Below are 55,416 nucleotides of genomic sequence, written 5' to 3' on the forward strand. Positions count from 1 at the left end.
CGACAGCAGGACGAACATCTCGGATGCATCGAAGATCGAGAAGTTCGGCAGCGTGACATGCCGCATCGCCGAGATGGGCATATGATTGACCATGATGCTGACAAGGGCATAGCCCCTCAGCATGTCTAGCGTGATGATGCGGTTCATGCGGGCAGTTCGCTCCAGCGGCTCAGAAGGGCCGGGTCCGACACGAGGGCGTCGGTCTCGGCCCGGTCGAGCCATGAGAGTGCCTGCGACTGGCTGTCGGCATTCGCGATCTTGGCCTCGGCCGTGATGCGCGCAAGATGCCAATTGGTCGGCAGGTCTTCGGGAAGGGGGGCAAGCCCGGCCTTGTGGCGGGCCAGAAGTTCGGGGTCGCGGCCAAGGCGCTGCAACCCGTCGCCGGCGCAGGCGATGCGCGACAGGCTGCGGGTGATCGCTGCGGCCTCGGTCAGGATGCGCGGCGGATCGCGTTCCTCGGGGGTGACCAGCAGGCCGCGCATGCGGGCCCAACGGCCGAAGACCGGGCTGGCCGACAGCCGCGAGGTCAGCGGCGACAGGATCAGGCCCGCGACGATGGGGGACAGCCAGATCAGCTGCGCGGGCGAGAAGATCGACAGCACGATCAGCGTGCCGACGCCCAGCAGCACGTGCCACCAGTGATACCGCAGCACGATGCCCCAGCCGGGCATCGAGCCCGCGCGCACCTGCGCGTTCCACCCGCTGTCGCGGCCGCGCAGGATCTCGAAGATCTGGCGGGTCTGGACCAGCATCTGCACGGGCGCGATCAGCGCCGACAGGACGGTCTCGAATATGGCGCTGGCGAAGATGCGCACGCGCCCGCCCGAAGCGACCGCCAAGGGGCGTGCCCAGGCGCGGAAGGTCGCGATGAATTTCGGCAGCAGCAGAAGCGCCATCGCTGCGGCGAACAGCCACAGCATGCGGCGGGAATCGAAGACCGGCCAGTCGGGGAACAGCTGGTAGGCGGTCGGGAAATATTCGGGCGTCGACAGAAGCACCGTTGCCGACAGCACAAGGCCCACAAGGATCAGCGCCAGCCAGATCGGGCTCATGAGGAAGCCGAGGATGCCGATCAGGAAATGCGCGCGGCTGATGCCGCGCAGGCCCTTCACGCCCAGCAGGCGCGAATGCTGAAGGTTGCCCTGCGCCCAACGGCGTTCGCGGGCGGCCATGTCCAGAAGGGTGGGCGGGCATCCCTCGAAGCTGCCGCGCAGGTCGTGGTCCAGGCGCACCGACCAGCCGGCACGGCAGAGGGCCGCGGCCTCGACGAAGTCATGCGACAGGATGGTGCCGCCGAAGGGGGGCTTGCCCGGAAGGCGCGGCAGGCCGCAGGCCTCGGCAAAGGCGGTGACGCGGATGATCGCGTTGTGGCCCCAGTAGTTTCCGGTATTGCCCGACCATGCCGCCACGCCCCGCGCGATCATCGGGCCATAGACGCGGCCCGCGAACTGCATCAGGCGGGCAAAGATCGTCTCGCCCCCGACCAGCATCGGCATGGTCTGGATCAGGCCCATGCGGGGATCGGCGTTCATGCGGGCCGACAATTCGCGGATGGTCGCGCCGGACATCACGCTGTCGGCGTCCAGCACGACCATCTGGTCATAGCGCCCGCCCCATTTGCGCACGAATTCGGCGACATTGCCGGATTTGCGATCCTCGTTCGTCAGGCGGCGGCGATACCACAGGGGCAAAGGCGACAGGCGGCGGGCCTCGTCGATGACCAGCGTCTCGTTGACCGCGATCGAGGGGTCGCGCGTGTCCGACAGCACGAAGATCTCGGCGCGGTCGGCCATGCCCTCGTCGGCCAGTTCCCGGGCCAGGGCGACCAGCAGGCCGGTGCTGACCGCGACATCCTCGTGATAGATGGGCATGACGACGGCGACGCGCGCGTCGTTCTGCCCCTCGGGCGTCTTCAGCCGCGGCGCAAGAAAGCCCGCGAATGTCCCGCAGAACGAGAAGCCGACCCAGGCGAAGGTCGGAACGAACAGGATCAGCAACGCGATCTGCATCGGCGTCGGGTCGGCGCGGAAGGCCGCCAGCATCTGCAGGCAGCCCAGCACCGCGATGACCGCCGTGCCGCCGAAGGCGATCAGCCGCGCGGCCCAGACGCGCCAGCTGTCATGCGCGCGTGCGGGCCCCGCGACGGGGCGGCTGCGGAAATCCTGCACCGGCATGGTGACCGGGGCGCGGGGCGGCACGATGGGACGTTCGCTCATGTCGGTCGCGACGTTCATGCGGCCCAACGGCTCATCCAGGTCTCGCTCAGGGCAAGACCCTCGTTGTCGGTCAGCGCGGCGCGCAGCTCGGCCAGCTCGGCGCGGCCGGGCTCGAACTCGAAGGCAAGGCGCAGGACGTGCTGTTCGGGCAGGGCCTTCAGATAGGCATGCACGATCCGCCCCTCGGAGGCCGAGACCTGGAACTGCGGAAGCTGGTCGCGGAACATCCCTAGGTCGAAATCGATGATGTAGCTGCGCGTCGTCTCGACATTGATCGAGCGTCCCGACCGAACCTGGCGGACCTTGGCCAGCGGCAGATCGCTTGGCGGCAGCGCCGAGAAGCTGAGCCGATACCGGAACTCGGTCCGCTGGCCGCCGGGGATGACATCCTTGGGCAGCCAGTAGCTGACGATGTTGTCGTTGAACTCGTTCTCGACCGGGATCTCGATCAGGCGCACTTCGCCGTCGCCCCAGTCGCCCTCGGGCTCGATCCAGGCCGAGGGGCGCAGGTGATAGAGCGCCTCGGCATCCTGGAACGTCTCGAATTCGCGGGCGCGCTGGACCAGGCCGAAGCCCTTGGGATTGCTGTCCACGAAACTGGAGATCTGCAGGTTGCGCGGCGACATGAGGCCGCGCCACAGGTTCTGGCCGGCGCCGGTATGCATCTGCAGGCCGTCGCTGTCATGGCAGGCGGGGCGGTAATCGTCGACCGCGCGGCGCGATGCCGGGCTGAACCAGAACATCGAGGTCAGCGGCGCAAGGCCGGTCTCGCGCAGATCGACGCGCGGGAACAGCGCCATGCGCGTGCGCACCATCGTGACCGCACCGGGCGTCACGTCGAACTGATAGGCCGCGGCCACCGACTTGCTGTCGAGGATGGCATAGATGCGCACGCCCTCGTCGCCGGGCTGCGGCTCGACGATCCAGAAATCGGTGAACAGCGGGAATTCCTCGCCGTCGGGGCTGCCGGTCTTGATGGCCAGCCCGCGTGCCGACAGCCCATAGAGCGTGCCGCGCGCGACCGCACGGAAATAGCTTGCGCCCTGGAAGACCAGGAATTCGTCCATGACGCCGGGGCGGTTCAGGAAGGTCCGCATGCGGAAGCCCGACCAGCCCATGTCGCCCACGGTTTCCAGGTCGGCGCCGTCGGGGAACTGCGAGGGGTCGAATTCCAGCATCGACGGATCGAAGGGGATATGTTCGGCAATGCCGTCGCGGACCAGGTTGATCTGCACCGGCTCGTAGAAGATCGTGCCCGGCGACAGCAGGTCCACCGAGAACTGCTTCGAACCGCCCAGGGGGTCGCGATCCTTGCGGAAGCGGATGCCGCGATACTTGTCATAGTCCAGATCGGCAAAGCTGCCGACCAGCTTCGACACCGGCTGGGTGTAGACGCTGGCGGCGCGTTCCTCGGCCAGGGCGGCGACGTTCTCGAAGTTGAACGGCTCGGGAAGGTTCGGACCGAAGGTTTCGGTCGCTTCGGGCGACTGGGCATCAGCCTGGACCGCCATCAGCGATCCGCCGGCTGCCATCGCGGTGGCGGCATTGAGAAATTGACGACGCTTCATATCAGGAGATGCTTTGACAGGTTGGTGGACACATTACATTTGCCGCCGCATCGCAGCAAGCGTTCTCGCCGTTTCGTCAACCCATGGGCGGGGTTGCGCGGACGCCAACGCCTGAACTGCGTGCAGGTTCCGCTATTGACGGGCCAGCCACGCGGTCACGGGACCGCGAAGACTGGTGAGGCCCTGCGCCTCGGCGGTGTCGATGACCTCGCGCAGCTCGGTCAGCGAGACGCGGCGGATCAGGTGCTTGACCGGCCCGATTGATGCCGGGCGCATGGACAGGCGGTGGATGCCGAGGGCCGCGAAGGTCAGCGCCTCGATCGGGCGGCCCGCATCCTCGCCGCAGAAGGACAGCGGCACGCGCGCCTCCTCGCAGCGGGCGATGATCTGGCGCAGCATCGACAGGAACGGCACGCTGAGCGTGTCGTAGCGGCGGCGCACGCGCTCGTTCTCGCGGTCGGCGGCGAAGAAGAACTGCTTGAGGTCGTTCCCCCCGATCGAGATGAAGTCGCACATCTCGAAGAAGCGTTTGGGCGCGAAGGCCAGCGACGGGGTTTCCAGCATGGCGCCCACGCGGATGTCGCTTGGCATGTCATGGCCCAGCCGCTGTTCGCGCGACAGTTCCTGCATCAGGATGCGGTGCGCGTCCTCGTATTCCTGCATGTCCGCGATGAAGGGGAACATGACATGCAGCGGACGCCCGACCGAGGCCCGGATCAACGCCTGCAGCTGCATCCGCAGGACGCCGCGCTTGTCCAGCCCCACGCGGATCGCGCGCCAGCCCATCGCGGGGTTCGGCTCGTCCTGGGGCTTCATGTAGGGCAGGACCTTGTCGGACCCGATATCCAGCGTGCGGAACATGATCGGGCGGCCGCCCGCATTGTCCATCACCCGCGAATAGAGGCCCGCCAGCTCGCCCCTTCTGGGGACGTGGTTGCGGATCAGGAACTGCAGCTCGGTGCGGAACAGGCCGACGCCTTCGGCCCCGGACCCCTCCAGAGATGGCAGGTCGGCCATCAGGCCCGCATTCATGTAAAGCTGCACCGTCGTCCCGCAGGTGCCCGTGGCCGGCAGGTCGCGCAGGCTGGCATAGCGGTCCTGCGCTGCCGCCTGCATCGCGATCTTGTCGAGGAACGCCTTGTGGACGCTTTCCTCGGGGCGCAGGTGGACGACGCCCTGATCGCCGTCGACCAGGATCGGATCGCCGTTCAGCGCCTCGGTCGTGATGCGGCTGGCATGGATCACCAGCGGGATCGCCAGCGCGCGCGCGACGATGGCCGCATGGCTGCCGACCGACCCTTCCTGCAGGACCACGCCCCGCAGGCGGCGGCCGTATTCCAGCAGCTCGGCCGGGCCGATGTTGCGTGCGACCAGGATCGGATTCTCGGGCATCTCGGCGCCGGTATCGGTGCCCTGACCGCTGAGGATGCGCAGCAGTCGGTTCGACAGGTCGTCCAGGTCATGCAGGCGGTCGCGCAGATAGGGGTCGGACGCCATTTCCAGCCGCGCGCGGGCGCTGGACTGCTCCTTCTCGACCGCGGCCTCGGCCGAGAGGCCCAGCCGGATGTCCTCTTCCATGCGCTTGAGCCAGCTGCGCGAATTCGCGAACATGCGATAGGTTTCCAGCACGGCGGCGTGTTCGCCATCCCCGCCCATGTCGGCGGCGGCGACCATCCGGTCCACGGTGCTGCGCAGCTTCTCGACGCCCTCGTGCAGGCGCTGGTGTTCGGTTTCGGGATCGTCGCCCACCGGGTTCGCCACCACGACGCGCGGCTCGTGCAGCCAGACACGCCCCTCGGCGGCACCTTCCTGGCCGGTCGCGCCGCGGATCATCAGCGGAAAGCGGTGCGCCTGCGGCATGCCGTCGGCCTGGCCGCCCTGGAAGGCGCCCAGTTCGGTCATCTCGGCCAGGACCATCGCGACGACCTCGAGGCCATAGACCTCGTCGTCGGTGAACTGCCGCGCGGTCGTGCACTGGACGACCAGCACGCCCAGGCGTTCGCCCACGCGCTGGATCGGAACGCCCAGGAATGCAGGGAACACCTCTTCGCCGGTTTCGGGCATGAAGCGGAAACCGGGTTCGCTGGGGGCGTCGGCGGTGTTCATGTTGCGCCCGGTTCGGGCGACGCGGCCGACAAGCCCCTCGCCCAGGCGCAGGCGGGTCTGGTGGACGGCCTCGGGGCGCAGGCCCTCGGTGGCGCACAGTTCCAGCGTCTCGGGGTCGCGGAACAGGTAGATCGAACAGACCTCGGTCCCCATCGAATCCGCGATCAGATGGGTGATCTGGTCCAGCCTGTCCTGTCCGCCGCCCGGAGCGGCGAGGATTTCCTTCAGCCGCCTCAGCAGCCTGCGGGAATCACTGTCGCTGCGGTCCTGCATCGCTTGCCGCCTTCTGCCTGTGAATGGCCCCCGTGGCCGGGGGCCGAACCGGTGGCGTTATGCCTTGTCCAGTTCAAAGGCATCATGCAGGGACTGCACCGCCAATTCCATGTATTTCCGGTCGATCAGAACGGAAATCTTGATCTCGCTGGTGGCGATGACCTTGATGTTGACGTTCTCGTCGGCAAGCGCCTTGAACATGCGCGCGGCGACGCCGGTATGGCTGCGCATGCCGATGCCCACGACGCTGACCTTGGCGACCTCGGTGTCCACGACCAGCTCGTCATAGTCGATGTTGCCGGCCTGGCGGGCCTCTTCCATGGCCTTCTTGGCGCGCTCGACCTGGTTGATCGGCACCGAGAAGGTCATGTCGGTCACCGAACCGGGGTGATCGTCGTAATCCTTCTCGGAGATGTTCTGGACGATCATGTCGACATTGACGCCGGCCTCGGCCAGGGGGGCGAAGATCGCGGCCGAGATGCCCGGACGGTCCTCGACCGTGACCAGCGTGATCTTGGCCTCGTCGCGCGAAGAGGCGACGCCGTTGACGACTTTCGATTCCATGATTTCATCCTCATCGCAGATCAGGGTGCCCGAATTCTCGTCGGTATCCTCGAACGAGGATAGCACCCGCAGCCGCACGTTGTAACGCATCGCCAGCTCGACCGAGCGGGTCTGGAGGACCTTCGCGCCGAGGCTTGCAAGTTCCAGCATCTCCTCGAAGGCGATGCGGTCCAGCTTGCGCGCCTTCGAGGTGATGCGCGGATCGGTCGTGTAGACGCCGTCCACGTCGGTATAGATGTCGCAGCGTTCCGCGCCGAAGGCGGCCGCGAAGGCCACCGCGGTCGTGTCGCTGCCGCCGCGCCCAAGGGTGGTGATCCGGCCTTCGGGCGACAGGCCCTGGAAGCCCGCGACCACGGCGACCTTCATCCCTTCGGCGAATTTCTGGTCGATATTGTCGCGCGGGATGTCCACGAAGCGCGCGGCGCTGTGCGCCGAGGTCGTGTTGATCGGCACCTGCCAGCCCTGCCAGCTGCGCGCGGGGACGTCCATTTCCTGAAGCGTCAGGGCCATCAGGCCCGCGGTCACGTTCTCGCCGGAACTGACGACGGCGTCGTATTCGCGCGCGTCGAACATGGGCGAGGTCTGTTCGACCCAGCCGACCAGCTCGTTCGTCTTGCCCGACATGGCGCTGACGATGACGATCACGTCATAGCCGCGTTCGACCTCGCGCCGAACCTTCGTCGCGGCGTTGCGGATCCTGTCCAGATCGCCGACCGACGTACCGCCGAATTTCATTACCAGAAGCGGCATCGCGGGCCTCCAGCCAAGGTTGCGTATCGCAGGCGCTTTTAGGGACGGATCACACCGACCGCAAGAGCGGGTTGCAGCGCCGCCTCAGTTCGTCTTCTGGCGGGGGATGAAGGGCAGGGGGGCCACGGGAATTCCCTCCTCGATCAGCTTCTTCGCCTCTTCGGGGCGGGCCTCTCCGTGGATGGCGCGGCCGGGGCGGGACCCCGCATGCATGGCGCGCGCCTCCTCGGCGAAGCGGGGGCCGACATAATCGCTGTTGGCCTCGACATGCTGGCGCAGCTTCTCCAGCGGCGTGGGATCGGGCTGCGACTTCTTCTCGGCCACGGACGGGGCCATCAGCGCCTTGCGGACATCCGTGTCTCCGCAGGCCGAGCAGGTCACCTGGCCCGCATCCACCATGGCCTGGAACCCGTCCGAGGATCGGAACCAGCCGTCGAAGTCATGTCCCCTGCTGCAGCGCAAGGCATAGCGGATCATCGCAACGCTCCTGTCATCGGGGTGACATATCGGGTCGCGGCGCGGGCTTGGCAAGATCGGACAGCCGCGCGATCAGCGCGGCGGGATCGCCCGCGCGGGCGTCCAGAACGTCGCGCGCGGCCTGTCCCTGCGCCCGCCTGCGGTCCGGATCGGCCAGCAGCGCGCGCAGGTTCGCCGCATCGAAGGGCAGCGCCGCCGCCCCGAGCGCCGCGAAGGCTTCGGAGAAATTCGAGATATGCGGTCCGCGCAGCAGCGCGCAGCGCTGGGCCGCAGGCTCCCACGGGGTATGGCCGCCGTGATCCATGATGGTGCCGCCCACGATGCAGATGCCCGCCGCCGCGTACCAGCGCGGCATCTCGCCCAGGGTGTCGGCCAGAAGGACGCCGCCCGCGGGCGGGGCGTCCGCGCCCTCGCTGCGGACGCTGCAGGGCAGGCCGCGTTCGCGGATCAGCGTTGCGATCTCGGGTGCGCGCCTGGGGTGGCGGGGCGCAAGGATCAGCCGCGCATCGGATTGCGCGGCGAAGGCGTCGAGGATCGCGGCATCCTCGCCCTCGTGGGTCGAGGCCGCAAGGATCGTGCGGTCGCGCAGGGCGGTTTCATCCGCAGGGGCGACCGAGGCCGGGGCCAGAAGCTTCAGGTCCAGGCGCGGCAGGACCGAATCCTCGGGCAGGCCCAGACCCCTCAGCCGTGCCTCGGTTCCCGCATCCTGCGCCGACAGCGCCGCGATCCGCGCCAGCATCGGCGCGATGATCCCGCGCATCCGCGCCCAACGCCGCCCCGAGCGTTCGGACATGCGCGCCCCGATCATGGCCTGTGCGACGCCGCGATCTGCCAGCAGGCGGGACCGCAGCGGCCAGAACTCGTTCTCGATGGTGATGGCAAGGCGGGGGGCCGCGTGGTCCAGAAAACGGCGCAGCGCGCCCGGCACGTCCAGCGGCGCAAGGCGCGCATCGATTCCCCAGCCGCGCGCAAGGTCGCGCCCGGTCGTGCTGTTGGCGGTCACGATCAGGGGGAATTCGCGCGACAGGGCCATGATGATCGTGCGCGCGGAGGTCAGCTCGCCCACGGATGCGCCATGCAGCCAGATCGCGGCAGGGGCGGGCGGGTCGTCGCGGACCAGACGTTCGCGCAGGTTGTCGGAGGGGCGCAATGCCAGCCGGACCAGCAGCGCGGCTTCTGCGATGCGGGCGATTGCGGCATGGATCATCGGACGGGACCCTCGCGTCGGTAATCGTGGAGGTGGGTACCGGAATCGAACCGGTCTACACGGATTTGCAATCCGCTGCGTAACCTCTCCGCCAACCCACCGCCGTCGAGAGTGGCAGCGGCATAGCCCATCGCTTCGGGACGTGCAAGACGTGATCGCGCATCGGCCGCGTCCATGTGCGACGTTGCCCAGTTCCCGCAAACATGGCAATAAGCGCCCATGTCAGGTCGAGCAGAGGTTCCCCAAGGATGACCGATTTCGCCGCGCGCCGCACGATGATGGTTGATACGCAGGTCCGCCCCAACGAAGTCACCAGCTTCCCGGTGATCGATGCGATGCTTTCCGTTCCGCGCGAAGAGTTCGTGCCCGCCTCGAAGCGCGGGATCGCCTATCTGGGCGAGAACATGCGCATCGGCGAGGGGCGCGTCATGCTCGAGCCCCGGACCATCGGCAAGATGCTGGAGGCGCTGGACATCCAGCCCGATGAGATGGTGCTCGATCTGGGTTGCGGCATGGGATATTCCGCCGCGCTGATCGCCCGCATCGCCGAGGCTGTCGTCGCCATCGAGGACAGCAGCGAGCTGGCCGCCGAGGCCGAGCGCTGCCTGACCGAGGCCGGCATCTTCAACGTGGCCGTGCTGCAGGCCGAACTGCCCGAGGGCGCGCCCCGTCAGGGCCCCTTCGACGTCATCCTCATCGAGGGCGCGGTCGAGGAGGTCCCCGCCGCGCTGCTGGACCAGCTGAACGAGGGCGGGCGCATCGTCGCGCTGTTCCGCGAAGGCTCTCTGGGTGTCGTGCGGATGGGGCTGAAGCGCGCGGGCCATGTCAGCTGGCGCTATCTCTTCAATGCCAGCGCACCGGTCCTGCCGGGCTTCGTGCGCGAACGGGGGTTCTCGCTGTGATGGGGTTGAAGCGCATTGCCACGACCGCCGCGCTGATGATGGCGACCGCCATTCCCGCCGGTGCCCAGAGCCTGGCGGACACGATGGTCAAGGCCTATCGCCATTCCGCGCTGCTGGAACAGAACCGTGCCGTGCTGCGCGCCGCCGACGAGGATGTCGCAAGCGCCGTATCGGCCCTGCGTCCTGTGGTCGAATGGGTCGCGGAACACGGCGCGCAGCGGATCGAGGGCGGGACGACCACGCGCTCGACCTCGCTGGATCTGAACATCTCGATGACGCTCTATGATTTCGGGCGCTCGCAGCTGGCGATCGACGCCGCCAAGGAGCAGGTCTTGGCCACCCGCCAGGCGCTTGTCGCGGTCGAGCAGGAGGTCCTGCTGGACGCCGCCGACGCCTATTTCGCCGTGCTCGAGGGCAACCAGCAGGTCGCCCTGCAGCAGAACTCGGTCGAGGTCCTGACCCGAGAGCGTCAGGCCGCGCAGGACCGCTTCGACGTGGGCGAGATCACCGTGACCGACGTGGCGCTGGCCGATGCGCAGCTTGCCGCGACCCGTGCCAGCCTTGCCGCCGCACAGGGGCAGCTGGAGATCGCGCGCGAGGCCTATCGCACTGCCACGGGCGAGATGCCGGGACGTCTGTCCTCGCCTCCGTCGCTGCCGAAGCTGCCCTCGGACCTGAACGAGGCCCGCAGCATCGCGCAGCGCACGCATCCCTCGATCCTGCAGGCGCAGCGCGTCGCCGCAGCGGCCGAGCTGGGCGTCGCCGCCGCCGCCGCCGAGCGCAATCCCGAGCTGAGCGGTTCGGCCAATATCGGCGTCACCCGTGCCCCGCGCAGCAGCGCGACGCCCGACAGCTATGCCAGCAGCAACAGTTCCAGCATCGGGCTGCGGCTGTCGCAGACGATCTATTCCGGCGGGGCGCTGTCGGCCGCGCATCGCGGCGCGATGGCCGATCGCGACGAGGCACGCGCCCAGCTGCTGAACGGTGCGCGCAGCCTGTCGCAGGTGGTGGGCGAGACCTGGGCCAATATCGACGTGGCCCGCGCCCAGATCCGCGCGATCGACCAGCAGATCAGCGCCGCGCAGCAGGCCTATGACGGCGTCCGCGAAGAGGCGCTGCTGGGTGCGCGCACGACGCTGGACGTGCTGGACGCGGAACAGTCGCTGCTGGAGGCACGCGCCGACCGGATCACGGCGGAAAGCAACCTGCAATTAGCGCATTATCAACTTCTCTCGGCTATGGGTCTGTTGACGGTAGAAAACCTGAAACTGGGGATTCCGACCTATGACCCATCGCAATACTACAATGCCGTGCGCGACGCGCCCTATACCAGCAAGCAGGGCGAGAGCCTGGACCGCGTGCTGCGCGCCATCGGGCGCGACTGATCCGCGGGCGGGGTCGCGATGAGCGGCCCCCTCCGCCACCCGCAGGCCTTCCGCGATGCGGCGGCCGTGCCCGGCCCCGATGCGGGCGAGATCCGGTGCCAGATCGGCGATACCGTCCGCAGCATCCGCGCGATGCTGGATCACGGCGAACTGCCCGAACCCATCGGACCCGCCCCGCAGCCCGAGCCCCAGCCCGAACCGCAGGTGGGCCTGCTGCGCGCATGGCGCGACTGGCTGGGCCAGCGGATGCGTCCGCCCGTTCCCCAAGCCCTGCCGCCGGCCCCGCAGCCCGCGCCCATCATCGTGCAATTGCCGCCCGAGGCACCGGAGCTGGAGCCTGTCGTCCTGGCCGTCCTGCAGGACGCCGCGCTGGGCGAGCAGCTGCAGGAACTGGTCCGAGAGGAACTGGAGGGCGAGATGGGGCAGCGCTTCTCGGCCAACCTGCGCGCGCTGGTGAAGAAGGAAATCGCGCTGGCCGAGGAACGCGCCCTGATCGGGCGCTGATCAGTTCAGATAATCGGTCGGGTCGCGGCTGTCGAAGCCGCGCCGCACCTCGAAATGGACCGAGCCGCCATCGCCCGCCTTGCCGATGCCCTGACCGGCCGAGACGCTGTCGCCCTTGGCCACGCTGACATCGCCCAGCCCGGCATAGACGGTCATCAGGTCGTTGTCGTGCCGCACGACCACGATGGGGGTTCCTGCCGTGTCGCGGGTGATCGCGGCGACCGTCCCGCTGCCCGCCGCGTTCACCGCCGCGCCCGAGGGTGCGGCGATGTCGATGCCGTCGTTCTTGCCCTTCTCGTAGTCGCGGATGATCGGCCCCGAGACCGGCATCGCGAAGCGTCCCCCGCCCGAGGCCGCCGTCCGGTCGGCACCCAGATCGACATCGGGCGCATCGGGCGCGGGTTCGGATGCGGGGGCCGTCTCCTCGTCGGGCAGGGGGGCCGCGGCCGAGGGCGGGACCGGCGTGGGCGTGCCCTGACCGGGCTTCGTGTCGGTCGCGGCGGGGGCCTTCTCGCCGGGTTTCGGGACGATCAGCCGCTGACCCGGATGCAGCGCCATGTCGGCGGGCAGCCCGTTCCACGATGCAAGGTCCTGGACCGAGATCCCGTATTTGCGTGCGATGGACCAGGCGGTCTCGCCCCGGACGACGACATGGTTGCGCGGGGCCGTGTCGGTTTCGCGCGGCGCGCTGCCGGTCGCCTTGGCGAAGGGGTCTGTGACCGCGGTGGCGCCGCCCGATGCGGGGGCCGATGTGGGCACCGTGCCCGGCAGCACGAGGACCGCGCCCGCGTTCAGCGGAGCATCGACCGCCAGCGCGTTGTGGCGGGCAAGGGTCGCGGCGTCGATCCCCAGGCGCGCGGCGACGCTTGCGGGCGTGTCGCCGCCATTCGCCAGCGCGACCTGTCCGTTCTGGAAGGTGATGACGCCCCGGCTGTCGGGGGCCGGTCGTGCCGCGGCCTGCGCGGCGGCGCCGCTGGTATCCAGCCCGCCCTGACCGATGATCCCGCGCAGGTCGGGATCGAAATTCCCGCCCGCACATGCCCCGAGCGCCGTCAGCGCAACGATGGCGATGCCGCCCTTCAGTCCGGTCTTGCCCATTCGTTCTGCCCCTCTGCCTGCCTGCCCGCCGGGGGTCATGTCTGGCCCAACCCCTCGACCAGCGGGACGAACCGCACCTGCCGCAATTCGTCGTAATCGAAACCGGTTTCCGTCCGGCTGACGCGGATCAACGTCTGCACCGCGTCCGACTGCCCGACGGGGACCACCATGATACCGCCGATCTTCAGCTGCGCCAACAGCGGACCCGGCGGATCCTCGGCTGCGGCGGTGACCAGGATGCGGTCGAAGGGCGCCTGGTCGGGCAGCCCGCGCGATCCGTCGGCCATCTGTGCCACGATGTTGTGCAGGCCCAGGGCGCGGAACACGTCCTCGGCCTCCTGCACCAGCCTGCGGTGGCGGTCGACGGTATAGATGCGGCGGCACAGCCCCGACAGGATCGCCGCCTGGTACCCGGACCCCGTCCCAATCTCGAGCACGGTGTCGCGCGGCCCCACCGCCAGCGCCTGCGTCATCAGCCCCACGACCGAGGGCTGGCTGATCGTCTGGCCGCAGGGAATGGGCAGCGGCGTATCCTCGTAGGCGCGATCGGCGAACTGTCCCTTGACGAACAGGCCGCGGTCGATCTTTTCCATCGCGGCCAGCACGCGCGGATCGGTGACCCCCCGCGATCGCAGCTGGAACAGGAAGCGCATCTTGCGCTCGGCCTCGGTCTCGGGGGTGTCCTCGTTCATCCGGCGGACCTTTTCAGCGGCGCGGCGTCCAGCGCCCGCGACAGCCCGTCCAGCGAGGCGTGACAGGTCAGGTCGGCCCGCATCGGCGTGACCGAGACGAAGCCCTCCATGTTGGCGGCGACGTCGCTGCCCTCGGATGCGGGGGCCTGCTGCGATCCGCCGCGCACCCACATGAAGCGCCGACCGTTCGGCGCGACATAGGGTTCGACCCCGAAGCGCGACCCGCGGCGGCGGCCCTGCGGCGCGACGCGCAGGCCGCGGATGTCGGCAGCCGCGACCGGCGGAAAGTTCACGTTGTAGAACAGCCGGAAATCCGCGTCCGACGTCCAGTCCCCATGGTCGAGGATCTGGCGGATGACCGAGGCGCCGGTCAGGCGCGCGCCCTCGAACGGATCGTCGAGGACGGCGGTCTCGGGGCCCATGTATTGCGACAGGGCGATGGCGGGGAGGCCCTGCAGGGCGGCCTCCATCGCGCCGCCGATGGTGCCGGAATACATCGCGTTCTCGCCCGCGTTGTTGCCGCGGTTGACGCCCGACAGCACCAGGTCGGGCAGGGCGTCCCGCATGATGTCACCGACGGCCGCCAGCACGCAATCGGCGGGGCTGCCCTCGGCGGCGAAGCGGCGCGGCGCCAGTTCGGCGATCATCGTGGGGTGGCTGTAGCTGATGCAATGCGCGACGCCCGACTGCTCGAACGCGGGGGCGACGGTCCAGACCTCGCCCCCGGGGCCGGCAAGCTGGGTCGCGATCTGTTCGAGAACCTCGAGGCCCGGTGCGTTGATGCCGTCGTCATTGGTGATGAGAATACGCATCCAGCCCCCCGTGTTGTGCGCCGCGCGGCAGGCGATACGCGCGCGCGATCGTGACCACCAACGATTAGACCACCAACGATTAGCCGGGCGGGCATCGCGCTTCAACCCGTCCGCGTCGGACACGGGCGCGAAAGCGGTTTGACGATGCCGCGCCGCCGCGTCATCCTGAACGCCAACAGGAACGGGCCGCGCAGGATGCAGATCTATCTTCCCATCGCCGAGGTCTCGGTCAATGCCTTCACGCTGACGGGCCTTGGCGGGCTGGTCGGTGTCATGAGCGGCCTGTTCGGCGTGGGCGGCGGCTTCCTGATCACGCCGCTTCTGTTCTTCATCGGCATCCCGCCCGCCATCGCGGTGGCGACCGGCGCGAACCAGGTGGTCGCATCCTCGGTATCCGGCGTGCTGGCGCACATGAAGCGCAAGACCGTCGATTTCCGCATGGGGGGCGTGCTGCTGGCAGGCGGCCTTGTGGGCTCGGGGCTGGGGGTGCTGGTCTTCAACATCCTGCAGCGGCTGGGCCAGGTCGAGCTGGTCGTGCAGCTGTGCTATGTCGTGTTTCTCGGCCTGATCGGCGGCATGATGCTGCAGGAAAGCGTGCGCGCGCTGACCCGTTCGCGGAACCCGGCGGCGGGCAGGCGGCGGCTGCATCAGCACAGCTGGATCCACCGCTGGCCGCTGAAGGTCAAGTTCCGCGCCTCGGGGCTGTATATCAGCTTGATCCCGCCTTTGCTGGTGGGCGTCGCGGTGGGCGTGCTGGCCGCGATCATGGGGGTGGGCGGCGGCTTCATCATGGTGCCCGCGATGATCTATCTTCTGGGGATGCCGACCAAGGTCGTGGTCGGCACGTCGCTGTTCCAGATCACCTTCGTCACCGCCTTCACCACGCTGATGCATGCGGTGAACTACAACACCGTGGACGTGATGCTGGCCGTCCTGCTGATCGTGGGGGGCGTGATCGGTGCGCAGATCGGCACGACGCTGGGCGCAAGGCTGCGGGCCGAGCAGCTGCGCATCCTGCTGGCGCTGCTGGTGCTGGCGGTCTGCGGCAAGCTGGCGCTGGACCTGTTCCTGACGCCCGACGACCTGTTCCAGATCGCGGCGGGGGGACGGTGATGCGCTGGGCGATCGCCGCGCTGGCCATTCTTGCGGCCGAACCCGTGCATGCGCAGGGGGCCGGATCGACCGTGCCCGAAACGGGGGGCATCCTGCCGACCGACGAACGGGGCTGGCCGCTGTTTCCCGATCCGGGGCAGCCCCGCAGCCCCGTCACCCCCGAGGAGCGCCCGACGGGCGAGCAGGTCGTCGCGGGGCTGTCGAACGCCTCGGTCTCGATCACGGCCAGCTTCGACGGGTCCGAGATCCTGATCTATGGCGCGGTCAAGCGCGAGGCGCCGATCCCCGCAGGCGATCTGGACGTGATCGTCACCATCGAGGCCCCCTCGCAGCCGGCGACGATCTGGCAGAAGCAGCGCCGCTTCGGGATCTGGGTGAATACCGACAGCGTGCGGATCGGGGCCGCGCCCAGCTTCTATGCCGTGGCGACGACCGGACCGCTGGAGGAAATCCTGTCCCCCGCATGGGACAGCCGCTACCGCATCTCGTTGCCGCAATCGCTGCGCGCCTTCGCGGACACACCCGCGGTCGCGGATACCCGCCCCTTCACCGAGGCGATGATCCGGCTGCGTCGGCAGGACGGCCATTACCGTCTGGACGAATCCAGCGTCACCTTGGTCGAGGACACGCTGTTCCGCACCGACATCCGGCTGCCCGCCAACCTGATCGAGGGCGACTACAAGACCCGCATCTTCCTGCTGCGCGGCGGCGAGGTCATCGACGTCTATCGCGCGGGCATCGAGGTGCGGAAGGTCGGGGTGGAAAGGTTCCTCTACAACCTGGCGTTCGACAGGCCGCTGATCTACGGGCTGATGTCGCTGGCGGTCGCGGTCGCGGCGGGCTGGGGGGCATCCGCCGCGTTCCGCAGGCTCAGGCGCAGTTGATCAGTTCGGCCTGGCGCACGATCACCTCGGCCTGCTTGATCGATGCGATGTCGACCAGCCGCCCCTTGTAGACCGTGGCCCCCGATCCGCTGGCCTTCGCCTCGGCCATGGCCGACAGGATCTCCTGCGCCTCGGTGACGGCGGCCTCGCTTGGCGAGAAGACGTCGTTCGCCAGCGCGATCTGGCTGGGATGGATCGCCCATTTGCCGACCATGCCAAGCGTCGCGGACCGCCGCGCCTGCGCGACATAGCCGTCGGGATCGCTGAAATCGCCAAAGGGTCCGTCCACGGGCAGCAGGCCGTGCGTGCGGCAGGCGGCGACGATCTTGGCCTGCACCCAGTGCCAGGGATCGGGCCAGTATTTCTGCCCCTCGCGGATCATGTAATAATCCTCCTGCGTGCCGCCGATGCCGGTCGTGGCCATGCCCATCGAGGCCGCGAAATCCGCGGCACCCAGGCTGATCGCCTGCATCCGGGGCGAGGCCGCCGCGATCTCCTCCACATGGCAGATGCCGGCGGCGCTCTCGATGATGACCTCGAAGGCGATGGGTTTCGTGCGGCCCTTCGCGCGTTCGATGGCCGTCACCAGCGCATCCACCGCATAGATGTCCGAGGCGTTGCCGACCTTGGGGATCATGATCTGGTCGATCCGGTCGCCCGCCTGTTCCAGCAGATCGACCACGTCGCGATACCAGTAGGGCGTATCCAGCCCGTTGATGCGCACCGACAGCGTCTTGTCGCCCCAGTCCACGTCGCCGATGGCCTGCACGATATTGGCGCGCGCCTGCGCCTTGTCGTCGGGGGCGACCGAATCCTCGAGGTCGAGATTGATCACGTCGGCGGCGGAACGGGCCATCTTCTCGAACAGGGCGGTGCGCGAACCGGGGCCGAACAGCTGGCAGCGGTTCAGGCGGGCCGGGGATGGGGGCTGAAGGCGAAAGCTCATCACTGGGTCCAGTTCATAAAGTTTGCATGTCGTTTACGGTAATAATGTTGCGCTGCACTTGCAGCAAGGGTTTTCCTGCACCGCAGCGTGCTTGACCTGCCGCATCTTTGGGCGCAGGACCGCCCGCGAACGCGGATGGCAAGGAGGCTCGCGATGTCGCGCATTGTTTATTTGAACGGAACCTATCTGCCCGAGGCCGAGGCCAGCGTCTCGGTCTTCGATCGCGGCTTCCTGATGGCCGATGGCGTCTACGAGGTCGTCAGCGTGCTGGACGGCAAGCTGATCGATTTCGAGGGCCACATGGTGCGCCTGAAGCGGTCGCTGTCGGAACTGCAGATCGCCAACCCGCTGAGCGACGACGAATACCTCGAGGCCCATCGCGCGCTGCTGGAGAAGAACGGCATCGGCGACGGCCTCGTCTATCTGCAGGTGACGCGGGGCAATCCGGGCGACCGTGACTTCGCCTATCCCGCCGCGGACGTGACGCCGACGGTGGTGATGTTCACGCAGTCGAAGCCCGGCCTGGCCGACAATCCCGCCGCCAAGACCGGCTGGCGCGTCATCGGGGTCGAGGATCTGCGTTGGGGCCGCCGCGACATCAAGACGGTGCAGCTGCTCTATCCCTCGATGGCCAAGATGGAGGCGAAGGCGCGCGGCGTGGACGATGCGTGGATGGTCGAGGACGGCCGCGTGACCGAAGGGACGTCGAACAACGCCTATATCGTCAAGGGCGGCACCATCGTCACCCGCGAGCTGAGCAACGACATCCTGCACGGCATCACCCGCGCCGCGGTCCTGCGCTTTGCCGCCGAGGCCCAGATGAAGGTCGAGGAGCGCAGCTTCACCATCGCCGAGGCGCAGGAGGCCGACGAGGCCTTCGTGACCTCGGCATCCGCCTTCGTCATGCCCGTGGTCGAGATCGACGGCGCGAAGATCGGCAGCGGCGCGCCCGGCCCGGTCGCCGCGCGCCTGCGCGAGATCTATATCGAGGAAAGCCGCAAGCTGGGCGTCTGACGCCCGCTTACAGCCCGCTGTCGGCCAGCACCCGTTCGATCACGGGGGCAAGGCGGCGGGCCCATTCCGCCTGCCCTTCGGGGGTGGCGATCAGGTCGTTGCGCAGCTCGATCAGCAGATTCGGGCGGCCATGGTCCAGCGCGTGGCGGTCGATGGAATCGCCCTGCAGATGCCCGTCATAGGGCTCGTTCTCGCCGGTGATCCAACCCTCGGCCCGGCAGGCCCGCACCATCGCCGGACCCAGCCGCGCATCACGGTGGCTGTAGAGGATGCCGACCTGCCAGGGGCGCGGCGGCCGTCCGCGCAGCTGCGGCGTGAAGCTGTGGATCGCGCAGATGCAGCGGTGCGGATGCCGGTCGGCCAGCGCATCCAGCGCGTCGTGATAGGGGCGGTGCAGCAGCCGCAGGCGACGTTCGCGTTCCTGCGCGTCCGCATGGCGGTTCGCGGGGATCACCGTCCCGTCATAGAGCCGCATCAGCAGGGTCGGATCGTCCTCGCCGCGGTTGGGGTCGATCACCAGCCGCGAGAAATCGGACAGGATCGCGGGCGCGTCCATGATCCGCGCCAGTTCGCGGGTCAGCCCCGCGGCCCCCACGTCGAAGGCGATATGGCGGTCCATGTCGTCGCGCGCGATGCCCAGATCGCCGCCGCCCACCCAGTCGGGGACGCGATTCGTCGCATGGTCGCAGGTGATCAGCCAGCGCGAGGGGCGGTCCGCGCCCTCGGTCAGGTAGGGGGTTTCCGTCATGCCGTGGTCATCCATCATGGTGCAGGCTGTCTACGATGTCCGCGCGCCAGACGCCAGTTGCCCACACGTCGCGATTGCGGCATAGATAGCGCTAAATTCGAGAAGGGACGGGATATGAGAAGACATCGCAACGTGAAGATCGTGGCAACCCTCGGGCCGGCATCTTCCACCAAGGAAATGATCTCGGCCCTGTTCGAGGCCGGCGCCGATGTGTTCCGTCTGAACATGAGCCACGGCAGCCACGAAGATCACCGCGAACGCTACGAGATCATCCGCCAGATCGAGGCCGAGGCAGGCCGCCCCATCGCGATCCTGGCCGACCTTCAGGGTCCGAAGCTGCGCGTGGGCAAGTTCGCCGACGGCGCGCACGACCTGGCGCCGGGCGACCGCTTCCGCTTCGACCTCGATGCCGCCGAAGGCAATGGCGAACGCGTGCAGCTGCCCCATCCCGAGATCTTCGCCGCCCTGATCGAGGGCAGCGAGCTGCTGGTCAACGACGGCAAGATCCGCTTGCGCGTCGACGAATGCGGCGCCGATTTCGCCAATTGCACCGTCACCGTCGGGGGCACGATCAGCGACCGCAAGGGCGTGAACGTCCCCGACGTGGTGCTGCCGCTGGCCGCGCTGTCGGACAAGGACCGCGCCGACCTCGAATTCGCCTGCGAGCTGGGCGTGGACTGGCTGGCCCTGTCCTTCGTGCAGCGCGCCGAGGATGTCGAGGAGGCCAAGTCGCTGGCCAAGGGCCGCGCCGCCGTCCTGTCCAAGATCGAGAAGCCCGCGGCCGTCCGCGCCTTCGAGGAGATCCTCGAGGCATCCGACGGCATCATGGTCGCCCGCGGCGACCTGGGCGTCGAGCTGCCGGTGCATTCGGTCCCGCCGATCCAGAAGCGCCTGGTCCGCCAGTGCCGCGCCGCCGCCAAGCCGGTGATCGTCGCGACGCAGATGCTGGAATCTATGATCGAGAGCCCGATGCCGACCCGCGCCGAGGTCAGCGACGTGGCCAACGCCATCTACGAAGGCACCGACGCGGTCATGCTGTCGGCCGAAAGCGCCGCCGGCGACTTCCCGATCGAGGCCGTGCGCACGATGGACAGCGTCGCCCGGTCGGTCGAGGCGGACCCGAACTACCGCTCGATCATCGACGCGGCGCGCCGCGCCAGCCTGTCGACCGTGCCGGACGCCATCGTGACCGCCGCGCGCGAGATCGCCGAGACGACCGACGTCGCCGCCATCTGCGTCTTCACCCAGTCGGGCAAGACCGTCAGCCTGGTCGGCCGCGAACGTCCGCGCGTGCCGATCCTGGCGATGTCGCCCATCGAATCGGTGCTGCGCCGCATGTGCCTGACCTGGGGCACGCATTGCGTCGTCACGGGCCGCCTGTCGCGCTTCAAGGAGGCGGTCGTCAACGCGACCCGTGCCGCCCGCGACTACGGCTTTGCCGACGAGACCCGCCAGGTCGTGGTCGTCGCAGGCGTGCCGTTCAACGTGGCCGGTTCGACGAACATCCTGCGCATCGCGCCCTGCGACGAGCGCCTGATCTACGCGTCGGAGCTGGAATGAGCGCTTCGGCCATCCTGATGGTCCTCGGGGTCGCGCTGTGCGCGGCCTCGGTGGTGCTGGCGGTGGTCCAGCTGCTGCGGCTCCAGCCGCCGCGGCTGGCCGTGCTGGCGCTGGTGGCGGGCATCCTGTCGCTGTTTGCGGGGGCGCAGCTGCAGCCCGGGCCGTTCCAGCCCGCGGATGTCGCGACCGCCCTGCGTTCGGTCCTGCCGCAGGACGCCGACTGAGCACTTGCCAAATCACCCGGACGCGCTTATACGGCGCGCTTCCGATCCCGTGCGTCCGGCCGATATGGCATTGCCGAGTCGCACGTTCACTCTGATGAAGGAGATGAAAATGCCGAAGATGAAGACCAAGTCGGCCGCCAAGAAGCGGTTCTCGTTCACGGCCTCGGGCAAGGTGAAATCCGGCCAGGCCGGCAAGCGCCACGGCATGATCAAGCGCACGACGAAGTTCATTCGCGACGCGCGCGGCACCACCGTCCTGTCGGACGCGGATGCCAACATCGTCAAGAAGTACATGCCCTACAACCGCTGATCGAGGACTGAAACATGGCACGAGTCAAATCCGGCAAGGTTACCCACGCCCGCCACAAGAAGGTCCTGAAGGCTGCCAAGGGTTACTACGGTAACCGTTCGCGCAACTTCCGTACCGCCACGCAGGCCGTCGACAAGGCGAACCAGTACGCCACCCGCGACCGCAAGAACCGCAAGCGCAGCTTCCGCTCGCTGTGGATCCAGCGCATCAACGCAGGTGTCCGTGCGATCGACGCCGAGATGACCTATTCGCGCTTCATCAACCTGCTGGCGAAAGCCGGCATCGAGGTTGACCGCAAGGTTCTGGCCGATCTGGCCGTGAACGAGCCGGAAGCGTTCGGCGCGATCGTCGAGAAGGCGAAAGCCGCAGCCTGATCCGTTCAGGACGCGACTTCGAAGGGGGCCCGCTTTGCGAGGCCCCTTTTTCTTTGCGACATCATGACCCGCCCTGAACACTTGCCGGGGCGCCGCGCGATTGCATAGCCTTGCGGCCATGGCACGCGACCAGACCGACCAGCAACCGCCCCCCGCGCAACGGAGCCCTGTCCGCGGCGAACCCGCCCGCGTGCCGCTGGCCATGCGGCCCCTGGGCCTGTGGGGCACGGCGATGACCGCGCGCCGCAACGTGCTGGAACTGATCCCCGCCATCGCCACGCGCCAGCCCATCGTGTCGGGCACGACCGGCCTGCGCTGGCACATGGTCATGGACCCCGCCAGCCTGCGCCGCATCCTCAAGGAACGGGTCGAGGATTACCCGAAATCCACCACGACCAAGCTGATCCTGGAACCGGCCATCGGCGACAGCCTGTTCGTGGCCGAGGGCGCGCATTGGCGCTGGCAGCGCCGCGCCGCGGCCCCCGCCTTTTCCAGCCGCAACGTCGAGGCGCTGGCCCCCGTGATGACCGCCGCGGCCGAGGCGTCCTGCCGCCGGATCGCCGCCGCCCCGGGCGCGCTGGACATCTTCGAGGAAACGGTCGCGGCCACGTTCGAGGTGATCTCGGACGTGACCTTGTCGGGCGGCGAGGGCGCGTTCGACCGCGACGGCGTGCATCAGGCCATCGACGCTTATATCGCGCAGACGGCCAAGGTGTCGCTGATGGACGTGATGGGGCTGCCCGCATGGCTGCCGCGTCCGGGGCGGCTGTTCGCGGGGCCGGGGCTGAAGCGGATGAAGGCCATCGCGGACCGGGCCATCGCGACCCGGGCCGAGCGTCCGCATGTCGGGGTGCCGGACCTTCTGGACCTGCTGCTGGGCGCGTCCGACCCCGAGACCGGCCGCGCGATGAACCGCGACGAGCTGCGCGACAACCTGCTGACCTTCATCGTCGCGGGCCACGAGACGACGGCCCTGACACTGGCCTGGGCGCTGTACCTGATGGCCTTCGACCCCGACTGGCAGGAACGCGCGGCGGCCGAGTCGCAGGCCCTCTTGCAGGGGCGCGCGGCCACGGCGGCGGATGTGGCGCATCTTCCCGTCACGACGCGCATCGTCAACGAGACGCTGCGCCTTTATCCGCCGGCGGCCTTCCTGTCGCGCACTGCGCAGGCGGCGGACCGCGTTTGCGGCCGCGAGGTGCGTCCCGGCGACACGGTCATCCTGCCGATCTATGCGCTGCACCGTCACCACCTGCTGTGGGACCGCCCCGACGGGTTCGATCCCGACCGCTTCCTGCAAACCCCTGACCGCTATGCCTTTCTGCCCTTCGGCGCGGGGCCGCGCATCTGCATCGGCGCCAGCTTCGCGATGCAGGAGGCCGTGATCATCCTGGCGACACTGCTGTCGCGCTTCCGTTTCCGCCGCGTGCCGGGCCGCGATCCCAGGCCCCGGATGATCCTGACCCTGCGCCCCGAGGGCGGCGTCTGGCTGACGGCCCGACCCCGCTGATCGCGGGTCCCCGGCCTTGCCATCGCTCACGACCCTGTTAAGGACTGCCTCATATCTCGGCAGAGGAGGGGCGGCATGGACGCCATCATCGATTTTCTGAACAACATCTTCTGGGGCTATGTGCTGATCTACGGTCTGCTGGCCGTCGGCATCTACTTCACCATCCGCCTGGGCTTCGTCCAGTTCCTGCATTTCCGCGAGATGTGGCGCTGCGTGAAGGGTTCGGGCGAGGTCGACCGGGCGGGCATCTCGCCGTTCCAGGCGCTGGCGGTGTCGCTGGCAAGCCGCGTGGGCACGGGCAACATCGCGGGCGTCGCGGTCGCGCTGACCCTGGGCGGCCCGGGCGCCATCTTCTGGATGTGGATGGTCGCGCTGGTCGGCATGGCCACCGCCTATTCCGAAAGCCTTCTGGCGCAGCTCTACAAGGTGCGTGACGGGCAGGGCATGTATCGCGGCGGTCCCGCATATTACATCGCCCGCGGCCTGGGCCAGAACTGGATGGCGGCGCTGTTCTCGGTCGCGCTGATCGTGTCCTTCGGGCTGGTCTTCAACGCGGTCCAGGCCAATTCGATCGCGCAGGCGGTCGAGGGGTCGTTCGGCATCAGCACGCTGGCCGTCGGCATCTTCGTGGCCGCGCTGTCGGGCCTGATCATCTTCGGGGGCATCCCGCAGATCGCGCGCACCGCGCAGCTGATCGTCCCGATCATGGCGGGCCTGTATCTGCTGGCCGCCGTCATCGTGCTGCTGATGAACATCGGCGCGGTTCCGGGCATCCTGACCGGCATCGTGAAATCGGCCTTCGGCCTGCAGGAGGCCGTGGGCGGCGTCACCGGCGGCGTCATGGCCGCGATGATGAACGGCATCAAGCGCGGGCTCTTCTCGAACGAGGCCGGCATGGGCTCGGCCCCGAACATCGCGGCGGTCGCCGTGCCGGATCCGCACCACCCCTCCAGCCAGGGCTTCGTGCAGGCACTGGGCGTCTTCATCGACACCATCCTGGTCTGCACCGCGACCGCGGTGATGATCCTGCTGGCCGACGTCATGCCCTCGTCCGAGCTGACGGGCGTGAACCTGACGCAGGCGGCGCTGGCCGACCACTTCGGCGGCTTCGGCCACATCTTCGTCGCGATCGCGATCTTCTTCTTCGCCTTCACCTCGATCATCGGCAACTACTCCTATGCCGAGAACGCGCTGGTCTTCCTGGGTGCGGGCAAGTCGGGGATCATGGTGCTGCGGATCGCCGTTCTGGGCATGGTCGTCTGGGGCGCGCTTCAGGCCGTCTCGACCGTGTTCAACTTCGCGGATGCCAGCATGGGCCTGATGGCCACGATCAACCTGATCGCCATCGTGCTGCTGTCGGGGACCGTCGTGCATGTCACGCGCGACTACCTGCGTCAGCGCAAGGCGGGGCAGGAACCCGAGTTCCACATCGAGAAGCACCCCGGCATCGCGCCCGGCGTGACGCGCGACATCTGGAACTGAAGAACGGCGCGCGCGGGGGCGGACAGGCTTTCCCCGCGCGCGCACCCATGCTAACCGAGGGCCGACTGGAATGAGGCCCCTCGATGGATGATCTGAACCCCCTTCGCCAGACCTGGCTCGACCGTATCGCCGGTGCCGCCGATCCTGCCCAGATCGAGGAAGTGCGTCTTGCCGCCCTCGGCAAGAAGGGCGAGATCAGCCTGAAGATGCGAGAGCTGGGCAAGATGACGCCCGAAGAGCGTCAGACCACCGGCCGCGCCCTGAACGAGCTGCGCGACGAGATCGACGCCGCCCTGCGCGCCCGCAAGCTGGCGCTGGAAGATGCGGCGCTGGATGCGCGGCTGAAGGACGAATGGCTGGACGTGACCCTGCCAGGTCGCCCGCGCCGCCAGGGCACCATCCACCCCATCAGCCAGGTCACGGAAGAAATCACCGCGATCTTCGCCGACATGGGCTTTGCGGTGGCCGAAGGCCCGCAGGTCGAGAGCGACTGGTACAATTTCGACGCGCTGAACATCGCGCCCGAACATCCCGCGCGCCAGGAACACGACACCTTCTTCATGCATCGCGAGCCGGGCGACGACCGCCCGCCGCATGTGCTGCGCACCCATACCAGCCCCGTTCAGATCCGCGCGATGAAGGAACAGGGCGCGCCGATCCGCGTCATCGCGCCGGGCCGCGTCTATCGCATGGACATGGATCAGACGCATACGCCGATGTTCCACCAGATCGAGGGTCTGGCCATCGGGCGCGACATCAGCATGGCCCAGCTGAAATGGACGCTCGAGGAATTCTGCCGCGCCTTCTTCGAGGTGGACGAGGTCGAGCTGCGCTTCCGCGCCAGCCACTTCCCCTTCACCGAACCCTCGGCCGAGGTGGATATCCGCTGTTCCTGGGAAGGCGGCCAGCTGAAGATCGGGCAGGGCAATTCCTGGCTGGAGATTCTGGGCTCGGGCATGGTCCATCCCAACGTGCTGCGCGCGGCGGGGATCGACTCCGACCAGTGGCAGGGCTTCGCCTTCGGCGTGGGCATCGACCGGATCGCCATGCTGAAATACGGCATTCCCGACCTGCGCGCCTTCTTCGAAAGCGACCTTCGCTGGCTGCGCCATTACGGCTTTGCCGCGGGCGACATGCCCTCGATCGCGGGCGGGCTCAGCAAATGAGCTTCTGGGCCGGCGCGTTCAGGCATCACCGTCGCGAGGCGTCCCACGCCTCGCGCAGGCTCTATGCCCAGGTCGAGCTGGCCCACACCTTCGTCGATTTCGGCGCGGCGATCTGCTTCCTCGTCGGGTCGATCATGTTCTTCTTCGACAGCTGGACCTTTACGGCAACCTGGTTCTTCACCATCGGCTCGGTCCTGTTCTGCGTGAAGCCCACCCTGCGCCTGTGGCGCGAGGTGAAGCTGTATCGCATGGGCAAGACCGACGAGCTGGCCGACCGGGCCGAGTAGCCGTCAGACCGACAGCCTGCGGCGGATGTCGTCCTTGTCGGCGCGGATCATGCCGGGGATCAGGAACAGGTCGATCACGCACCACAGCGCGACGAAGGCGATCGGGATCCAGCCGATCAGGATGAGCGTCATCGCCCAGCCCAGCAGCCAGGTGACCAGCATGATCAGCCCGCTCATCCAGCGGCCCAGATACATGCGGTGCACGCCGAAGCCCCACAGGAAGATCAGCAGCAGATAGGCGACCACCGGCGATCTTGCGTCATTCGCGACGCGTTGTTCGATCAGCAGTTCCCGTTGCGTGTCCATGGCTTTTCCTATGTCTGTTCGTGCAGACAAAGATGGGGGCGGATGCCGGCCAGACAAGGCCGGCACCGGGGATCGCGCGCTTACTCGGCCCGCAGGAAGCGGTCGAAGGTCAGCGTGACGGGCCGCACCGCGCCCTGTTCCTCGCGCCCGATATCGGTCAGCGCAAGGCGATAGAGGCCGGGCTGCAGCAGCACCGGACCCAGCTGCGAATCGGTGCCCTCGCCGTGGTCGTCGTTCTGTTCCAGCGCGGCCCCGCCCGGCCCGAACAGCGCAAGGTTGGTGTCCACGCCGGTCATCATGCCATAGGCGTTGACGACGACCATCGTCTCCTCCTCCAGCGTGAAGGTCAGCCATTGCGCGGTACCGTCCTGCAGCACGACCGTCTCTCGGTCGCGGGGGAATTCCAGCGCCTGCATCGGATAGCTGCCATCGGCGGTCGGCGCGATCTCGCCCCTTGCATAGGCCCCGGCCAGGTAGGTGTCGCGATCCAGCGCCTCGGCCGTGACCGCGATGCTGCCGCTGCCCGCCGACAGCGGCGCGACGCCCAGGCAATAATCCCCCGCCATCAGCCCGTTGGGGAAATCCAGCCGCGAGTTCAGCCCGTCCGCATCGTCGTTCTCGGCGATCTTGCGGCCGGTGCCGTCGAACAGCGCCATGTTCGGGTCCAGCTGTTCGCTGGTCGCGCGCAGGGTCAGGCCCGTGGGCTGGTCCAGCGTGAAGCGGTGATAGGTGACGCTGGCTGTGGCCTCGGTCCGGGCGGGCAGGGCGGCTGCCAGCGGTCCTTCGGCAAGGGGCGTCGCCTCGGTCTGGGGGGTGCAGGCGGCGATCGCCAGATCCTCGGGGTCGGCCAGCAGCGGCTCCATTTCGGCGGTGCCCAGCTGGACCTGAGCGGTCATGTCCTCGTTGCCGACGGGGATCAGCTGCACGCAATAGTCGCCCGGCGCCAGCTGCGTCTCGATCCGGGAATTGAGCGTGCCGGCCGCGTCGTCGTTCTCGTCGATCTGGGTGCCGTCGGGGGTCTGCAGGCGCAGCATCGGATCGCCGTCCGACGCGGCCTCCAGCCGGATCTGCTGCGCGTCGCCGGTCACGGTAAAGGCCGCGTGGGGATGCTGGCCGGTCCGGGTCGTCATGGACAGCGCGATGGCCGCATCCGCGGTCGCGATGTCGCTGCCCTCGCGCGTGCCGCCCAGCCATTCGGCGGGCTGACCCGCGCAGGTGAAGGTCTGGGGTTCTGCGGCGGCGTCCTGCGCGGAAGCGGGCAGGGCGGGGGCCATCGCCGCGACCAGCGCGACGCCAAGGGGGATGTGACGGACCATCGGGACACCTTCAATCGTGAATTCGGATGCACCTAAGCACCCCTTTTCCCGGCTCACAACCCCGCCGGGACGCGGGAAATCCGCGCTTGCGACTTGACCCGCAGCGCCTTGCACGGTTCAAGGCCATGAAATGCCATTCCCGCGCGCCCGCGCGGGCAGGAACCGAAAGCGAGCGCCATGAAGTTCACCCTCTCCTGGCTCAAGGAGCATCTCGACACCTCCGCCACCCTCGACGAGATCGTCGAGGCGCTGACCGATCTGGGCCTCGAGGTCGAGGACGTCCGCGACCCGGCAGCCAAGCTGGGCAGCTTCACGCTGGCGCGGGTGGACCATGCCGAGCAGCATCCCGATGCCGACCGCCTGCGCGTTTGCCGCGTCACCACCGACGAGGGCGAGAAGCAGATCGTCTGCGGCGCGCCCAATGCGCGTGCGGGGATCACGGTCGTGCTGGCCAAGCCCGGCGACTACGTTCCCGGCATCGACGTGACCCTGGGCGTCGGCAAGATCCGCGGCATCGAGAGCCACGGCATGATGGCATCCGAGCGCGAGCTGGAGCTGTCGGACGAGCACGAGGGCATCATCGAGCTTCCCTCGGGCGAGGTCGGGCAGCGCTATGTCGACTGGCTGGCCGAGAACGCGCCGGACAAGATCGACCCGATGATCCACATCAAGATCACGCCGAACCGCCCCGACGCGCTTGGCGTTCGCGGCGTGGCCCGCGATCTGGCAGCCCGCGGGTTGGGCGCGCTGAAGCCCGCCCCCGAGGCCGAGATCCAGGGGCAGTTCCCGTGCCCCGTCGGCGTGACCATCGCGCCGGAAGTCGCGGGCAAGGCGCCGTTCTTCGCGGGTCGCGTGGTGCGCGGCGTGAAGAACGGCCCGTCGCCGGAATGGCTGCAGAAGCGCCTGCGCGCCATCGGCCTGCGCCCGATCAGTGCGCTGGTGGACATCACCAACTTCTTCACCTTCGACCTGAACCGCCCGCTGCACGTCTTCGACGCCGCCAAGGTTGCGGGCGACCTGACCCTGCGCGCCGCCCGCGCGGGTGAACGGATCGAGGCACTGGACGAGAAGACCTATGACCTGCCCGAGGGCGCCGTTGTCATCTGCGACGAGAACGGCCCCGAGAGCATCGCGGGCATCATGGGCGGTCTGGCGTCGGGTTCGTCCGACGACACCGTGGACGTGTTCATCGAGGCCGCCTATTTCGACCCGATCGCCATCGCGACCACGGGCCGGGCCATGAAGATCCTCAGCGATGCGCGCTATCGCTTCGAGCGCGGGATCGACCCGGCATCCACCCTTCCGGGGCTGGACCTGGCGACCCGCATGGTGATGGACCTGTGCGGCGGCACCCCGTCCGAGGTGGTGACCGCGGGCGCGCTGCCCGACACCTCGCGCGCCTACCGTCTGGACCCGTCGCGCACCTCGCGCCTTGTCGGCATGGACATTCCCGAGGACACGCAGCGCGCCACGCTGCAGGCCCTGGGCTTCCGGATGGAGGGCGAGATGGCCCATGTCCCGTCCTGGCGTCCCGACGTGCTGGGCGAGGCCGACCTGGTCGAGGAGATCGCCCGCATCGCCAGCCTGACGCGCCTTGAGGGCAAGCCCCTGCCGCGTCCGCAGGCGGGCGTTCCGCGCCCCGTCCTGACGCCCCTGCAGATGCGCGAGAAGACCGCGCGGCGCATGGCGGCATCCCTGGGCTACAACGAATGCGTGACCTACAGCTTCATCGACCAGGCCTCGGCCGCGCTGTTCGGCGGCGGCACCGACGCCCTGCGGATCGAGAACCCGATCAGCAGCGAGATGACGCATCTGCGCCCCGACCTGCTGCCGGGCCTGCTGGCCGCGGCCGCCCGCAACCAGGCGCGCGGTTTCGCGGACCTGGCCCTGTTCGAGCTTGGCCCCGTCTTCAGCGGCGGCGAACCCGGCGATCAGGCGATGCAACTGTCGGGCCTGCTGGTCGGCTCGACCGGGCCGCGCGATCCCTTCGGCACGCGCCGCAAGGTCGATCTGTATGACGCCAAGGCCGATGCCGAGGCCGTGCTCGAGGCCATCGGCGCACCCGCCCGCGTGCAGATCAACCGCAAGCTGGACGGCTGGTGGCATCCGGGCCGCGCGGGCAACGTGGCACTTGGTCCGAACGTGCTGGCCACCTTCGGCGAGGTGCATCCCCGCATCCTCAAGGCGATGGACGTGAAGGGCCCCGCGGTCGCCTTTACCGTCCGCATCGCCGCCGTGCCCTTCCCCAAGGCGCGGACCACGACCCGCCCCGCGCTGCAGGCGTCCGAGCTGCAGGCGGTCGAACGCGACTTCGCCTTCGTGGTCGATCCGCAGGTCGAGGCGCTGACCCTGGTCAATGCCGCCGCGGGGGCCGACAAGGCGCTGATCGACAGCGTGACGGTCTTCGACCAGTTCACCGGGCTGGACGATGGCCGCAAGTCCATCGGCATCACCGCGCGCCTTCAGCCGCGCGACAAGACGCTGACCGATGCCGATATCGAGGCCGTGAGCGGCAAGATCGTCGAGAAGGTCCAGAAGGCCACCGGCGCGACCCTTCGCGGCTGAGGCCCGCCGGACAGGCAACGGAAAAGGGGCGTCCCGTCGCGGGGCGCCTCTTTTTCATTATGTGCACTTTACACTGCGTCAACCTGTGACAAGACTGCGCCCGACCGAACAGGGGGGATTGCGATGAAGCTGCTGCGTCACGGCCCGAAGGGGCAGGAAAAACCTGGACTTCTGGACGATGCGGGCAATATCCGCGACCTGTCCGCGCATGTCGACGACATCGCGGGCGAGGTCCTGACCCCGGACGGCCTGGGGCGGATTGCGGCGCTGGACCCGCTGTCGCTGCCGGTGGTCGATCCCGCGACGCGGCTGGGCCCCTGCGTGGGACGGGTGGGCAAGTTCATCGGCATCGGCCTGAACTATGCCGATCACGCCGCCGAGGCCGGGATGGAGATCCCGTCCGAGCCGATCCTGTTCTCGAAGTTCACCAGCGCGATCTCGGGGCCGAACGACGATGTGGAGATCCCGCCGGGTTCCGCCAAGACCGACTGGGAGGTCGAGCTGGGCTTCGTCATCGGGCAGGGCGGTCGTGACATCCCCGAGGCCCGCGCGATGTCCCACGTCGCGGGCTATTGCGTGGTCAACGACATCTCGGAACGCGAATGGCAGGCCGAACGCGGTGGCAGCTGGGACAAGGGCAAGGGCTTCGACAGCTTCGGCCCGATCGGCCCCTGGCTGGTGACCACGGACGAGGTGCCCGACCCGCAGCGGCTGAGGATGTGGCTGGAGGTCGATGGCCAGCGCCACCAAGACGGCACCACCGCGACGATGATCTTCGGTGTGCGGACGCTTGTCGCCTATCTGTCGCGCTGCATGTCGCTGCAACCGGGCGACGTGATCGCGACGGGCACCCCGCCGGGGGTGGGCATGGGCATGAAGCCGCCCCGCTTCCTGCGCGGAGGCGAGACGATGCGCCTTGGCATCGAGGGCCTTGGCGAACAGCGTCAGCTGGTCAGGCGGCGCTGAGATATTCGTGGGTCCGGTGGGGGATTGGAGCGGGTGATGGGAATCGAACCCACGTCTTCAGCTTGGAAGGCTGCGGCTCTACCATTGAGCTACACCCGCATGCGCATCGGTATAGGTAAGCCCGCCGCCCCTTGCAAGCGGGTTCGGACCTAGCGCCGCGCGGTGAAGAACTCGCGCAGGATGATGCGCGCGGGATCTGCCGAGATCCCGTCATAGATCTCGGGGCGGTGGTGGCATTGCGGATGCGAGAAGACCCGCGCCCCATGCGCGACGCCGCCCATCCGCACATCGTCCGCGCCGTAATACAGCCGCGCGATCCGCGCCCCGGCGATGGCGCCCGCGCACATCGGGCAGGGCTCCAGCGTGACCCAAAGGTCGTGCCCCGGCAGACGTTCCGACCCGAGCGCCGCGCAGGCCGCGCGGATGGCCAGGATCTCGGCATGGGCGGTGGGGTCCGACAGTTCGCGGCAACGATTGCCCGCGCTGGCGACGACGCGGCCGTCCGGGTCGGTCACGACCGCGCCGACCGGCACCTCGCCCCGCAGGGCTGCGGCGCGGGCCTCGGCCAGGGCCAGGTCCATGTGGCTGCGATATCGCGTCATCGGATGCTTGTCGCGCGAAGACCAGCCATGCGCAAGATGGGGCTTCCCAAGCCGCCCCGTGGTCGCGTATGGCTGCGCCTTTGCCACCGCAGAGATGCGCAGGAGAGATCGCATGACCGAAGACCTGACCCCCCGCAAGGACAGCCCCGAACGCATCGCCAAGGTGATGGCACGCGCAGGCGTCGCCAGCCGCCGCGAGGCCGAGCGCATGATCGTCGAGGGCCGCGTCACCGTGAACGGCGAGAAGATCTCCAGCCCCGCGCTGGACGTGCTGCCGACCGACCGCGTGACCATCGACGGCAAGAAGATGGACGCCCCGCAGGAAACGCGCATGTGGCTCTATTACAAGCCGCTCGGCCTCGTGACCTCCGAATCGGACGAGAAGGGCCGCCAGACCGTCTTCGACGCGCTGCCGCGCGATCTGCCGCGGGTGATGACCGTGGGGCGGCTCGACCTCAACTCCGAGGGGCTGCTGCTGCTGACCAACGACGGCGACCTGAAGCGCCGGCTGGAACTGCCCGCCACGGGCTGGCTGCGCCGCTATCGCGTGCGGGTGAACGGCACGCCGAACGACCTGACCTTCGCGCCCCTGCGCCGTGGCGTGACCATCGACGGCGAGGATTTCGCCCCGATGGAGATCAAGCTGGACAGCCAGCAGGGCGCGAACGCCTGGCTGACCGTCGGCATCCGCGAGGGCAAGAACCGCGAGATCCGCCGCGCGATGTCGCATATCGGCCTGCAGGTGAACCGCCTGATCCGCGTCGGCTATGGCCCGTTCAAGCTGGGCACCCTGGAAAAGAACGAGGTGTCCGAGGTCAAGCGCCGCGTGCTGCGCGACCAGCTGGGCGGCCTGTTGACCGGCGAGCCCGACGAGCGCCCGCGCGAAATGCGCCCTCGCGGCGCCGAGGACAACCGCGGGGAGAAGGGCGGCTTCCGTCCGCGCGGTGATGGCGAGCGTCGCGAAGGCGGCTTCCGTCCGCGCGGTGATGGCGAGCGTCGCGAAGGTGGCTTCCGTCCGCGCGGTGATGGTGAACGTCGCGAAGGTGGCTTCCGCCCGCGCGGTGATGGGGAACGTCCCGCCCGCAGCTTCGGGGCCAAGCGCGACGGCGACGAGGGCGGCTTCCGTCCTCGCAAGGATGGGGATTCGCCCCGCTTCAAGGGGCGCCCGGGCGGCGATCGCGGCGATTTCCGCAAGCGCGAGGACGGCGATGACCGCCCCGCACGTTTCGGCGGCAAGCCCGGCGATGCCCGCAAGCCCTTCAAGCCCAAGGGCGACCGCCCCGAAGGCGCTCGTTCCTATGGCGACCGCCCGCGTGGCGATGGCCCCCGTGGCGACGGTCCGCGTGGTGATCGTCCTGGCAAGCCCGGCGGCTTCGGTCGCAAGAGCTTTGGCGATTCGCGCGGAGAGGATCGCGGCGGCAAGCCGTTCGGCAAGGGTCCCCGTGGCGACCGCCCCGCAGGCGACCGTTCCTATGGCGACCGTCCGCGCGACGACCGCCCCCGCAGCGACAAGCCGCGCGGCGACAAGCCCTGGTCCGACAAACCGCGTGGGGACAAACCGCGCAGCGACAAGCCTTGGGCCAACAAATCCCGCAATGACGGGCCGCGCGGTGACAGGCCGCAGGGCGACCGTCCGCGTGGCGAAGGATTCCGCTCTGGCGGTCCCCGTTCCGGCGGCCCGCGCTCGGGTGGTCCCCGTTCGGGTGGCCCGAAAGGCAACAAGCCGCGCGGGTGATCCGCAGCGGCTTGTCGCATCGAATATCGAAGGGCCGGGCAATCGCCCGGCCTTTTCACTTCGTCAGGATCAGCTTGCCCGCACGGGTGATGCGCAGCTGATAGACCTGCTCGTCCAGGACGATCAGGGCCTGGTTTCCACCAGCGGTCAGTTCGGTGGCGTCATGTTGCGGCAGGCGCGAAAGAAGCGTGTTGCCGGGACGGACGAAATCTGAGGGACGCGTGGCGGTCATGGTCAGCCCTTTGCTGTGGCGGTTGAACTGTGCCAAAGCTGACAAATTCGTTCGGGATTGTCAAAGTAAAAGAGTCGGGAATCCGGACAAAAGAAAACGCCCGGCGCGGAGGCCGGGCGTTTCGTGTCGTGAAATCAGTTCACTCGGTCTCGAAACACTCGATCAGGCTGTCGCCGAGCGCGGTCAGGATGGCCATGTAACCGCCATCCTCGACCGTCGATCCTTCGGGGCTGAGCGTGCCGCCCATCCGCACGCCCGTGCCCTCGATCACGGTTTCGACCAGGCGCGGGTCGTGCGCGTATTCGGGGAAGGCGCAGACGGCGCCGGTGTTTTCGATCCGGTGGCGGACCTCCTCCAGGCGCTGCGCCGAGGGAGCGGTCGCATCGCCGAGCGCCACGGGGGTCGCGGGTTTCAACCCGAACGCGGTGGTGAAATAGCCGTAGGCGTCATGGAAGACGACGAATTCCTTGTCGGCATGCGGGGCAAGGCGCTGGCGCAGATCCTCGGCCTCCGTCTCGATCCGCGCGGTCGCGGCCTCGGCGTTGGCGCGATAGGTGGCGGCATTCTCGGGGTCGGCCTCGGACAGGGCGTCGGCGATGGCGCCCAGCCAGGGGCCCGCGTTCTCGGGGGTCAGCCAGGCGTGGGGATCGGTGCCCGAGTGGTCGTGCCCCTCGTGCCCCTCGTGCCCCTCGTGGTCGCCGTGGTCATGTTCTTCGTGACCGTGGTCGTCGTGCCCATGATCCTCGTGACCGTGATCGTCGTGATCATGGCCCTCGTGGTCGTGATCCTCATGCTCATGCTCGTCATGATCCCCGGCCGGGCCGCCGAAATCCTGCAGATGCGTCCCCTCGACCGACAGCAGCTGAAGCTGCGCGGCATCGGCGGCGATGTTCTGTGCCGGACGCTCCAGCCAGGCGGTCATCGAGGGGCCCATCCAGACCAGCAGCGCCGCGTCCTGCAGCCTGCGCGCGTCCGAGGGCCGCATCTGGTAGTCATGCGCCCCCGACCCGGCGGGCAGCAGCACCTGGACATCGGCCAGATCGCCCGCGACCTCGCGGACCAGCGCGCCGGTGGGCGGCAGGTCGACCATGATCGGGCCAATATCGGCAAGGGCGGGCAGGGCGGTCAGCGACAGCATCGCGGTCAAAGTAAGGCGCATGGTCGTCCTTCGGGCTTTGTTGCGGTTGGCGGCTTGTCCATGTTACAGGATAACAAGTCAAGCCAAGTGTAACTTCATAACATGACGGACCGCCTCGCGTGCCCATGACATCCGACGGAATCGGCGCGGCCTTCGCGCCGCACGACCACAGCCATTGCAGCGCCCGCGCGCTGGCCGATGCCGCCGAAAGGCTGGCATCCGAGGGCGCGCGCCTGACGCCCGTCCGCCGCCGCACGCTGGAGATCCTGCTGGAGAACCACCGCGCCATGGGCGCCTACGAGGTGCTGGACCGCCTTGCGGCCGAGGGGTTCGGCCGTCAGCCGCCCGTCGCCTATCGCGCGCTGGAATTCCTGGTGCAGCATGGCCTGGCCCACCGGTTGCAGCGCCTGAACGCCTTCGCCGCCTGCCTGCACCCGGGCGAGGAACACCAGCCCGCCTTCCTGATCTGCGACAGGTGCGACCGCATCGCCGAGGTCCCCTCGGGCCCCATGCGCACCGCGCTGGCCGAGGTCGCGGCGGGGTCGGGCTTTGCCGTGGACCGCGTCACGGTCGAGGCCGTCGGCACCTGCGCCATCTGTGCCGAGGACCGCGGATGAACAGCCTGATCGAGGCGCAGGGCCTCACCGTTCACCGCCCCGGCACCGAGGAGCCGGTGCTGTCCCATATCGATTTCCGCATTCTGCCGTCCGAGATCGTGACGGTGGTCGGGCCGAACGGCTCGGGCAAGTCGTCGCTGGTGCGCGCCCTGCTGGGCCATCTGGCGACGGCGCGAGGCGACGTGCGCAGGATGCCGGGGCTGCGCATCGGCTATGTCCCGCAGAAGGTGCATCTGGATACCGCGATCCCCATGACCGTGCGGCGCTTCCTGTCGCTTCCGCAGCGCGTCACCGATGCCGAGGCCGAGGCGATGCTGGCCCGCACCGGCGTCGAGGGGCTTGGCAACCGTCAGCTGACGCAATTGTCGGGCGGTCAGTTCCAGCGTGTGCTTCTGGCGCGCGCTTTGCTGAACGATCCGCATCTTCTGGTGCTGGACGAGCCGACGCAGGGGCTGGACCAGCCGGGGATCCTGTCCTTCTATCGCCTCATCGACGAGGTGCGGCGCGAGACGGGTGCCGCCGTGCTGATGGTCAGCCACGACCTGTTGGTCGTTATGCGCGCCTCCGACCGCGTGGTCTGCCTGAACGGGCATGTCTGCTGCGAGGGCACGCCCCAGCATGTCAGCTCGGCCCCGGAATACCGCGCGCTCTTCGGTGCCGAGGCGGAGGGGACGCTCGCGCTCTATCGTCACCGTCACGATCACGACCATGACGCCGTGGGGCATGTCCATGGCCCCGATTGCGGACATCATCCGAATGCTTGACGACTTCTTCATGCGCGCCGTTCTGGCGGGGCTTGGCCTTGCGCTGGTGGCGGGCCCACTGGGCAGCTTCGTCGTCTGGCGGCGCATGGCCTATTTCGGGGATTCGACGGCCCATGCCGCCATTCTGGGGGTGGCGGTCGCGCTGGCCTTCGACATCTCGATCTATGTCGGGACGCTGACGGTGGCGGGGCTGATGGCGGTCGTGGTGTCCGCGCTGGTGTCGCGGGGGCAGGCGATGGACACCATGCTTGGCGTGCTGTCGCATTCGGCGCTGGCCTTCGGGCTTGTCGCGATCAGCTTCGTGCCCGCAGCGCGCACGGATCTTTCCAGCTATCTGTTCGGGGACATCCTTGCGGTGGGCAAGCTGGATCTGGCGCTCATCTGGTCGGGTGCGCTGCTGGTCACCTTCATGCTGGCCTGGCGCTGGCAGCGGCTTCTGACATCGACCCTGAACGAGGAACTGGCCATGGCCGCGGGCATCGATCCGCGCACCGAAAGGCTGATCCTGTCCATCGCGCTGGCCATCGTCGTGGCGCTTGCGATTCGCGTCGTCGGATCGCTGCTGATCTCGGCAATGCTGATCGTCCCGGCGGCGGCTGCCCGCATATGGGCACGCACCCCTGAGCGGATGGCCGCCGTCGCGGCGGTGCTGGCGGCGCTGTCGGTCCTGTCGGGGCTGTGGGCCAGCCTGCGACTCGACACTCCGGCAGGTCCGTCGATAGTTGCGGCGGCCGCGATATTTTTCCTGCTCTCGCAGGGCTTTCGCCGGGGTTAGTGCCGAAAAGTCACAGTTTTTCCCGGGGTTTGCGGGATCGGGAACAAGGGCCCGAAATGGGTGTTGGCCAATATGCAACAGTGACCGCGACCCGACCGAGTGAGGAATTCAATGCTGCTTTTCAACTCATCGGGTTTGTGTAACTGTCGCAGCGATGTTGCCGGTGACGGCAGCTTTCAACCGAAACGGAGCATGATCATGACCAAATTCGCTACTTTCGCTGCCGCTCTCGGCCTGACCGCAACTTCGGCTCTGGCCGGTGGCTACGTCGCCCCCGTCGTTGAAGTCGAGCCCGTCGTCGTCGAGGAGCAGGCTGCTTCGTCGAACGCCGGCCTGGTGGTTCCGGCTCTGCTGCTGCTGGGCGTCATCGCCGCAGTCGCTTCGGACGACGACGACAGCTGATTTCGGAACGGATCGGTTCTTCCGGTCTGTTTCAAGGGGGGCTGGCCTTGTGCCGGCCCCCCTTTCCTTTGCGCCGCGCCCCTTGCGCCCGGCAGTGCGCATGAAAAAACCGGCCCCCGCAGGGGCCGGTTTTCGCGTTTCTGACGAAGGCTCAGGGCCGCAGGGTCTGGATGGTCACATACCCCGCCGCGGGGCCGATCCACTGGCGCGACACCGCACCCTGCGCGCCATAGCTGTTCTGGAAGGTCACGCCGTGCCCCTCGCAGTTCTCGACCGTGACGCCGGGCTGCGGGCCCGCGCCCACGGTGCAATCGAAGCGCAGCGGGCGTTCCAGCCCGTCACCCGAGAAATAGCGCATGACCCGCGTGCCCGAACCGGAACCCGCACGGATCGCGGCGGCGGTGCCGATCTCGGCCACGGACAGGTCGTTGCCCAGGCCCCGCGTGCCGACCAGAAGGCCGTCGCGGATGATCAGCGCTTCCTCGGACGGGGTCATGTAGGTGCGCATCGCGCCGTTCTGGCCCGTCAGCGCCATGACCTGCGTGCGGCCAAGGTTCTCGAAGCCCGCCTGGATCAGCGGGCCCTGGTTGACGCGCAGCGCCTCGGCCGCGGCCTGGGCCGGGGTCTTGGCGGGCGCTGCGGGTTCCGCGCGCCGTTCGGCCACGACCTGGCCCGCGGTCTGGGCCAGCACGCCCAGGGGACCGGTCGCGGCGGTGTCGTTCCCGCAGGCCGCCAGCCCCGCCAGCGCGGTCGCGGCCATCGTCAGCTTGACTGCACGGATCATCGCCAGAACCTCCCCCAGCCTTCATACAGATCGACGGTCTGCGCCTCGCGCACACGGTCATAGAGCCGCCCGTTCACGTTCAGCTGCGCACCGCCGTCGCGCGACAGCGACCGAAGGTCGGTCGAGACGCGGTCGCGGCTGGCCTCGCCGGTCGCCCAGCCAAGCGGGATCGACAGGGTGATGCCCTTGTCGAAGCTGCCCTCGCCGAATTCCTCGGCCGACAGGTCGGTCTTGGTGGCATAGGCGCCGATGCGCCAGCCATTCGCGAATTCGCGCTGCAGCGCGACGGTCGCGCCGACATCGCCCGCAAGGTACTTGCCGACCGACAGCTGGCCGGTGAAGCCTTCCGTGAACTCGTAATAGGCCGAGACATGGCCCATCGTGACCTCGTAGTCGCGGAAGTCGAACAGCTGGTCGAAATCGCGCTTCCTGACGTGGTTCACCTCGGCGCCGATGGCCAGCTGCGAATTGGCGGGCTTCCACAGGGCCTCGGCGGAGACGCCGCCATAGGCGCGTTCCAGAAGGCCCGTGGTGACGCGGGTATAGACCGTGTCGGTGGGCTTCTCGTACCACGCAAGGGTCAGTTCCGGGATCACAGGGCTGGTATTGCCCGTGTACATGCGCGTGTCCGAACGCACGCGCGGCACGCCCTCGGGTGTGGTTTCCAGCGACGCGTCGGCTTCGTATTCCTCGGGGGTGTAGTATTCGCCGCGCTCGCCCGGGATGCCGGGGCCGCGCTGGCCGATATCGCCGAAGGCGCGCTGGCGGATGGCGCCCGTCACGATCAGGCCCGGCGTGATCTCGTAGCTGGCGCGGGCCTCGGCACCGACCTCGTGGGTCAGGCCGTCCTCGGCGCTGAAGATGCCCAGATCGACATAGGGCTTGATCGACCAGCGGAAGCGCGGGGTGACGCCCGGAGTGGTGACCAGTCCCGGCGCGCTGCGCGGCGCATCGACCAGCTGCGAGGCGGCGGCGATCTGCCCGGCCTCGGTATTCTCCAGCCGCTCGACATCGGACCGGCGCAGCACCACGGTCGAGGTCGGCATCCCGTTCGCGGTCGAGGTGATCGCGAAGGTCTCGACCGAGGGGGGCAGGGCGCGGGTCATCAGGCGCGCGGTGCGGCCCACGGCCTCGGCCTGGTTGATATAGCGGGTGTTGCGGATGCGGACCTCGGCGCGGGTCGCGCTCAGGCCCATGCTCTCGAGCGTCTGGCCCTCGTCGGCCAGCGCGTCGCCAAGCGCCTTCTGGATGGCGGGCTGGGCGGTGGGGTCCTGCGACCAGCTGCCGGACCAGCCCTCGGGATCCGCCGCGGGCGAGGGGCGCGGACGCACGGGCGCGGGGGCCTTTTCCAGCCCCGAAGGATAGGCCGCCTCGCGCGGGTTCAGCGCGATGGTGAAGGTCGCGCCGATCGTCTCGCCGCCGATGGTATAGAGACCGGCCTCGTAGTTGCGCCCGATGCGATAGTTCGCGGCCAGGTTCAGGCTGCTGCCCGGTTCCTCGCCCTGCTGGAAGCTGTTGCCGTTGCTGTAATTCGCGACATATTCGTCGTTCGAATATTCGGCGATCAGGTTCAGCTTGTCGGTGGCCTGCCAGCTGACCGATGCGAAGGGCTTCGGGCTGCCGCTGAACCACTGGTCCACGTTCGGGGTGCCGCCCTCGTCGCCGACATCGATGGTGCGCGGGTTGCCCGCAAGCACGCCCCAGCCCAGACCCGCCGAGACGCGGATGCGCGGCGTGATCGTCTTGGTCGCCACGACGTATTCGCCGGAATAGACGCCGGTCCCCAGGAAGTCCTGCAGGCCCACCGCGACGGCGGGACGCCAGCCGTCCTCCTCCAGCACCTGGTATCGCAGGTCCAGCGAGCGGTCCGAGATGTAGCCCTCGTTCCGGTAGTCGTTGATCCCGTCCACGCGGCCATAGCGCAGCACGGCCGTCAGGCCCGGCAGCGCCTGGAAGAAGATGTTGCCGCGGCGGGCATAGTCCGACCAGGACACCGTCGCGCCAAGGGTGCCGTCCGGCAGCGTCTCGGCGGTGGGCGTGTCGATGCCGCCCGGCAGGCCATAGGTCGACATGTTCCGCGCGATCAGCGGGTCCGCGACGGCTGTTCCCGTCCCCGAGCCCAGAAGCAGGGCCGCGGGCAGGGCGGTGGCCATCAGATGGCGTGTCAGGCGCGAGCGGCGCATGGTGGTGGGTCCTTTCCCTTGGGGGCGGGGGCTCAGCCCTCGGTCGCCTCGGCTTCCGTCTCGGCGGTCTGGGTGGTCACGGTTGCGGTCTGGCCGCAGCCCGCCAGCTTCTGGCCGCGAACGGTCAGGCTGGCGGTCAGCGGGAATTTCTCGTCGGCCATCGTGTCCTGGCATTCCTGCGCGCGCAGGTTCACGACGAAGGGACGGCCATCCAGCACGCCCACATATTCGACGCCGTCCGCAAACACGATGCGGTTGACCGAGATGCCGCGACCGGCCTGGTTCTCGGGGGTCTTGTAGGTGGCGGTGCCGTCGCTGATGTCCACGCGCCAGAAGGGCTCGTTGCCGCGGGCGATGAAGGCCCGGGCGTTGTAGGTCACAGGCTCGGCGCCGGGGATGACGCGGGGGGCCTCGGCGCCGGTCTCGATCGGCTGTTCCAGCGGGCTGACCGCGGGGGCGCGGGGCTGGGCCGGCTCCTCGGGTTCGGGCTCGGGCTGCTCGATGCCGATATTGCGGCGCAGATCGGTCATGGCGGCGCTGTCGCAGCCTGCCAGCGGCAGGGCGATCAGGGCAAGAAGGGCGAGGCGCGCGGGTGCGGGACGCAGGGTCATGGGTTCCGGCCTTTGTTCTTCGGGATCGATCACTGTCACGACAGCGTTAGCAATCGCCGCCCCCTTGGGCAAGCTCCGCCGCCCGTTCGGGGCCCGCGCAGGCGGCTTTCAGCAGTTCGGAACGTTGACCGCCAGCCCGCCCAGGGACGTCTCCTTGTACTTCTCGCTCATGTCGCGGCCGGTCTGGCGCATGGTCTCGATCGCGGCGTCCAGGGGCACGATGTGATCGCCGTCGCCGCGAAGCGCCAGGCTGGCCGCGCTGACGGCCTTGATGGCGCCCAGCCCGTTCCGTTCGATGCAGGGCACCTGCACCAGCCCGCGCACGGGATCGCAGGTCATCCCCAGGTGATGTTCCAGCGCGATCTCGGCGGCGTTCTCGACCTGGGTGGGGGTGCCGCCAAGGACGGCGGCCAGCCCCGCGGCGGCCATCGCGCTGGCGCTGCCCACCTCGGCCTGGCAGCCGCATTCCGCCCCCGAGATCGAGGCGTTGTGCTTGATCAGCCCGCCCACGGCGGCGGCGGTCAGCAGGAAATCGGGCAGCAGGCGCAGTGACGCGCCGGGTACATGGTCCAGCCAGTACTTCACGACGGCCGGCAGCGTGCCCGCCGCGCCGTTCGTGGGCGCGGTCACGACCTGCCCGCCGGCGGCGTTCTCCTCGTTGACGGCCATGGCATAGGTGGACATCCAGTCGTTCACCACATGCGGCGCGGTCATGTTCATGCCGCGTTCGTCCAGCAGCGCGCGGTGGATGCCGGGGGCGCGGCGGCGCACGTTCAGCCCGCCGGGCAGCGTGCCCTCGGTCGCAAGCCCCCGGTCCAGGCAGTCCGACATCGTGGCCCAGATCCGGTCGAGCCCCTCGGCCAGGTCGGTGCGGGACCGGAAGCACAGCTCGTTCTCTTCCTTCATGCGGGCGATGGACTTGCCCGATGTCGCGGCCATCCGCAGCATCTCGGCCGCGGTGGCGAAGGGAAAGGGGACCGCGCTTGCGGCATCGCTGCGGTCCTGGTCGCCGCGCTTTTCCAGTTCCTCGGGCGTCATGACGAAGCCGCCCCCGATGGAATAGTAGATCCGGTGGAAGATCACGTCGCCCTGCGCATCGGTCGCGGCGATGGTCATGCCGTTCGTATGGCCGGGCAGGGGGGTGTCGTAATCGAAGCGCAGATCGGCATCGGGATCGAAGGCCAGCGGCTGCAGGTCGGGCGGCGTCAGGCGGCGTTCGGCGCGGATCGTGGCCAGCGCCGCCTCGGCGCGGTCCTGGTCCATGCGTTCGGGCGTGAAGCCCTGCAGCCCCAGGATCGTCGCGCGGTCGGTCGCGTGCCCCTTGCCGGTAAAGGCCAGGCTGCCATGCAGGCTGACCCGGACCCCATGCGCCGCGAAGGGTTGGGCGCGCAGCGAATCGAGGAACCGCGCCGCCGCGATCATCGGCCCCATGGTATGAGAGGATGAAGGTCCGACACTGACCTTGAAGAGGTCGAAAACCGACAGGAACATGCTGCCCTCGCTGCCTTTCGGGGTTGCGCTTTGCGGGTCATCCAAGCACGACGACCCCCGTGCCGCCATGCCGCCCGCGACCATTTCGCCCATCGGTTGCGACATCGCAACGCGGTTCGGGTGGGCTGTCCAGTCTGCCTAATATTATGGCATTGTGCACAATTAAAGATCAGCTAAGCCCCGCCTGCGAAATAGGCAGGGGGCAGCCACTCTGCCCGCCTTGCGGGCGATAGCGGCCAAGGTGAAGGAAAAGTCATGCAGCGACCCGAACCGATCATACTGGGAAACAACGCGCTTGGGGCGCCCGTCTTCCTTGCGCCGATGGCGGGGATCACGGACCTGCCGTTCCGCCGGGCCGTCGCACGTTTCGGCGCGGGCCTTCTGGTCAGCGAGATGGTCGCATCGTCGGAAATGGTCACGCCGCGCCCCTCGACCCGCGCCGCCGTCCGCGCCAAGGCCCTGACCGAGGGCGCCCTGCCCGTCAGCGTCCAGATCGCGGGCCGCGAGGCCGCCGCCATGGCCGAGACCGCCCGCATCGTCGAGGGCATGGGCGCGCGGATCATCGACATCAACATGGGTTGCCCCGCCAAGAAGGTCACGGGCGGTCTGTCGGGCTCGGCGCTGATGCGCGATCTGGATCACGCGCTGGGCCTGATCGACGCGGTGGTCGGCGCAGTGGACGTGCCCGTCACGCTGAAGATGCGGCTGGGCTGGGACGAGACCTGCCTGAACGCGCCCGAACTGTCCGCGCGGGCCCGCGATGCGGGTGTCTCGATGCTGACGGTCCATGGCCGCACGCGGTCGCAATTCTACAAGGGGCAGGCGGACTGGAACGCGATCCGTGCCGTGGCCGATCTTCCGAACCGCCCGCCGCTGGTCGCCAATGGCGATATCGTCGACGCCGACAGCGCCCGCCGGGCCTTTGCGCAATCGGGCGCGGATGCGGTGATGATCGGGCGTGGCGCGCAGGGCCGTCCCTGGGTGCTGGCGCAGATCGCGCATCAGCTGTGGGGCACTCCGGCGCCCGTCATCCCGCAGGGCGATGCGCTGGCCGATCTGGTGGCCGAACACTACGAGGACATCCTGGATTTCTACGGCCCCGAGCTGGGCCTGCGCGTCGCGCGCAAGCATCTGGGCTGGTATGCCGAGGCGAACGGCGCCCCCCTGCGCGCGGACCTGCTGCGCGCGCCCACCCCCGAGGCGACGCTGGCGCTGATCCGGCGTGCCTTCACCCAGACCGATACCGAGGCTGCCGCATGACCTCACCGCGCCCCCGCGATTTCGTCGAGGCCGATCCCGGGCCGGGCTGGCACGCCCTGCCGCTGCCCGCGGTGATCCTGGATGCCGAGGGGCGCGTGGCCGCGATGAACGACGCGGCGGAACTGTGGCTGAACCTGTCGCGCACCTGGTCCCTGGGCAAGCATCTCGAGGGCGACGAGATGGCGACCCGCCTGCGCATCGCGCCCCCCATCGGGCCGCTGGTCGGGCGCGTGAACGCCAGCGAGGAGGCGTTCTTCCACAGCCATGTCGTCTTCGACATCGGCGATCGCGCAGGGGGGCACAGCTCTCGCAGGGCGGCGGTCCATGCGGGGCCGCCGGGGCATGGCGGCGGCGTGGCCAGCCTGCTGATCGTCCCCGACGAGGCCGAGGGCCTTCATCAGACCCGTAGCGCCCGCAGCGTCGCCCGCAGCGCCATCGGCATGGCCGAGATGCTGGCCCACGAGATCAAGAACCCGCTGGCGGGCATCCGCGGTGCCGCGCAGCTGATGGGCATGAACGCATCCCCCGAGGATCGCGAGATGGCCGAGATGATCGTCAGCGAAAGCCGCCGCATCGTCGCGCTGCTGGAACAGGTCGAAAGGTTCGGCGACACCTCTCCGCCCGCCTTGGGCGCGCTGAACGTGCATGACGTGCTGGAGCAGGTGCGCCGCTCGGCGCAGGTCGGCTTTGCCAGGGACGTGAAGATCGTCACCGATTACGACCCCTCGTTGCCCCCGGCGCTGGCCGATGCGGACCAGCTGATGCAGGTCTGCCTGAACCTGGTCAAGAACGCCGCCGAGGCGCTGAAGGGCAAGGCCGGCGGCACCATCCGGCTGCACAGCTTCTACGACCACACGCTGCGGCGTCCCCCCAGCGATACCGACCCGGCAGGCCGCGCGCTGCCCCTGCAGATCGAGATCGAGGATAACGGCCCCGGCTTCCCCCCCGAGATCGCGGACCAGGTGTTCGAGCCCTTCGTCTCGGGGCGCGAGAACGGTACCGGGCTGGGGCTGGCGCTGGTCAGCAAGATCGTCACCGACCACGGCGCGCTGATCCGGGTGGACAGCCGCCCCGGTCGCACCGTCTTCCGAATTTCACTGCCCAAGGCATAAGGACCTGAATCATGGACGGAACAGTTCTGATCGCCGATGATGACCGCACCATCCGCACGGTGCTGACGCAGGCGCTGACCCGCGCGGGCTGTCGTGTCCATGCCACCGGCAGCCTTGCGCAGCTGGCGAAATGGGTGGACGAGGGCCGCGGCGACCTGGTCATCACCGATGTCATGATGCCGGACGGCAACGGCATCGACCGCATCCCCGCCATGCGCGAGGCCCGGCCCGACCTGCCCGTCATCGTGATCTCGGCGCAGAACACCATCGTGACGGCCATCCGCGCGACCGAGGCCGAGGCGTTCGAGTACCTGCCCAAGCCCTTCGACCTGCCGGACCTGATGACCAAGGCGAACCAGGCCCTGTCGCGCCGCCCGCGCAAGTCGGACCCGGTCCCCGAGCCGCTCCAGATCTCTCGCGAGGCGGCGGATCCGGCGATGCCGCTGATCGGGCACGCGCCCTCGATGCAGGCGCTGTTCCGCATGGTCGCGCGGGTGCTGAACGCCGACCTGGCCGTGATCATCGCGGGCGAGGCGGGGGTCGGCAAGACGACCATCGCGCGCAGCTTCCACGAACTGTCGGATCGCCGCGACGGGGGGCTGGCCTTCCTGACCTCGGCCGATGCGGGCGAGGACGCGGTCGCCCGCGCCGCCGAAAAGGCCCGCGGCGGCACCATCGTGATCGAGAACCCGGCAGGTTTCGACACCGCCGCGCAGGCCCGCCTGATCGGCCTGATCGAGGCGATGGAGACCGGCCCGGACCGCGCCAACGCGCCGCGCATCGTCGCGACCACCGGTCCCGATCCGCAGGCCGACGTGACCGCGGGGCGGCTGCGCTCGGACCTGTACTATCGCCTGGCGGGGGTGACGATCAGCGTGCCGCCGCTGCGGTCGCGCGTGGACGATATCCTGCCGCTGGCCAGCCACCTGCTGGCGCGCGCGCAGGCGCATGGCCTGCCCGAGCGTGCCCTGTCGGACGATGCCGCGGCCCTGCTGCGCGCCCATCCCTTCCCCGGTAACGTCCGCGAGCTGGAGAACATGATGCGCCGCCTGGCCCTGACGGCCAGCGGTCCCGCCATCAGCCTGGACGAGATGCGCGAGGCGCTGTCCCAGCATGGCGGCGGCGGTCGCGCCCCCGCCCCGCAGGCGGCCCCCGTCATGCAGGCCGACCTGTCCGAGCCCGCATCCGCGCCCATGCCCGCGCATGGCACCGGCGCCAACCTGTCGGATTCCGTGGAACAGCATCTGCAGCGCTATTTCGACCTGCATGGCGACAGCCTGCCGCCCCCGGGCCTCTACGACCGCATCCTGCGAGAGGTCGAGCGTCCGCTGCTGCAGGTCGCGCTGGATGCGACCGGCGGCAACCAGCTGCGCTGCGCCGATCTGCTGGGGATCAACCGCAATACGCTGCGCAAGAAACTGACCGAGCTGAATATCGAGGTGACACGGCGCCGCAAACTGATGTAAAACCGCCACAGGGGCGCAGCGCGGATACAACGCGCTGGCCATTCTGGAAGCCGCGTCAGACGGCGAGTGGGGGTTATGTCGGGCCTGGTTGCAGGTTTGAGCTGGGACAGGTTGGCGCGTCTGCGCCTTCCGCGTCACTGGCGTGGCGCGACCACGTGGATCGTGCTGGTCAGCGGGCTGCTGCTGGCCCTTGCCACATTCGCCGTGATGACGCCCTTCGGGCGCGACTGGCCGGGGCACATGCTGCGTGCGGTGCTGCTGGCCGATCTTCTGTACCTGCTGGTCCTGGTGGCCTTCATCGTGGCGCGGATGGCGCGGCTGATCTCGGCCCGCAGGCGCGCGGCCCCGGCGGCGCGGCTGCATGCGCGGCTGGTCGCGATCTTTGGCGGCCTTGCGCTGATCCCGACGGTGCTGGTGGCGCTGTTCGCGGGCTTTCTGGTGAATATCGGCCTGGAAGGCTGGTTCTCGGACCGGGTGCAGCAGGTGGTGACCACCTCTCAGGCGGCGGCCGAGGCGTACCAGGCCGAACATCGCAGCGACCTGGCCGAGGATGCGCGCGCCCTTGCGGGGGTGCTGATCCAGGCGGGCCGCGCGAACCCCCTGATCGAGGATGGCGAGATGCGCCAGCTTCTGACGCAGGGGCAGGGGCTGATCCAGCGCGGCCTGCGCGAGGCCTATATCATCAACGGCGCGGGCGAGATCCGCGCGCGCGGCGAACGCAGCTACTTGTTCTGGTACGAACAGCCCGTCAGCGACGACCTGGACCGCGCCCAGACCGAGGGGCTGGTCCTGATCGAGGATTGGGACAATGACGAGTTCCGCGCCCTCGTGGCGCTGCCGCCGCTGGCGGACCGGTATCTCTATGTGACGCGGGACGTGGATGGAGATCTGCTGGGGCTGGTGGACGACACCCGCGCGACGGCGGGCGACTATCGCCAGCTTGAAGAAATGCGCAGCCAGGTGCTGCTGGAATTCTCGTTGGTCTATCTGGGCTTTGCGCTGCTGCTGGTCGCGGTGGCGATCTGGCTGGGCCTGTGGTTCGCAAGCCGCCTGTCGCGGCCCATCGGGCTGCTGGCGCAGGCCTCCGAACAGGTGGGCCGGGGCGATCTGGACCTGCAGATCCCCGAACCCCGCACCGGCGACGAGATCCAGACCCTGGGCCAGGCCTTCAACCGCATGACCCGCCAGCTGAAGGCGCAGCGCGAGGAACTGGTCGAGAGCTATCGCGCCAGCGACGAGCAGCGGCGCCTGTTCGACAACGTGCTGGGCTCGGTCACGTCGGGGGTGATCGGGCTGGATGCCGCCGGAGAGATCGACTTCGTCAACCGCTCGGCCAGCCGCCTTCTGGGGCTGGACCCCAAGCTGGACATCGACGCCCTGCTGTCCGAGGTCGTCCCCGAATTCGAGCCGCTGTTCGAGAAGCTGTCGTCATCCGTGGCCGAGACGGTGCAGGACGAGGTGCGCCTGATGCGCCACTCGCGGCTGGAGAGCCTGCTGGTCCGCATGGCCGTGCGTCGCGGCAACGATGGCGCGCTGGAGGGATACGTGGTGGCCTTCGACGACGTGACCGAGCTGGTCAGCGCGCAGCGCATGGCCGCCTGGGGCGATGTCGCCCGCCGCGTCGCCCACGAGATCAAGAACCCGCTGACGCCGATCCAGCTGTCGGCCGAACGCCTGCGCCGCAAGTTCGCGCCCATGGCCCCCGAAGAGGACCGCCCCGCGCTGGACCAGTATGTCGAGGTGATCATCCGCCAGACGAACGACCTGCGCCGCATCGTGGACGAGTTCAGCCGCTTTGCCCGCATGCCCGAACCCGACCGCGCGGAAACCGACCTGGCGGCCCTGCTGTCCGAGATCGTGATCCTGCAGCAGGACGCCCTGCCGGGGGGCATCACGACCGACATTCCGGCCCAGCCCGTCATCGTGGATTGCGACGCGGGCATGCTGCGGCAGGCGCTGACGAACATCCTCAAGAACGCGGGCGAGGCCGTCGAGGAGAAGGCGTCCGAGGCACCCGAGGGCTGGCAGCCGCGCATCTCGGTCGCGCTGATCGCCGAGCCCGAGATGGTGGTGATGCGCGTGACCGACAACGGTCCGGGCCTGCCCGCCGACCGGTCCCGCCTGTTCGAGCCCTACGTGACGCTGAAGGCGCAGGGGACCGGGCTGGGCCTGCCCATCGTGAAGAAGATCGTCGAGGAACATGGCGGCAGCCTGACCCTGACGGACGCGCCCGACGACCAGGGCGCGATGGCCGAAATCCGACTGCCGCGCGAACGCCATCCGGTGCGCGCGGCCAAGAAGAGCAGACAGGAAAGCAGCGAGGCGAGCGCATGAGTGACATCCTGATCGTCGATGACGAACGCGACATCCGTGAACTGATCTCGGACATCCTGAAGGACGAGGGCTTCGAGACCCGGCTGGCGGCCAATTCCGACGAGGCCATCGGCGCCCTGAACGAGCGCGAGCCCTCGCTCATGATCCTGGACATCTGGCTGAAGGACAGCCGCATGGACGGGATCGACATCCTCAAGCAGGTCAAGCGGAACAATCCCGACGTGCCGGTCATCATCATCTCGGGGCATGGCAATATCGAGATCGCCGTCGCCGCGATCCGGCAGGGGGCCTACGACTTCATCGAGAAGCCGTTCAACATCGACCAGCTAATGGTCGTCATCAACCGCGCGACCGAGACCAGCCGCCTGCGCCGCGAGAACAGCACCCTGCGCCGCGGCGAGGGGCGCAGCACCGAGATGCTGGGCCAGTCGGTCGCCTTCAAGCGGCTGCGCGACGGGCTGGACAAGGTGGCCAAGTCGAACGGCCGCGTCATGCTGTCGGGCGAACCCGGCACCGGCAAGGAACTGGCCGCGCGCTATATCCACGCCCACAGCCCGCGCGCGCAGGCGCCCTTCGTGACCGTGCCCTGCGCCACCATCGAACCCGAGCGCATGGAAGAGGTGCTGTTCGGCCGCGAATCCCCCGAGCGCGGGGTCGAGCCGGGCCTGCTGGAACAGGCACATGGCGGCATCATCTATTTCGACGAGGTTGGCGACATGCCTCTGGGCACCCAGCCCAAGATCCTGCGCGTGCTGACCGAACAGCAGTTCATCCGCGCTGGCGGCACCGACCGGGTGCGCGTCGACCTTCGGGTCCTGTCCTCGACCAACCGCGACCTTCCGACCGAGATCGCCGCGGGCCGCTTCCGCCAGGAGCTGTACGACCGGCTGAACGTGGTCCCCATCGCCGTGCCGTCCCTGGCCGACCGGCGCGAGGATATCGGCCACCTGGCCCGCCATTTCATCGAGCATTTCCACCAGCACCAGGGCCTGACGCCCCGCGACCTGCCCGAAGAGACGGTGGCCGCGCTGCAATCCATGCGCTGGCCCGGCAATATCCGCCAGCTGCGCAACGTGATCGAACGCGTGCTGATCCTGGCCGAAGGCCCCGGCGCGATCCAGCCCGCCGAGCTGGAGCCGCAGGGCGCCACCCCCGAGAACGGCGACGCGCTGAGCCTCGGGCCGCAGATCACCTCGATGGCGCTGCGCGAGGCGCGAGAGCTGTTCGAGCGCGAATACCTTGTCGCGCAGATCAACCGCTTTGGCGGCAATATCAGCCGCACCGCGCAATTCGTGGGCATGGAGCGCAGCGCATTGCACCGCAAGCTGAAATCCCTCGGCGTCGTCGGCGGCGCGCGCAGCGACGACGAGATGGTGGTCGGCAAGTAGTGCCGCGCTTGCGCGCCCGTGTCCCCCGGCATAGGCAGGGGGGATCGGGTGCGTCACGCGCCGGGCCATTCGGGGGCGACACATGAAGATCATCATCTGCGGAGCAGGGCAGGTCGGCTGGCAGATCGCGCGCCACCTGGCAGGCGAACGCAACGACGTGACGGTGATCGACAACAACCCCGAACTGATCCGCCGCGCGACCGACACGCTGGATGTCCAGGGCGTCAGCGGCTTCGCCAGCCATCCCGACATCCTCGACCGCGCGGGCGCGCGCGATGCCGACCTGATCATCGCCGCCACCCATTCGGACGAGGTGAACATGGTCACCTGCCAGGTGGCCCATTCCGTCTTCCAGGTCCCGCGCAAGATCGCCCGCCTGCGCAGCGCGGCCTATCTGGACGCGATCTACAGCGATCTCTATCGCACGGAACACCTGCCCATCGACGTGGTCATCAGCCCCGAGCAGGAGGTCGCGAAGGCCGCGCTGCAGCGCCTGTCCGCGCCCTCGACCTTCGATGTCGAGACCTTCATGGACGGCAAGATCCAGCTGCTGGGGATCGACCTGGAACCCGACTGCCCGGCGCTGAACACGCCGCTGCGCCAGCTGACGGAACTGTTCTCCAGCCTGCGGGCCATCGTGGCGGGCGTGCGCCGCGAAGGGCGTCTGTTCGCGCCTGAACCGGGCGACCAGCTGTTCGCGAACGACCAGATCTATGTCTTCGCCCATGCCGAGGATGTGGGGCGCACGCTGGACATCTTCGGCAAGCCCCCCCAGAAGCAGGAACGCCTGACGATCATCGGGGCGGGCAATGTGGGCCTGTCGGTCGCCCAGACGCTGGAGCGGCGCGCCGACCGCATCCGCGCCAAGCTGATCGAGCGTGACCGCGGCCGCGCCGAATTCGCCGCCGACCGGCTGGAACGGACCATCGTGCTGAACGGCGACGGGCTGTCGGCGGAACTGCTGGACGAAGCGGGCGTGCCGCGCGCGGATGCGGTGCTGGCCGTCACCGACGACGACAAGACGAACATCCTGGCCTCGGTCCGTGCCAAGCAGTCGGGCGCGAAGATGGCCATCGCGCTGATCAACGACCCGACGCTGGTGCCGCTGATGGGGGCGCTGGACATCGACGCCTATATCAACCCGCGCGCGACCACCGTGTCCACGATCCTGCGCCATATCCGCCACGGGCGCGTGCGCGACATCTATTCCGTGGGCGATGCCGAGGCCGAGGTGATGGAGGCGCAGGTCCTGTCGACCAGCCCCATGTCGGGCCGCGCGATTCGCGACATCGAATTCCCCGAGGGGGCGCTGCTGGGCGCAGTGCGCAAGGGCGACCGCGTGGTGAAGCCCACCGCCGACACCCGCATCGAAGAGGGCGACATCGTCCTGATCTTCGCCCTGACCCATGACGTCCCCGAGGTCGAGCGCCTGCTGCAGGTCTCGATCGACTTCTTCTGAGGGCGCCCGCGATGCTGCGCACCCTGTCCCGGCTGCCGCTTCTGATCCTGCTCAGCGCGGGGGTGGCGCTGATGATGCTGATCCCGGCCTCCTATGCCTCGGTGACGGATCACGACGCCATCGCGCGGACCTTCCTTTATGCCGCGCTGCTGATCCTGATCGTCGGCGGGCTGATCGGCCTTGCGACCCATGCCAACCCGCGTCCGCAGAAATCCCGCGAGACGCTGCTGACCATGCTGGGGGTCTTCGGCCTGCTGCCCGTGCTGATGGCCTTTCCCTTCGCCGAGAGCCTGCCCGATACCGGCTATGTCAACGCGTGGTGGGAAATGGTGTCCTCGCTGACGACGACGGGGGCTTCGCTCTATTCGGCGGACCTGCTGCCCGAACCGCTGCATCTGTGGCGCGCGATGGTCGGCTGGATGGGCGGGTTCTTCATCTTGGTCGCCGCCGTCGCCATCCTGGCGCCCCTGCGCGTCGGCGGGTTCGAGATCATGGCAAGCCCGTCTGGCCGCGAGGAATACCGCGAGAGGCTGCCGAAATCCTCGGACCCCCGCACGGTGCAGCCGCATCTGTCGGACCCGGTCTATGACAGCCCGCTGGCCGATCCCGCCCTGCGCCTGCTGCGCGCCGGGGCCGAGGTGGGGCCGATCTACCTGGTGCTGACGCTGGTCCTGTGGGTGGGGCTGCTGCTGCTGGGCGATCCCTCCTTCCTCGCGCTGACGCGGGCGATGGGAACGCTGTCCACCTCGGGGATCTCGCCCGTGGTCGGCCCGCCGGGCGAGGTGTCGGGCGTCGCCGGAGAGATGCTGGTCTTCGTCTTCCTCGTGCCCGCGCTGTCGCGGCGCTTCTGGCCGGGCGGGGCCGAGCTGCGCGCCACCGACAAGCTGCGCGACGATCCCGAACTGCGCATGGCGTTCGGGCTGGTCGCGCTGGTGACGGCGGTGCTGTTCCTGCGCCACTTCCTGGGCGCGATCGACCTGGGCGACCAGCGCCCCGACCCGCTGCAGCGCATCGCATCGGGGCTGTCGGCGCTGTGGGGGGGGATGTTCAACGCGCTCAGCTACCTGACGACGACGGGCTGGAACTCGGTCAGCTGGCAGGGCGCGCGGTCCTGGTCGGGGCTGACCGCGCCGGGTCTGATCCTTGCGGGGCTGGCGATGATGGGCGGGGGCGTCGCCACGACCGCGGGCGGGGTCAAGCTGCTGCGCGTCTATGCCCTTGCCCGCCACGGAGAGCGCGAGATGGAGCGCATCATCCACCCCAGCTCGGTCTCGGGCGGGGGGCGCATCGCAAGGCGCCTGCGCCGCGAGGGGGCCTATCTCGCCTTCATCTTCTTCATGCTGTTCGCCACCTCGATCGCGGTGGTCGTGTCGCTGGTTTCGATCCACCAGATCGAGTTCGAGACCGCGACGATCCTGTCCATCGCCGCCCTGACGAATACCGGCCCGCTGGCAGGCGCGATCCCCCTGACGCCCGCATTCGAGGGGACGGCGGGCATCGCCTCGGCCCCGTGGGAGGGGTGGTCGGGCCTGCCCGACTTCACCAAGGGGGTGCTTGCCATCGCGATGATCATGGGACGGATCGAGACGCTGGCCCTGCTGGCCCTGCTGTCGCCGGAATTCTGGCGCCGCTGAGGCCGCAGGGTCGCAACATGTCGATAATATGATGGTTCTTGCCCGGCGTGCTTGCATGGGGTGGCGCTACGGCCTAAGTGTTGAACCGATCGGGACAGTGACAAACGGACGACAGATAATGGCCGGTGAAAAACAGAACCTTCAGGACGCATTTCTCAATCATGTCCGCAAGGCGAAGGTGCCTGTCACGATTTTCCTGATTAACGGCGTCAAGCTGCAGGGCGTGATCACCTGGTTCGACAATTTCTGCGTCCTCCTTCGTCGCGACGGACAGTCGCAGCTGGTCTACAAGCATGCCATCAGCACGATCATGCCGGGCCAGCCCATCAATCTGTATGAATCCGAGGACTGATTGGCCGAGCCGACCTCTACCGAAGCCAAGCCGACCCGCGCCTATGTAATCCACCCCGACCTGGGCAATTCGCGCACGCAGCGGCGACAGCCCGAGCATGCGCTGGCCGAGGCCGTGGCGCTTGCCCATGCCCTGCCGGGCATTGAGATCGTGGGCGAGGAAGTGGCGCGGCTGCGTGACCCCAACCCCGGAATGCTGTTCGGCAAGGGCAAGCTTGCCGAGATCCGAGAGCGCCTGGAGGCCGTCGAGGCCGAGCTGGTGCTGATCGACGGTCCGGTGACCCCCGTCCAGCAGCGCAACCTGGAAAAGGACTGGGGCGTCAAGCTTCTGGACCGGACCGGGCTGATCCTGGAAATCTTTGCCGACCGTGCCCGCACCCGCGAGGGCGTGCTGCAGGTGGAACTGGCCGCGCTGTCCTATCAGCGCACGCGGCTGGTCCGCGCCTGGACGCACCTCGAACGGCAGCGGGGCGGTCTGGGATTCGTCGGCGGTCCGGGGGAAACCCAGATCGAGGCCGACCGCCGCGCCATCGACGAACAGATGACGCGCCTGCGCCGCCAGCTGGAACGCGTGGTCAAGACGCGCACGCTGCATCGCGCGGCGCGCGCCAAGGTGCCCTATCCGATCGTCGCGCTGGTGGGTTATACCAACGCGGGGAAATCCACGCTGTTCAATCGCCTGACCGGGGCCGAGGTGATGGCCAAGGACATGCTGTTTGCCACGCTGGACCCCACGATGCGCGCGATCCGCCTGCCCGATGCGGGGGGCGGCAATTCGGGCCGCAAGATCATCCTGTCCGACACGGTGGGCTTCATCAGCGACTTGCCGACCGAACTGGTCGCCGCGTTCCGCGCCACGCTGGAAGAGGTGCTCGAGGCCGATCTGATCCTGCATGTCCGCGACATCAGCCACCCCGAGACCGAGGAACAGGCCGGCGACGTTGCCGACATCCTCGAAAGCCTGGGCGTGGACGAGGACGTGGCCCTGATCGAGGTCTGGAACAAGATCGACGCGCTTGGCCCCGAGACCCGCGCCGCCCTTCAGCGGACCGATGCGCGGACCGAAGGGGTGCAGGCCGTCAGCGCCCTGTCGGGCGAGGGGCTGAACGCGCTGATCGGCGCGATCGAGACGCATCTGGAACAGGCGCTGGACGAGGCGCGCGAGGAGGCTCAGGTCGTGCTGGATTTTGCCGACGGTCGCCGTCGCGCATGGCTGCACGAGGCCGGTGTCGTCGAACGCGAAGAGGCGGTCGAGGATGGCCTGCGCCTGCATCTGCGCTGGACCGCAAGACAGCGCGCCGGTTTCGAGGCGTTGGATCAGCCGGACCAGGAATGAGAAAGGGGCCCGTAGGGGCCCCTTGTCGCATCTGGCAGTCGCTTCAGGCGGGCATCTCGTGCGCCCAGGGCGGGTTCGCACCCGCGCGCGACACGGTGACCGAGGCCGCCTGCGCCCCAAGCGTCAGCGCCGCCTTGATCTGTTCGGGCGTGATCGCCGCCAGCGCCGCCTTGGACAGCAGCCCCTGCTGGGACAGGCTGGCCATGAAGCCCGCATTGAAGGTGTCACCCGCGCCGATCGTGTCGGCGACCGTCGTGCGGACGGCGGGGGCATTGACGGTTTCGCCCGCCCAGAAGGCGCGTGCGCCGGTCTCGCCGCCCGTCAGCAGGACCATGCGCGGGCCGGATGCCAGCACCTTGCGGGCGGCATCCTCGGGGGTCAGGTCGGGATGCAGCCATTCCAGGTCGTCCGCCGACA

General features: G+C 68.6%; 52 protein-coding genes and 2 tRNA genes (2 of these 54 cut by a window edge). 30 read left to right on the forward strand and 24 right to left on the reverse strand.

The features are described 5' to 3' along the window. The 8 genes from opgC to QMZ16_RS05555 all read right to left on the reverse strand — a co-directional run. On the reverse strand, positions 1-147 hold the 5' portion of the coding sequence (gene opgC / locus QMZ16_RS05520; protein ID WP_282602449.1) for an OpgC domain-containing protein. It extends 978 nt beyond the left edge of the window; 147 of the gene's 1,125 nt are visible here — the first part of the coding sequence; its start codon is at positions 145-147; its stop codon lies beyond the left edge, outside the window. Further along, positions 144-2,234 carry a glucans biosynthesis glucosyltransferase MdoH gene (mdoH, locus tag QMZ16_RS05525; RefSeq protein WP_282602450.1) on the reverse strand — a complete coding sequence of 697 codons (2,091 nt, stop codon included), beginning with the start codon at positions 2,232-2,234 and terminating at the stop codon, positions 144-146. Before mdoH ends, opgC begins: the two co-directional genes overlap by 4 nt. Continuing rightward, positions 2,231-3,784: a glucan biosynthesis protein G gene (locus QMZ16_RS05530; RefSeq protein ID WP_282602451.1), complete on the reverse strand. Its 1,554-nt coding sequence runs from the start codon at positions 3,782-3,784 to the stop codon at positions 2,231-2,233. The genes mdoH and QMZ16_RS05530 overlap by 4 nt, the downstream gene beginning before the upstream one ends. 132 nt (positions 3,785-3,916) lie before the next feature. Further along, positions 3,917-6,163 (reverse strand): phosphoenolpyruvate--protein phosphotransferase, encoded by a 2,247-nt coding sequence (gene ptsP, locus QMZ16_RS05535; protein ID WP_282602452.1) that lies wholly within the window; start codon positions 6,161-6,163, stop codon positions 3,917-3,919. Positions 6,164-6,220: 57 nt separating this feature from the next. After that, positions 6,221-7,477, reverse strand: coding sequence for an aspartate kinase (locus QMZ16_RS05540; RefSeq protein WP_022708508.1), 1,257 nt, complete (start codon positions 7,475-7,477; stop codon positions 6,221-6,223). Between the two features lie 84 nt (positions 7,478-7,561). Beyond that, entirely contained in the window at positions 7,562-7,954 is a 393-nt protein-coding gene (locus QMZ16_RS05545) for a DUF1178 family protein (protein WP_282602453.1), read from the reverse strand. Positions 7,955-7,967: 13 nt separating this feature from the next. After that, on the reverse strand, positions 7,968-9,161 hold the full coding sequence (locus tag QMZ16_RS05550; RefSeq protein WP_282602454.1) for a glycosyltransferase N-terminal domain-containing protein: 1,194 nt from the start codon (positions 9,159-9,161) through the stop codon (positions 7,968-7,970). Between the two features lie 27 nt (positions 9,162-9,188). Next, a tRNA-Cys gene (locus tag QMZ16_RS05555) sits at positions 9,189-9,262 on the reverse strand. Positions 9,263-9,409: 147 nt separating this feature from the next. Here QMZ16_RS05555 and QMZ16_RS05560 point away from each other — a divergent pair. From QMZ16_RS05560 to QMZ16_RS05570, 3 genes are read left to right on the forward strand one after another with little or no spacing between them, the layout of a single operon-like run. Then, on the forward strand, positions 9,410-10,063 hold the full coding sequence (locus QMZ16_RS05560; RefSeq protein ID WP_282602455.1) for a protein-L-isoaspartate O-methyltransferase: 654 nt from the start codon (positions 9,410-9,412) through the stop codon (positions 10,061-10,063). After that, positions 10,063-11,448, forward strand: a complete 1,386-nt coding sequence (locus tag QMZ16_RS05565) for a TolC family outer membrane protein (protein ID WP_022708504.1) — start codon at positions 10,063-10,065, stop codon at positions 11,446-11,448. The genes QMZ16_RS05560 and QMZ16_RS05565 overlap by 1 nt, the downstream gene beginning before the upstream one ends. 18 nt (positions 11,449-11,466) lie before the next feature. Next, the gene (locus QMZ16_RS05570; protein WP_282602456.1) at positions 11,467-11,952 is read left to right on the forward strand and encodes a hypothetical protein; all 486 of its coding nucleotides are present in this window, start codon (positions 11,467-11,469) and stop codon (positions 11,950-11,952) included. Here QMZ16_RS05570 and QMZ16_RS05575 read toward each other — a convergent pair whose 3' ends face one another. Genes QMZ16_RS05575 through surE form a run of 3 tightly spaced genes read right to left on the reverse strand, consistent with a single transcriptional unit; the run spans position 11,953 to position 14,554 of the window. Further along, positions 11,953-13,050, reverse strand: a complete 1,098-nt coding sequence (locus tag QMZ16_RS05575; RefSeq protein ID WP_282602457.1) for a LysM peptidoglycan-binding domain-containing protein — start codon at positions 13,048-13,050, stop codon at positions 11,953-11,955. Between the two features lie 35 nt (positions 13,051-13,085). After that, complete coding sequence (locus tag QMZ16_RS05580) at positions 13,086-13,742, reverse strand: protein-L-isoaspartate(D-aspartate) O-methyltransferase (protein ID WP_022708501.1); 657 nt, start codon at positions 13,740-13,742, stop codon at positions 13,086-13,088. Next, positions 13,739-14,554, reverse strand: coding sequence for a 5'/3'-nucleotidase SurE (surE, locus tag QMZ16_RS05585; RefSeq protein WP_282602458.1), 816 nt, complete (start codon positions 14,552-14,554; stop codon positions 13,739-13,741). The genes QMZ16_RS05580 and surE overlap by 4 nt, the downstream gene beginning before the upstream one ends. A 195-nt stretch (positions 14,555-14,749) precedes the next feature. Here surE and QMZ16_RS05590 point away from each other — a divergent pair, with 195 nt between their 5' ends. Both QMZ16_RS05590 and QMZ16_RS05595 read left to right on the forward strand, forming a co-directional pair. After that, a complete protein-coding gene (locus tag QMZ16_RS05590) occupies positions 14,750-15,667 on the forward strand; it encodes a sulfite exporter TauE/SafE family protein (protein ID WP_282602558.1) in 918 nt (305 codons plus the stop codon). After that, a complete protein-coding gene (locus QMZ16_RS05595) occupies positions 15,667-16,551 on the forward strand; it encodes a TIGR02186 family protein (protein WP_282602459.1) in 885 nt (294 codons plus the stop codon). The genes QMZ16_RS05590 and QMZ16_RS05595 overlap by 1 nt, the downstream gene beginning before the upstream one ends. Here QMZ16_RS05595 and QMZ16_RS05600 read toward each other — a convergent pair. Next, positions 16,538-17,497: an L-malyl-CoA/beta-methylmalyl-CoA lyase gene (locus tag QMZ16_RS05600; protein ID WP_282602460.1), complete on the reverse strand. Its 960-nt coding sequence runs from the start codon at positions 17,495-17,497 to the stop codon at positions 16,538-16,540. The two genes, QMZ16_RS05595 and QMZ16_RS05600, sit on opposite strands and share 14 nt — an antisense overlap. 153 nt (positions 17,498-17,650) lie before the next feature. On the opposite strand from QMZ16_RS05600, the gene QMZ16_RS05605 reads away from it, so the two are divergent. Further along, the gene (locus QMZ16_RS05605; RefSeq protein WP_282602461.1) at positions 17,651-18,511 is read left to right on the forward strand and encodes a D-amino-acid transaminase; all 861 of its coding nucleotides are present in this window, start codon (positions 17,651-17,653) and stop codon (positions 18,509-18,511) included. A 7-nt stretch (positions 18,512-18,518) separates the two neighbouring features. Here QMZ16_RS05605 and QMZ16_RS05610 read toward each other — a convergent pair whose 3' ends face one another. Beyond that, on the reverse strand, positions 18,519-19,259 hold the full coding sequence (locus tag QMZ16_RS05610; RefSeq protein WP_282602462.1) for an N-formylglutamate amidohydrolase: 741 nt from the start codon (positions 19,257-19,259) through the stop codon (positions 18,519-18,521). A 114-nt stretch (positions 19,260-19,373) separates the two neighbouring features. Between QMZ16_RS05610 and pyk the strand changes: the two genes are divergently transcribed. The 8 genes from pyk (at position 19,374) to QMZ16_RS05650 (ending at position 26,172) form a co-directional block, all read left to right on the forward strand. Next, positions 19,374-20,819, forward strand: coding sequence for a pyruvate kinase (pyk, locus tag QMZ16_RS05615; RefSeq protein WP_282602463.1), 1,446 nt, complete (start codon positions 19,374-19,376; stop codon positions 20,817-20,819). Next, positions 20,816-21,043: a hypothetical protein gene (locus QMZ16_RS05620; protein ID WP_282602464.1), complete on the forward strand. Its 228-nt coding sequence runs from the start codon at positions 20,816-20,818 to the stop codon at positions 21,041-21,043. The genes pyk and QMZ16_RS05620 overlap by 4 nt, the downstream gene beginning before the upstream one ends. Before the next feature lie 109 nt (positions 21,044-21,152). Then, positions 21,153-21,353: a 50S ribosomal protein L35 gene (rpmI, locus tag QMZ16_RS05625; protein ID WP_022708492.1), complete on the forward strand. Its 201-nt coding sequence runs from the start codon at positions 21,153-21,155 to the stop codon at positions 21,351-21,353. A gap of 14 nt (positions 21,354-21,367) precedes the next feature. Continuing rightward, positions 21,368-21,727 (forward strand): 50S ribosomal protein L20, encoded by a 360-nt coding sequence (rplT, locus tag QMZ16_RS05630; protein WP_022708491.1) that lies wholly within the window; start codon positions 21,368-21,370, stop codon positions 21,725-21,727. Between the two features lie 202 nt (positions 21,728-21,929). Further along, a complete protein-coding gene (locus tag QMZ16_RS05635; protein WP_282602559.1) occupies positions 21,930-23,237 on the forward strand; it encodes a cytochrome P450 in 1,308 nt (435 codons plus the stop codon). 75 nt (positions 23,238-23,312) lie between these two features. Further along, entirely contained in the window at positions 23,313-24,719 is a 1,407-nt protein-coding gene (locus QMZ16_RS05640) for an alanine/glycine:cation symporter family protein (protein ID WP_282602465.1), read from the forward strand. Positions 24,720-24,802: 83 nt separating this feature from the next. Beyond that, complete coding sequence (gene pheS, locus QMZ16_RS05645) at positions 24,803-25,885, forward strand: phenylalanine--tRNA ligase subunit alpha (protein WP_282602466.1); 1,083 nt, start codon at positions 24,803-24,805, stop codon at positions 25,883-25,885. Then, complete coding sequence (locus QMZ16_RS05650) at positions 25,882-26,172, forward strand: YrhK family protein (protein WP_022706628.1); 291 nt, start codon at positions 25,882-25,884, stop codon at positions 26,170-26,172. The genes pheS and QMZ16_RS05650 overlap by 4 nt, the downstream gene beginning before the upstream one ends. Positions 26,173-26,175: 3 nt before the next feature. Here QMZ16_RS05650 and QMZ16_RS05655 read toward each other — a convergent pair whose 3' ends face one another. Next, positions 26,176-26,478, reverse strand: coding sequence for a TM2 domain-containing protein (locus QMZ16_RS05655; protein ID WP_282602467.1), 303 nt, complete (start codon positions 26,476-26,478; stop codon positions 26,176-26,178). 80 nt (positions 26,479-26,558) lie between these two features. After that, positions 26,559-27,794, reverse strand: a complete 1,236-nt coding sequence (locus tag QMZ16_RS05660; RefSeq protein ID WP_282602468.1) for a DVUA0089 family protein — start codon at positions 27,792-27,794, stop codon at positions 26,559-26,561. 177 nt (positions 27,795-27,971) lie between these two features. Between QMZ16_RS05660 and pheT the strand changes: the two genes are divergently transcribed. After that, complete coding sequence (pheT, locus tag QMZ16_RS05665) at positions 27,972-30,359, forward strand: phenylalanine--tRNA ligase subunit beta (protein ID WP_282602469.1); 2,388 nt, start codon at positions 27,972-27,974, stop codon at positions 30,357-30,359. A gap of 123 nt (positions 30,360-30,482) precedes the next feature. Then, entirely contained in the window at positions 30,483-31,325 is an 843-nt protein-coding gene (locus QMZ16_RS05670) for a fumarylacetoacetate hydrolase family protein (RefSeq protein ID WP_282602470.1), read from the forward strand. Positions 31,326-31,350: 25 nt separating this feature from the next. Here QMZ16_RS05670 and QMZ16_RS05675 read toward each other — a convergent pair. Together QMZ16_RS05675 and QMZ16_RS05680 are read right to left on the reverse strand one after the other, a co-directional pair. After that, positions 31,351-31,424, reverse strand: a tRNA-Gly gene (locus tag QMZ16_RS05675). A 50-nt stretch (positions 31,425-31,474) separates the two neighbouring features. Further along, complete coding sequence (locus QMZ16_RS05680; protein WP_282602471.1) at positions 31,475-31,927, reverse strand: nucleoside deaminase; 453 nt, start codon at positions 31,925-31,927, stop codon at positions 31,475-31,477. 112 nt (positions 31,928-32,039) lie between these two features. Between QMZ16_RS05680 and QMZ16_RS05685 the strand changes: the two genes are divergently transcribed. Then, positions 32,040-33,662, forward strand: a complete 1,623-nt coding sequence (locus tag QMZ16_RS05685) for a pseudouridine synthase (protein WP_282602472.1) — start codon at positions 32,040-32,042, stop codon at positions 33,660-33,662. Positions 33,663-33,717: 55 nt separating this feature from the next. Here QMZ16_RS05685 and QMZ16_RS05690 read toward each other — a convergent pair whose 3' ends face one another. Both QMZ16_RS05690 and QMZ16_RS05695 read right to left on the reverse strand, forming a co-directional pair. Beyond that, positions 33,718-33,894 carry a hemin uptake protein HemP gene (locus tag QMZ16_RS05690; protein ID WP_282602473.1) on the reverse strand — a complete coding sequence of 59 codons (177 nt, stop codon included), beginning with the start codon at positions 33,892-33,894 and terminating at the stop codon, positions 33,718-33,720. A gap of 139 nt (positions 33,895-34,033) precedes the next feature. Beyond that, entirely contained in the window at positions 34,034-35,053 is a 1,020-nt protein-coding gene (locus QMZ16_RS05695; protein WP_282602474.1) for a zinc ABC transporter substrate-binding protein, read from the reverse strand. A 104-nt stretch (positions 35,054-35,157) separates the two neighbouring features. Between QMZ16_RS05695 and QMZ16_RS05700 the strand changes: the two genes are divergently transcribed. The 4 genes from QMZ16_RS05700 to QMZ16_RS05715 all read left to right on the forward strand — a co-directional run bounded on the left by QMZ16_RS05700 (position 35,158) and on the right by QMZ16_RS05715 (position 37,590). Further along, positions 35,158-35,649 carry a Fur family transcriptional regulator gene (locus QMZ16_RS05700; RefSeq protein WP_282602560.1) on the forward strand — a complete coding sequence of 164 codons (492 nt, stop codon included), beginning with the start codon at positions 35,158-35,160 and terminating at the stop codon, positions 35,647-35,649. Then, the gene (locus QMZ16_RS05705) at positions 35,646-36,413 is read left to right on the forward strand and encodes an ATP-binding cassette domain-containing protein (protein ID WP_282602475.1); all 768 of its coding nucleotides are present in this window, start codon (positions 35,646-35,648) and stop codon (positions 36,411-36,413) included. Before QMZ16_RS05700 ends, QMZ16_RS05705 begins: the two co-directional genes overlap by 4 nt. Beyond that, positions 36,406-37,188 (forward strand): metal ABC transporter permease, encoded by a 783-nt coding sequence (locus tag QMZ16_RS05710; protein ID WP_022706617.1) that lies wholly within the window; start codon positions 36,406-36,408, stop codon positions 37,186-37,188. The genes QMZ16_RS05705 and QMZ16_RS05710 overlap by 8 nt, the downstream gene beginning before the upstream one ends. Before the next feature lie 192 nt (positions 37,189-37,380). Continuing rightward, positions 37,381-37,590: a hypothetical protein gene (locus tag QMZ16_RS05715; protein ID WP_022706616.1), complete on the forward strand. Its 210-nt coding sequence runs from the start codon at positions 37,381-37,383 to the stop codon at positions 37,588-37,590. Positions 37,591-37,741: 151 nt separating this feature from the next. On the opposite strand, the gene QMZ16_RS05720 is transcribed toward QMZ16_RS05715, so the two are convergent. The 4 genes from QMZ16_RS05720 to QMZ16_RS05735 form a co-directional block, all read right to left on the reverse strand. Next, on the reverse strand, positions 37,742-38,374 hold the full coding sequence (locus QMZ16_RS05720; protein WP_282602476.1) for a YjbF family lipoprotein: 633 nt from the start codon (positions 38,372-38,374) through the stop codon (positions 37,742-37,744). Beyond that, a complete protein-coding gene (locus QMZ16_RS05725; RefSeq protein ID WP_282602477.1) occupies positions 38,371-40,557 on the reverse strand; it encodes a YjbH domain-containing protein in 2,187 nt (728 codons plus the stop codon). Before QMZ16_RS05725 ends, QMZ16_RS05720 begins: the two co-directional genes overlap by 4 nt. 32 nt (positions 40,558-40,589) lie before the next feature. Continuing rightward, positions 40,590-41,168 carry a hypothetical protein gene (locus tag QMZ16_RS05730; protein WP_282602478.1) on the reverse strand — a complete coding sequence of 193 codons (579 nt, stop codon included), beginning with the start codon at positions 41,166-41,168 and terminating at the stop codon, positions 40,590-40,592. 108 nt (positions 41,169-41,276) lie between these two features. After that, positions 41,277-42,659 carry an L-serine ammonia-lyase gene (locus tag QMZ16_RS05735; protein ID WP_282602479.1) on the reverse strand — a complete coding sequence of 461 codons (1,383 nt, stop codon included), beginning with the start codon at positions 42,657-42,659 and terminating at the stop codon, positions 41,277-41,279. Between the two features lie 255 nt (positions 42,660-42,914). Between QMZ16_RS05735 and dusB the strand changes: the two genes are divergently transcribed. The 9 genes from dusB to hflX all read left to right on the forward strand — a co-directional run bounded on the left by dusB (position 42,915) and on the right by hflX (position 54,999). Continuing rightward, entirely contained in the window at positions 42,915-43,919 is a 1,005-nt protein-coding gene (dusB, locus tag QMZ16_RS05740) for a tRNA dihydrouridine synthase DusB (protein ID WP_282602480.1), read from the forward strand. Beyond that, a complete protein-coding gene (locus tag QMZ16_RS05745) occupies positions 43,916-45,031 on the forward strand; it encodes an ATP-binding protein (protein WP_282602481.1) in 1,116 nt (371 codons plus the stop codon). The genes dusB and QMZ16_RS05745 overlap by 4 nt, the downstream gene beginning before the upstream one ends. 11 nt (positions 45,032-45,042) lie before the next feature. After that, entirely contained in the window at positions 45,043-46,497 is a 1,455-nt protein-coding gene (locus tag QMZ16_RS05750; protein WP_282602482.1) for a sigma-54 dependent transcriptional regulator, read from the forward strand. Positions 46,498-46,593: 96 nt separating this feature from the next. After that, a complete protein-coding gene (locus tag QMZ16_RS05755) occupies positions 46,594-48,831 on the forward strand; it encodes an ATP-binding protein (RefSeq protein ID WP_348984654.1) in 2,238 nt (745 codons plus the stop codon). Next, positions 48,828-50,219, forward strand: coding sequence for a sigma-54 dependent transcriptional regulator (locus QMZ16_RS05760; RefSeq protein ID WP_022706607.1), 1,392 nt, complete (start codon positions 48,828-48,830; stop codon positions 50,217-50,219). The genes QMZ16_RS05755 and QMZ16_RS05760 overlap by 4 nt, the downstream gene beginning before the upstream one ends. Positions 50,220-50,301: 82 nt before the next feature. Beyond that, positions 50,302-51,678: a Trk system potassium transporter TrkA gene (gene trkA / locus QMZ16_RS05765; RefSeq protein WP_022706606.1), complete on the forward strand. Its 1,377-nt coding sequence runs from the start codon at positions 50,302-50,304 to the stop codon at positions 51,676-51,678. A gap of 11 nt (positions 51,679-51,689) precedes the next feature. Then, positions 51,690-53,312: a potassium transporter TrkG gene (locus QMZ16_RS05770; protein WP_022706605.1), complete on the forward strand. Its 1,623-nt coding sequence runs from the start codon at positions 51,690-51,692 to the stop codon at positions 53,310-53,312. A gap of 118 nt (positions 53,313-53,430) precedes the next feature. Next, a complete protein-coding gene (hfq, locus tag QMZ16_RS05775; protein ID WP_022706604.1) occupies positions 53,431-53,664 on the forward strand; it encodes an RNA chaperone Hfq in 234 nt (77 codons plus the stop codon). Then, positions 53,665-54,999 carry a GTPase HflX gene (hflX, locus tag QMZ16_RS05780; protein WP_282602484.1) on the forward strand — a complete coding sequence of 445 codons (1,335 nt, stop codon included), beginning with the start codon at positions 53,665-53,667 and terminating at the stop codon, positions 54,997-54,999. Between the two features lie 43 nt (positions 55,000-55,042). On the opposite strand, the gene QMZ16_RS05785 is transcribed toward hflX, so the two are convergent. After that, positions 55,043-55,416 carry the final stretch of a carbohydrate kinase gene (locus QMZ16_RS05785; protein WP_022706602.1) on the reverse strand. Its footprint extends 538 nt past the window's final position, so the window shows 374 of its 912 coding nt (coding positions 539-912); its start codon lies beyond the right edge, outside the window; the stop codon is at positions 55,043-55,045.

It is taken from the genome of Paracoccus sp. PARArs4, assembly GCF_947311865.1.
Lineage (GTDB): Bacteria > Pseudomonadota > Alphaproteobacteria > Rhodobacterales > Rhodobacteraceae > Paracoccus > Paracoccus zeaxanthinifaciens.

What these genes read in the sequence shown, in the direction of transcription:
- QMZ16_RS05715 (WP_022706616.1), top strand. Translation starts at nt 37,381, where the DNA reads ATGATCATGACCAAATTCGCTACTTTCGCTGCCGCTCTCGGCCTGACC.
- QMZ16_RS05590 (WP_282602558.1), top strand. Translation starts at nt 14,750, where the DNA reads ATGCAGATCTATCTTCCCATCGCCGAGGTCTCGGTCAATGCCTTCACG.
- QMZ16_RS05710 (WP_022706617.1), top strand. Translation starts at nt 36,406, where the DNA reads ATGCTTGACGACTTCTTCATGCGCGCCGTTCTGGCGGGGCTTGGCCTT.
- dusB (WP_282602480.1), top strand. Translation starts at nt 42,915, where the DNA reads ATGCAGCGACCCGAACCGATCATACTGGGAAACAACGCGCTTGGGGCG.
- QMZ16_RS05580 (WP_022708501.1), bottom strand. Translation starts at nt 13,742, where the DNA reads ATGAACGAGGACACCCCCGAGACCGAGGCCGAGCGCAAGATGCGCTTC.
- rpmI (WP_022708492.1), top strand. Translation starts at nt 21,153, where the DNA reads ATGCCGAAGATGAAGACCAAGTCGGCCGCCAAGAAGCGGTTCTCGTTC.
- QMZ16_RS05605 (WP_282602461.1), top strand. Translation starts at nt 17,651, where the DNA reads ATGTCGCGCATTGTTTATTTGAACGGAACCTATCTGCCCGAGGCCGAG.
- QMZ16_RS05680 (WP_282602471.1), bottom strand. Translation starts at nt 31,927, where the DNA reads ATGACGCGATATCGCAGCCACATGGACCTGGCCCTGGCCGAGGCCCGC.
- QMZ16_RS05700 (WP_282602560.1), top strand. Translation starts at nt 35,158, where the DNA reads ATGACATCCGACGGAATCGGCGCGGCCTTCGCGCCGCACGACCACAGC.
- QMZ16_RS05540 (WP_022708508.1), bottom strand. Translation starts at nt 7,477, where the DNA reads ATGCCGCTTCTGGTAATGAAATTCGGCGGTACGTCGGTCGGCGATCTG.
- QMZ16_RS05690 (WP_282602473.1), bottom strand. Translation starts at nt 33,894, where the DNA reads ATGACCGCCACGCGTCCCTCAGATTTCGTCCGTCCCGGCAACACGCTT.
- QMZ16_RS05770 (WP_022706605.1), top strand. Translation starts at nt 51,690, where the DNA reads ATGCTGCGCACCCTGTCCCGGCTGCCGCTTCTGATCCTGCTCAGCGCG.
- rplT (WP_022708491.1), top strand. Translation starts at nt 21,368, where the DNA reads ATGGCACGAGTCAAATCCGGCAAGGTTACCCACGCCCGCCACAAGAAG.
- QMZ16_RS05720 (WP_282602476.1), bottom strand. Translation starts at nt 38,374, where the DNA reads ATGATCCGTGCAGTCAAGCTGACGATGGCCGCGACCGCGCTGGCGGGG.
- QMZ16_RS05760 (WP_022706607.1), top strand. Translation starts at nt 48,828, where the DNA reads ATGAGTGACATCCTGATCGTCGATGACGAACGCGACATCCGTGAACTG.
- trkA (WP_022706606.1), top strand. Translation starts at nt 50,302, where the DNA reads ATGAAGATCATCATCTGCGGAGCAGGGCAGGTCGGCTGGCAGATCGCG.
- QMZ16_RS05595 (WP_282602459.1), top strand. Translation starts at nt 15,667, where the DNA reads ATGCGCTGGGCGATCGCCGCGCTGGCCATTCTTGCGGCCGAACCCGTG.
- QMZ16_RS05650 (WP_022706628.1), top strand. Translation starts at nt 25,882, where the DNA reads ATGAGCTTCTGGGCCGGCGCGTTCAGGCATCACCGTCGCGAGGCGTCC.
- QMZ16_RS05610 (WP_282602462.1), bottom strand. Translation starts at nt 19,259, where the DNA reads ATGACGGAAACCCCCTACCTGACCGAGGGCGCGGACCGCCCCTCGCGC.
- QMZ16_RS05750 (WP_282602482.1), top strand. Translation starts at nt 45,043, where the DNA reads ATGGACGGAACAGTTCTGATCGCCGATGATGACCGCACCATCCGCACG.
- QMZ16_RS05655 (WP_282602467.1), bottom strand. Translation starts at nt 26,478, where the DNA reads ATGGACACGCAACGGGAACTGCTGATCGAACAACGCGTCGCGAATGAC.
- QMZ16_RS05545 (WP_282602453.1), bottom strand. Translation starts at nt 7,954, where the DNA reads ATGATCCGCTATGCCTTGCGCTGCAGCAGGGGACATGACTTCGACGGC.
- QMZ16_RS05575 (WP_282602457.1), bottom strand. Translation starts at nt 13,050, where the DNA reads ATGGGCAAGACCGGACTGAAGGGCGGCATCGCCATCGTTGCGCTGACG.
- QMZ16_RS05745 (WP_282602481.1), top strand. Translation starts at nt 43,916, where the DNA reads ATGACCTCACCGCGCCCCCGCGATTTCGTCGAGGCCGATCCCGGGCCG.
- QMZ16_RS05620 (WP_282602464.1), top strand. Translation starts at nt 20,816, where the DNA reads ATGAGCGCTTCGGCCATCCTGATGGTCCTCGGGGTCGCGCTGTGCGCG.
- pheT (WP_282602469.1), top strand. Translation starts at nt 27,972, where the DNA reads ATGAAGTTCACCCTCTCCTGGCTCAAGGAGCATCTCGACACCTCCGCC.
- hfq (WP_022706604.1), top strand. Translation starts at nt 53,431, where the DNA reads ATGGCCGGTGAAAAACAGAACCTTCAGGACGCATTTCTCAATCATGTC.
- pheS (WP_282602466.1), top strand. Translation starts at nt 24,803, where the DNA reads ATGGATGATCTGAACCCCCTTCGCCAGACCTGGCTCGACCGTATCGCC.
- QMZ16_RS05705 (WP_282602475.1), top strand. Translation starts at nt 35,646, where the DNA reads ATGAACAGCCTGATCGAGGCGCAGGGCCTCACCGTTCACCGCCCCGGC.
- QMZ16_RS05550 (WP_282602454.1), bottom strand. Translation starts at nt 9,161, where the DNA reads ATGATCCATGCCGCAATCGCCCGCATCGCAGAAGCCGCGCTGCTGGTC.
- ptsP (WP_282602452.1), bottom strand. Translation starts at nt 6,163, where the DNA reads ATGCAGGACCGCAGCGACAGTGATTCCCGCAGGCTGCTGAGGCGGCTG.
- QMZ16_RS05670 (WP_282602470.1), top strand. Translation starts at nt 30,483, where the DNA reads ATGAAGCTGCTGCGTCACGGCCCGAAGGGGCAGGAAAAACCTGGACTT.
- QMZ16_RS05635 (WP_282602559.1), top strand. Translation starts at nt 21,930, where the DNA reads ATGCGGCCCCTGGGCCTGTGGGGCACGGCGATGACCGCGCGCCGCAAC.
- QMZ16_RS05685 (WP_282602472.1), top strand. Translation starts at nt 32,040, where the DNA reads ATGACCGAAGACCTGACCCCCCGCAAGGACAGCCCCGAACGCATCGCC.
- QMZ16_RS05565 (WP_022708504.1), top strand. Translation starts at nt 10,063, where the DNA reads ATGGGGTTGAAGCGCATTGCCACGACCGCCGCGCTGATGATGGCGACC.
- QMZ16_RS05640 (WP_282602465.1), top strand. Translation starts at nt 23,313, where the DNA reads ATGGACGCCATCATCGATTTTCTGAACAACATCTTCTGGGGCTATGTG.
- QMZ16_RS05695 (WP_282602474.1), bottom strand. Translation starts at nt 35,053, where the DNA reads ATGCGCCTTACTTTGACCGCGATGCTGTCGCTGACCGCCCTGCCCGCC.
- QMZ16_RS05560 (WP_282602455.1), top strand. Translation starts at nt 9,410, where the DNA reads ATGACCGATTTCGCCGCGCGCCGCACGATGATGGTTGATACGCAGGTC.
- pyk (WP_282602463.1), top strand. Translation starts at nt 19,374, where the DNA reads ATGAGAAGACATCGCAACGTGAAGATCGTGGCAACCCTCGGGCCGGCA.
- QMZ16_RS05660 (WP_282602468.1), bottom strand. Translation starts at nt 27,794, where the DNA reads ATGGTCCGTCACATCCCCCTTGGCGTCGCGCTGGTCGCGGCGATGGCC.
- QMZ16_RS05530 (WP_282602451.1), bottom strand. Translation starts at nt 3,784, where the DNA reads ATGAAGCGTCGTCAATTTCTCAATGCCGCCACCGCGATGGCAGCCGGC.
- QMZ16_RS05725 (WP_282602477.1), bottom strand. Translation starts at nt 40,557, where the DNA reads ATGCGCCGCTCGCGCCTGACACGCCATCTGATGGCCACCGCCCTGCCC.
- QMZ16_RS05735 (WP_282602479.1), bottom strand. Translation starts at nt 42,659, where the DNA reads ATGTTCCTGTCGGTTTTCGACCTCTTCAAGGTCAGTGTCGGACCTTCA.
- surE (WP_282602458.1), bottom strand. Translation starts at nt 14,554, where the DNA reads ATGCGTATTCTCATCACCAATGACGACGGCATCAACGCACCGGGCCTC.
- QMZ16_RS05600 (WP_282602460.1), bottom strand. Translation starts at nt 17,497, where the DNA reads ATGAGCTTTCGCCTTCAGCCCCCATCCCCGGCCCGCCTGAACCGCTGC.
- mdoH (WP_282602450.1), bottom strand. Translation starts at nt 2,234, where the DNA reads ATGAACGTCGCGACCGACATGAGCGAACGTCCCATCGTGCCGCCCCGC.
- QMZ16_RS05570 (WP_282602456.1), top strand. Translation starts at nt 11,467, where the DNA reads ATGAGCGGCCCCCTCCGCCACCCGCAGGCCTTCCGCGATGCGGCGGCC.
- QMZ16_RS05730 (WP_282602478.1), bottom strand. Translation starts at nt 41,168, where the DNA reads ATGACCCTGCGTCCCGCACCCGCGCGCCTCGCCCTTCTTGCCCTGATC.